Source organism: Massilia sp. IC2-476, from assembly GCF_020707295.1.
Lineage (GTDB): Bacteria > Pseudomonadota > Gammaproteobacteria > Burkholderiales > Burkholderiaceae_D > Telluria.
The window spans coordinates 226,021-282,027 of record NZ_JAJFER010000008.1; the positions used below are offsets into that span (position 1 = coordinate 226,021).

The following is a 56,007-nucleotide window of genomic DNA, read 5'->3' on the forward strand; positions in this document are numbered from 1 at the left end:
CGTTGGAAAGAAGTTGCCGCATCGCTGCCTTCAGTAATCGGCGCGAGGTCGAGTATGGAAAATGGAATCATCCATTTATCTTACGCCGATCCGGTTTTTCGCGTGCGGCGCTGCCCGGAAATTGCTAGTCGGTAAAACTTGTCCACGCTTGACCGGTGGCAGACCCGTCCTTATGATCGGGCGCATCATCAAGCCAGCCTCCACCATGTCCCGCTCCCCCTTCCTGCCATGCCGCCGCACCGCCCTCGCCACCCTTTGCACCGCGCTGCTGGCCGCCGGCTGCGCCCAGCTGCCCGGGAACGCCATGCGCGCTGAAGACCGGCTGGATCCAGCACGGCTGGCCGAGCTCGACCGCGCGATCGAGGACAACATCGCCGCGCGCAGGCTGCCGGGCGCCGTGTTCCACCTCGAGCGCGGCGGCGTCGTGTACGAAAAGGGCTATGGACGCTTCACCTACGACGAAGGCGCGACGGCCGTCACGCCGGCTACCGTGTTCGATGCGGCATCGCTGTCCAAGGTGCTGTCGACCGCGCCCGCGGTGCTGCTGCTGGCCGAGGAGGGCAAGCTCGACCTGGAAGCGCCGCTGGCGCGCTACTTGCCGGAATGCGCGAACGGCGGCAAGGAAGCGATCACGGTGCGCCAGCTGCTGACCCATTCTTCCGGGCTGCCGGCGGGCCTGCCGGCGAAACCGGCCTGGCAGGGCAAGGAAGCGGCACTCGGGCTGGCCTGCAGCCAGGCGCTGACGCACGCGCCGGGCAGCTTCTTCCGCTACTCGGACGTCAACTACATCCTGCTCGGCCTGCTGATCGAGAAGGTCTCCGGCATGCCGCAGGAGCGTTTCGCGCACGAGCGCATCTTCGCACCGCTCGGCATGCGCGACACAGGCTACCTGCCGCTGGCGCGCATGGCGGCGGCGCGCATCGCACCGACCCAGCGCGGCGCCGCCACGGCGCCTGACGCCGCCCTGCATGGCGACCTCGGCCCCGGACAACTGCTGCAGGGCGCGGTCCACGACCCGACCGTGCGCCGCATGGGCGGCGTCGGCGGCTCGGCCGGCGTGTTCTCGACCGTGGGCGACGTGGCGCGCTTCGGCCGCATGCTCGTGCAGGGCGGCGAACTCGATGGCGTGCGCCTGCTGAGCCGCGACAGCGTGCGCCTCTTGAGCACCGTGCAATCGCCGTCCGGCCTGGCCCTGCGCGGCATGGGCATGGATATCGATTCGCCCTATGCGCAGCGTCCGCGCGGCAGCGTGTTCCCGGTCGGCAGCTACGGCCATACCGGTTTCACCGGCTGCATCCTGTGGATCGATCCGCAGTCGCGCACCTTCTATGTGTTCCTGTCGAACCGGGTCTACCCGGACGACAGCAGCAACGTGCTGGCGCTCTACACCCAGCTCGGCACGCTGTCGGCGCAGGCGGCCGGACTGGAGGCAGTGGCGGGTGCTGCCGCGGCTGTGCCAGCTCAGCCTTGAAGCAGATTTAGTTTTTCCGGGAGGCTACCGTGCGCCTCCCTCCATGCGGCCTCTCTACACTCGGAAACCTAAATTCAATATCTTGTTGATATTGTTGAGCACTTAGCCCCGACGACAAATTTGAGGAGATCGACATGAAGATGAATAAGCTACTGAAAGGCCTGCTGAGCGCCTCCGTTGCTGCAGCCATGTTCGGCGCCACCACCGTTCACGCACAATCCAGCAGCACCGCTGGCCAGTCCGGCCAGTCCGGCACCAGCGCCGGCGCCACCAGCGGCAGCAGCCAGAGCGGCAGCATGAACGATCAGAGCAGCGGCAGCTCGTCGTCCAGCGCGACCGGCAGCTCGCAGAAGCAGGACAAGAAGCACAGCAAGAAGAAGCATTCGAGCAGCGGTTCGAGCCAGAGCGGCTCCACCGGTTCGAGCCAGAGCGGTTCGATGGACTCGGGCAGCAGCCAGAGCGGTTCGAGCGGCATGAGCGGCCAGAGCGGCTCCAGCGGCGCGATGGGCACCAGCGGTTCGGGCGTGGAAGCCGGCCGCACCAGCACCGGCCGTTCGAGCGAGCCAGAAACCCGTAGCTCGACCAGCGGTTCGTCGGGTTCGAGCGGCTCGATGGGTACCAGCGGTTCGTCGGGCACCAGCGGCACCGGCACCAGCGGCTCGATGGGCACCGGCACCACCTCGGGCAGCACTGGCTCGATGGGTACCGGCACCACCGGCAGCGGCGCCACCGGCACCATGGGCACCAGCGGCTCGACCGGCACCATGGACGCCACCGGTCGTAGCGGCACTACCGGTACTTCGGGCACCACCGGCACCACCGGCAGCACCGGCACCGGCACCAGCGGCTCGAGCAGCACCAGCGGCACTGGCGGCAGCACCGGCACCACCGGTTCCAGCACCACCAGCGGCGGTACCGGCGGCGGCACCACCGGCCGCGGCTACTGATCCGCGCAATCCTGCGCTGATTTTCTCTTGATGCGGCCCGCGTGGCCGCATGCGGCACCAGCCTGCGGGCTGGTGTCGTCGTTTACGCCGCTCAGGCGGCGAGGGCGGGGCGCAGCGACGGTGCGCGGCGCGGCGCGCCGGCTGCAGCCGCTTCCTCGCGCTCGTCGAGGCGGAAGGTCGCCACCAGCTGCGACAGCGCCTGCGCCTGTTCGCGCAGCGCGTCGGAGGCTGCTGCCGCTTCCTCGACCAGCGCTGCATTTTCCTGGGTGACCTGGTCCATCTGCGTCACGGCCTGGTTCACCTGCTCGATGCCGAGCGACTGTTCGCCGCTGGCCGCTGCGATCTCGGCCATGATGGCCGATACGCCGGCGATGCCGGCCACGATTTCTTCCATGGTGCTGCCGGCCTGCGCGACCAGGCGGCCGCCTTCCTCGACCTTGCCGGCGGAATCGCCGATCAGGGTCTTGATTTCCTTTGCCGCGGTGGCCGAACGCTGCGCCAATGCCCGCACTTCCGACGCCACCACGGCGAAGCCGCGACCCTGTTCGCCGGCGCGCGCGGCTTCGACCGCGGCGTTCAGCGCCAGGATGTTGGTCTGGAAGGCGATGCCATCGATGACGCCGACGATCTCGCCGATCTTCTGCGAGGCGACGCTGATGTCGGCCATGGTGCGCACCACGTCGCCCACCGTGTCGCCGCCGCGCGCTGCGCTGCCGGAAGCGCTGCGCGCCAGGGCATTGGCCTGCTGCGCGTTCTCGGCGTTCTGGCGGACGGTGGCCGTCAGTTCTTCCATCGACGCCGCGGTTTCTTCCAGCGAGCTGGCCTGTTCTTCGGTGCGCGCCGAGAGTTCGAGGTTGCCGCCCGAGATTTCCTGCGATGCTGCCGCAATGGTATCGGTGCCGCGCCGCACCTGCCTGACGATGCCGTGCAGGCTGTCGCGCATATCCTTCAGCGCCACCATCAGCTGGCCGGTCTCGTTGCAGGCCTCGGCCTCGATACGGGTGCTCAGGTCGCCCGATGCCACGGTGCGCGCGACATCGAGTGCGCGCTGCAGGGGCAGGCTCACGGCGCGCATGATCAGCCAGCCAAAGGCGATCCCGGTGATGACAGCGGCTACGCTCAGGGTGATCAAGAGGTTGCGGCTGAAGGCGACGTGGGCGTCGATCGCGTCGCCCTGGGCGGCCACGGCGCGCTTCTGGTAGGCGACCATCGCTTCCACGCTGGCCACGTAGCCGTTCACCTTGGGCATCATGTCGGTGTCGAAGAAGCGCGCGGCCGATTCCAGCTGGCCTTCTTTCTTCTGGCGGAATGCTTCGGCGCGCGCCGTGCGGTAGGCTTCGCGGCTGGCCACGATCTGCTCGAACAAGCGCTTGCCTTCGGGGTCGTTCGCCATCGCTTCCTGGACCTGCTTTTGCAGCGCGCTGGTGCGCTCGGACGATTTGCTGATCGCGTCGAGGAAGAACTGCTCGGCAGCCGGGTCGGTGGCCTTGGCGACGGCGATGGTGCGTGCGCCGTTGACTTCGATCATCGATTTCCATTCCTGCAGGAGGTTGGATTTACGGATGCCATCACGGGTCAGCGCGTTCGTCATTTCGTTCGCGCTGTGCATGGTGGACAGGGCCAGGGCGGCCAGCACCAGCATCAGCGCCAGCACGGCGCCGAAGCCCAGCGCCAGCAGGCTGCGGATCTTCATTTTCTCGAGTTTCATGGGATTTCTCGTCGCTTGTTATTTGGGCAAGGCGTGTACGGGCGCACACGCGTACCAGCGCATCCGCGGGTACGTATTGACGAGTATCCTGTTTCCGTGCGGCATGTCCACGCATTCATGACATTTGCATGAAATTTGCGTGGCAAAAACAACGCTTCGTTAAGAGCGCGTTAACTGCCGTTGGCGGGAAGATAAGGGCTGTTAATTGATCGGCATCAGCGCGCGCCGCGTCCTCGCATGCCGGGACGCGGGCCGCGCGGCGGCGCGCTGTTTTCGGCCAGTTCGACCTTCTCGAGCGGCTCCGGCGCCGGGCCGTGCAGCACATTGCCCTCGATATCGAAGCGCGATGCGTGGCAGGGACAGTCCCAGGAACGCTCGGCCGAGTTCCAGTGCACGGCGCAGCCGAGGTGGGTGCACTTGGCCGAGACCGCGTGCAGGCCGCCTTGGGCGTCGCGGTAGACCGCGATCTTGCGCAGGCCGTCGCGTACCACCGCGCCTTCGCCGGCGGCGATCTCTTCTACTCTATCGACGTCGCCGCCGGTCAGCCATTCGCCGTAGCGCGCCATGGTGTTGGCCTGTTCGTGGGCGAAATCGGCCAGCCCGTGGATCGGCTTGCGCGACGGATCGTACAGCGACTTGTACGGATTGGGGCGTCCCGCCGCCAGGTCGGTCACCAGCATGGCGCCGATGGTGCAGTGGGTCATGCCGTTGCCGGAGTCGCCGGTGATCAGGTAGACGTTATCGTCGTCCATCGGATTGTGGCCGAGGTAGGCCAGGCCGTCGGACGGCTCCATCACTTCGCCCGACCAGCGGTAGGCAACCGCGCCGGCCATCGGGAAGTGCTCGCGGGTCCAGCGCTCGATCTCGTCGTAGCGGTGCTCGGGATGGTCGTCCTGGCCGGTCTTGTGGTCGGCGCCGCCGACCACCAGGATGTCGTGGTCCATGGAAGGATCGGGCGTTTCCAGGCGCACGTAGTAGTACGGGTCGCCGGTGTCCCACAGCAGGATGCGCGGCAGCGAACCGCGTGCTACCCGCAGGCCGACCACGTAGGTGCGGTAGCCGGCCTGCTTGGTGTGCATGACGACGCGGTCGTTGAAGGGCGTGTGGGTGGCCAGCACCACGTGGCGGGCGCGGATCTCGCCGTGATCGGTGGACACCGTCTGCTGCTGCTGGTTGCCGCGCAGGCGGTGCGCGTGGGTGCCGCCATGGATCTTGCCGCCGTGGCGTTCGATGGCGCGCGCCAGCCCGGCCAGGTACTTCAGTGGATGAAACTGCGCCTGGTTCGCATAGCGCACCGCCGGCCCGCTGTCGAAGGGCAGGCCGGGCACGCCGGGCAGCAGTTCCACCGCGACGCCGGCACGGCGGGCGCTCACGTATTCCTTCTCGAGGTCCTGGAAGCCATTGCCGGGGAGGGCGTACAGGTAGCCATCGAGGCGCTCGAATTCGCAGTCGATGCCATCGACGGCCGCGATCTCCTTGGCGATCGATTCGACCAGCTCGATCGCGCGCGCGTAGCTGTCCGCCACCAGGCGCGCGCTGGCGGCGCCGAACTTGTCTTCGATGAAGGTGTACCACTCGTCAGGCGGGAACAGGTGGGCGGTGGTGCGGCCGGTCTCGCCGGCGCCGACGCCAAGCGCGTCGATGACCGTGACGCGGCGGCCTTCCTTCGCCATCAGGTAGGCCGTGGTGAGTCCGGCGATGCCGGCGCCTATCACGCAGACCTCGGTATCGAGGTCGCCGGGCAGGGGTGCGTAGGTGGGCAGGCTGGCGGTGTCCATCCAGACCGAGACCGAAGTGCCATTGCTGGAAGCAGTCATGTCGCATCCTTTCAGTACAGGGGCACCGCGGCTGGCGGCGCGCATCCATCGGAGTCGGGACAGTCTACGTGGAGGCGCGAAAGGCTGGAGCACGATGGCAGGCAAGCGGCTGTCGCGGGCGCGCCGCAGCGCTCGGCAAAGCCGTCAGTTTCATCTTGCAAAGATGAGGATGTGGCGTAGAATCAATTTAAATTGCCGATGGGAACAATCATGGATCTTGTCCTTCCGCCCGAAGTGCGCGCCCCGAGCGCCATGAAACTCTCCGAACTCATCGGCGCACTGAGCTATGCGCTCGACATCACTGAAGGCCAGCCGCCCGGGCACTGCATGCGCGCCTGCTGGATCGGCATGCACGTGGGCCGCGCCGCGGGCCTGGCGGACGAGCAGCTGTGGGAGCTCTACTACACGCTGCTGCTCAAGGACCTGGGCTGCAGCAGCAATGCGGCGCGCATCTGCGAGCTGTACCTGACCGACGACCTGGACTTCAAGCGCGACTTCAAGCTGGTGGGCGACAGCCTGCCGCAGGTGCTGTCCTTCGTGCTGACCCACACGGGCCTGAAGGCCGGCCTGGCCGAGCGCTTTCGCAGCGTGATGACGATCCTGCGCGACGGCCCCGCGATCGCCCAGGACCTGATCGCCACCCGTTGCCAGCGCGGCGCCGAGATCGCGCGCCTGCTGCGTTTTCCAGTCGGCGTGGCGGCCGGCATCTATGCCCTCGACGAGCACTACGACGGCAAGGGCAAGCCCGATCGCCTGGCCGGCGAAAGCATCCCGGTGTACGCCCGCATTGCCCTGCTGTCCCAGGTGGTCGACGTGTTCCACACGGCCGCGGGATGCGACAGCGCGTTGCGCGAAGTGCGCGAGCGCGCCGGCAGCTGGTTCGACCCGCGCCTGGTGCGCGCCTTCGAAGAAGTGGCGGCGGATCTAGAATTCTGGCGGGTGCTGGCCGCGCCCGGCGTCGACCAGGCCGTGTTCGCGCTGGAACCGGCCGGCTGCGAGGTGGCGCTGGACGACGACTACCTCGACGACATCGCGGCGGCCTTCGGCCAGGTGGTCGATGCCAAGAGCCCGTACACCAGCGGGCACAGCGCGCGGGTGGCGCTGTATACCGACATGATCGCGGAGTCGCTCGGCCTGTCCGCCGCGCGCCGCCGCTGGCTCAAGCGCGGCGCGCTGCTGCACGACGTCGGCAAGCTCGGCGTCAGCAACAGCGTGCTGGACAAGGCAGGATCGCTCGACCGCGAGGAGTGGGAGGCGGTGCGCCTGCATGCGCAGTATACGGAAACCATCCTGGGCCGGATCCAGGCCTTTGCCGAACTGGCGACGATCGCCGGCGCCCACCATGAGCGCCTCGACGGCACCGGCTATCCGCGCGGGCTGTGCGCCGAGGCCATCGGCATCGAGACCCGCATCATCACCACCGCGGACATTTTCGACGCGATCACGGCCGAGCGCCCCTATCGCGGGGCGATCCCGGTGGAGCAGGCACTCGGCATGATGGAAAAGACGGTCGGCAGCGCGCTCGACCCGGACTGCTTCGCGGCGCTGAAGGCCGCGCTGGCGCGCGTGCCCCTGGTGCAGGCCGCTTGAGGCGCGGCCTGCCGGTGGATCAGTGGCGGCGGCGCGCCGCGGCCAGGCCGGCCATGCCGAGGCCGAAGATCAGCAGCGATGCCGGTTCCGGCACGCCGGTGGGCTCGCGCAGGGTGTTCACGCGCAGGGTGTCGAGGCCGACGTAGTTCGAGCTCGCTTCCGCACCGGTATGGACGAAGCCGAGGCGGCCCGAGATGCCTTCCATCGGATTGATCGTCAGGGTGTACATCCGCCAGCCGTCCTTGGGCGCGGTCACCGTCATCGACTCGATGAAGTCGGCCGGATCGGTCGAGCCTTCCGTGTAGCCGTAGATGACGATGTCGTTGAACTCTGCCTCGGGCGCGCCGCGCAGCCAGAAGGTAGCGATGGCGCCGTTTTCGAGCGAGAACAGGGGCGTGAACAGCTGGTCGTTCAGCTGGCCGCCCGGTGCGGCGCTTTCGAAACTGGATGCGATGTAGGCATTTGCCGGTTCATCCGGGAAGCGCTGGGCCGGGAACACATCCGGGTTGCCCTGTACCCAGCCCGGCGCGACGCCCGGTGGCGTGCTGGCGTTGTTCAACACCCAGCCCTGTCCCGGCAGTGCGCTGACATCTTCGAAATCTTCCGACAGCAGGACTGCCGCCTGCGCCCCGCCCATCGCCGACGCGAAAGCCAGGGCAAGCATCAACTTCTTGATCATGTATCGCCTCCGTGCGTTGTAGAGAAAGGGCCAGTACACCCCGTTCAAAGTGTAAAAGCACGGATCGTGCCAGAAACATAAGTCCTTGATTTATAGGAAAAATGACGCATTTCCTATTAGAAACAGTTATAAATATGTAAAAGTATTCGACAGCTGCCGGCGGCATTGCCGCCCCTGCCATACCGGTGTGACAGGACGATGAAATTCTGTTCGGCATAGCAAGATTTGACAAACATGGCCTAAAAGATCACTCCACAATGCCTCCCACACGAGAGACGCCCGAACGTCCACACCCATTCGAGACCGGAAGGCTGAAGTGAAAGAGACGCGGTTCCGGCCAGTCGCGGAATCACCACACAGTTTTGGGAGAGAACATGAACGAGAAGATGGCACGGCAGCAGTACAGGCGCACCGCGATCGCGGGCGCAGTGACGGTATTCGTGATGGGCATGGCAGCGCAGGCACAGGCGCAGGAACCGGTGGAAACCCAGACCGTGGTGGTGACCGGCGTGCGCGCCGCCCTCGAACAGTCGCTGCGCCAGAAGCGCAACGCCGACGCGGTGGTCGAAGTCGTGACCGCGGAAGACATCGGCAAGATGCCGGACAAGAACGTGGCCGACGCGATCCAGCGCCTGCCGGGCGTGAACACCCAATCCTCGGCCGGCGGCGAGGGCGGCTTCGGCGAGAACGACCGCGTCAGCCTGCGCGGCACCAGCCCCAGCCTGCAGCAGACCCTGTTCAACGGCCACGCCATCAGCACCGGCGACTGGTTCGTGCTGAACCAGATCGGCGGCAACGTCGGCCGCTCGAGCAGCTTCTCGCTGCTGCCTTCGGAACTGGTGGGTTCGATCGTGGTGCAGAAGAGCCCGACCGCCGACCTGGTCGAAGGCGGCGTCTCCGGCGCCATCAACGTCATCACCCGCCGTCCGCTCGACTTCCGCAACCAGCTGACGGTGGAAGGCTCGGTCCAGGCCAACTACAACGACCTGTCGGATAAAACCAAGCCGCACCTGTCCGGCCTGGTGAGCTGGAAGAACGCCGAGAGCACCGTGGGCCTGCTGGTGCAGGCCTTCTCCGAAAAAGCCGCGGTGCGCCGCGACGGCCAGGAGATCCTCGGCTACACCCCGATCAGCGCTACCAGCGCGGCTGCCATCGCCAATCCGGCCCTGCGCGGCGTGGTGGTCCCGACCTTCATCGGCGCGGCCCTGTTCGAGCAGGAGAAGAAGCGCCAGGGCGGCGCCTTCGACCTCGAATTCCGTCCGCAGCGCGGCACCAGCATCGACCTGAACGGCTTCTATTCCAAGCTCGACGCGCCGCACCAGAACACCAACTGGCTGGCCGCGCCGGCCAACTCGATCAACAGCATGAACCTGATCCCGGCCAACCCGGTCGTCAGGAACGGCACCCTGGTCGGCGCCGCCTTTACCCGCAACGCGGGCGAAGTCGACAACATCTACCGTCCGGACGCCGGCGGCGAAGCCTGGTACCTGGACCTGAACGGCAAGACCCGCATCAACGACCGGCTGAGCATCTCGGGCAAGGTCGGTAAGACCTATGGCGTGGGCTGGGACCGCGACGACGTCTACTACCAGAACAACGTGGATGGCGGCATGGTCTACGCCCTGAACGGCCTGTCCCCGGCCTCGGTCAGCTACCCGGGCGGGAACACGGCGTCGCCGGGCAGCACCGCCTGGGCCGGCGGCGGCGAGTCGCAGTCGGTCGACAAGGAGAAATACGCTCAAATCGACGGCGAATGGCGCCTGCAGGACGCCAGCGTATCGGCGATCCGCTTCGGCGCACGCTGGACCGACCATAGCCGCACTGCGGAACATCCGCTGGAAACCCGTCCGGGCCCGAACGGCTTCACCGCGCCCGGCCCGGCGTGGAATGGCCAGATGTATCCGTCCGACTTCGGCAAGGACCTGGGCGGCAACATCCTGAACAACTACTTCAAGTACAACGGCGCTGCGCTCGGCGCCTGGGGCGCGGTCCCGGGCAACCGCCTGCTCGACTACACCCTGCGCCACAACTGGACCAACGAGTTCCAGGTCGGCGAGAAGACCGCCGCCCTGTATGCGATGGCGGAATTCGGCAGCGGCAGCTGGAGCGGCAACGTCGGCCTGCGCGCCATCGAAACGCGCCAGACCACGGTGGTCAACCTGCCGGGTGGCCCGAGCCCGGTCACCGGCTCGGCCTTCGGTCCCTACACCCCGACCACCTTCAAGCGCACCTACCGCGACTACCTGCCGAGCGCCAACCTGAAGTTCGAGGTGTCGCCGGACCTGCTGCTGCGCACCGCGCTGGCCAAGACCATCGCCCGTCCGGACTATTCGGCGCTGGGCGGCTCGGTCTCGCTCAACGACGACGCCCTAAGCGGCAACGGCGGCAACGTCAACCTCGACCCGGTGCGCGCCACCAACTTCGACCTCGGCATGGAGTGGTACTACGCGCCGAAGGCGCTGCTGTCGGCGGGCTTCTTCTACATGGACTTCCGCTCGATCGTGGCCCAGGGTACCTCGACCGGGACCTACTTCAACAACAAGCGCAACACCCAGACCCAGTACCAGATCACCTCGCCGTACAACACCACCGGCACCAACAAGGGGATCGAACTGAGCTGGCAGCAGCCGCTGTGGAACAACTTCGGCACCCTGGTGAACTACACCCATGCCGACGGCGAGCTGGATGACGGCGGCGAGCTGCTGAACTCCTCGAAGAACACCTGGAACGTCACCGGTTACTTCGAGAACGATCGCTTCTCGGCGCGCCTGGCCTACAACTACCGTTCCAAGTACAAGGCCGGCGTGGACCGCGGCGCCAGCCAGCACGTGGACAGCATGCCCTCGCTGGCGGCCTCGCTCAACATCAAGCTCACCGAGCAGCTGACCCTGACCTTCGACGCGCTCAACCTCACCAACGAGACGATCAAGATGTACGCCGAAAACGAGGACCGCCCGCGTGCGTTCTACTCGAACGGCCGTACCTTCTACATCGGCCTGCGCGGCAAGCTGTAATGCGGCTGTAATAGCAACACCGGGGATGGCCTGCGCCATCCCCGCAGCGGAACCCTCACATGATCCCGACCACGGACCGGACGCCAAGCGGCCCGGCGATTGCCATCGCCTGGGAATGCCTGAGCAACTACACGCGCGACGACGCGTTCACGGCGCGCCTCACGCTGCGCAACGATTCCAACGAGGCAATCGCGCCCGGCTGGGCGATCTGCTTCAACACCTGCCGCAAGGTGATCGCGGACAGCGTCAGCCCCGGCTACGCGATCGAGCACCTGAACGGCGACCTGTTCCGCCTGACCATGCCGGCTGCCGACGCCTGGGAGCCGGGCGTCAGCCACACGGTGGAATACGAAGCCCTGCACTGGGCGATCAGCATCACCGACGCGCCGCTGGGCTTTTACCTGCTGCCCGGCGACGGCGCACAGCCTACCGACCTGGGCGACCCCGAGATCGCGCCCTTCGCCCGCCCCGAGCAGCGCCACCGCATGCGCGGCGACCTGCTGCCGACCGCCGACGCGGCCTGGCGCTTCGAGCAAAATGCGGTGCTCCACCTGCTGCCCGAGAGCGCGGTCGGCCGCATCACGCCGCGCCCGCAATCGGCCCGTTTCGACGGCCGCCACTGCCTGTTGTCGCGCCACGCGCCGCTCAGCTACGACCGCACGCTGTGGAACGAAGCCTCGCTGCTGGCCTCGATGCTGGGCGTTTTGCCCGGCGTGGTGCCGGGCGGATCGGGCGACATCTGCCTCGAGATCGGACCGGTCGACGAGGTCGCCACCAACGTACCGCTCGAGGCCTATTGCCTCGAGATCGAGCCGGGCCGGGTGCGCATCCGCGGCGCCAGCCCGCACGGTGTCTTCAACGGCATCCAGAGCCTGGTGCAGCTGCTGGGGCCAAACGGCGAGCTGCCCGCCGGACGGGTGGTGGACGCGCCGCGCTTCGGCTACCGCGGCATGATGCTCGACGTGGCGCGCCACTTCGCCGGCGTCACCACGGTGCTGCGCCTGCTCGACTGCATGGCCGGCTACAAACTCAATCGCTTCCATTTCCACCTGACCGACGACGAAGGCTGGCGCCTGGCGATCGGCGCGCTGCCGGAACTGACCGCGGTCGGCGCACGGCGCGGCGTGTCGCTTGATGGCAGTCCCTGCCTGCCGCCTTCCTTCGGCTCGGGCGCCGACCCCGAGGCTTCCGCCGGCAGCGGCTTTTATACGGCCTCGGAATTCATCACCATCCTGCGCCATGCGCACGCGCGCCACATCGAGGTGATCCCGGAATTCAACATGCCCGGCCATGCGCGCGCCGCCGTCACCGCGATGCGCGCACGTCACCGCCGCCTGGTGCAAGCTGGTGAACACGAAGCGGCCGAGGAATACCTGCTGAGCGATCCGGACGACGCCTCCAGCTATGAATCGGTGCAGCTGTGGCACGACAACGTGATCTGCATCGCGCTGCCCTCCGTCGACCGCTTCATCGACACCGTGGTGGGCGAAGTCTGCATGCTGTACCGCGAAGCCGGCGTGCCGCTGCACGTGATCCACACCGGCGGCGACGAAGTGCCGCCGGGCGCCTGGCTCGGCTCGCCGCGCTGCCGCGCGCTGATGGAGGAACGGGGCTGGAGCAGCGTGCAGCAGCTGCACGACGACTTCCTCGAGCGCTGCCGCGCGATCCTGGCGCGCCACGGCGTGGAATTCGCGGGCTGGGACGAAACCGCGCTGGTGCGCGAGGGCGAGCGCCTGCTGCCCAATCCGCGCTTCGCCGGTCCCGACTTCCATGTCTACGTCTGGAACAATGCCTGGGGCTCGGGCCAGGAAGACTGCGCCTACCGCCTGGCGAACGCCGGCTACGACGTGGTGCTGTCGAACGCCGCCAACCTGTACTTCGACCTGGCCTATGCCAAGCACCCGCAGGAACCGGGCTACTACTGGGCCGGTTTCGTCGGCACCAGGAACGCCTTCGGCTTCTGTCCGCTGGACGTGGGCGCCATGGCGGATCTCGATCCGATGGGCCGCTCTCCGCTAACCACCACGCTGCAGCCGCTCGACGTGGCGGGACGGGGGCGCATCGCCGGCCTGCAGGGCCAGCTGTGGGGCGAGAACGCGCGCTCGCGCGCCCGCCTCGAATACCTGGCGCTGCCGCGCCTGATCGGACTGGCCGAGCGCGCCTGGGCGCCCGATCCGGGCTGGCAGGACATCCCTGAACCGGACCGCCGCGCCGCCTGGGCCCTGCGCGACTGGAACGAGTTCGCCAACCGCCTCGGCCAGCGCGAGCTGCCGCGCCTGGACCGCGCGCGTCGTCCCTGGGACTACCGCCTGCCGCCGCCCGGCGCCATCCTGCAGGGCGGGCTGCTGCAGGCGAATGTCGCCCTGCCGGGCCTGGCCGTGCATTACACTCTGGATGGGCTCGATCCCACGGCGCGCAGCCCGCGCTACGTGGCGCCGGTACCGGTGGACGCCGCGCAGGTGGTGAAGCTGGCTACCTTCGACACCCGCGGACGTGCAAGCAGAATCGTTACCCTGAACGTGGAACCCGCATGAACCCGATCAACGACCTGGCGCGCGCCGCGCTGCCGACCGCCACCCGCCATCCGCTGGCCTGGGTGCCGACCCTGTACCTGGCCCAGGGCCTGCCGTTCTACGCGGTGGCGCTGGTGGCCGGCCTGATGTACAAGTCGCTGGGCGTGCCCAACGAGCAGATCGCGCGCTGGACCGGCCTGCTTGGCCTGGCCTGGGTGTTCAAGGCGCTGTGGAGCCCCTTTCTGGAACTGGCGAGCAGCAAGCGCGGCGTGGTGGTCTGCTTCCAGCTCGCCGGCGGCTTCGCCCTGGCGGCGATGGCCCTGGCGTTGCAGCTCTCTGGCTGGTTCGCGGTCTCGATCGGCCTGTTCGCGGTCGTGGCGCTGGCCTCGAGCACGCACGACATCTGCGCCGACGGCATCTACATCGCCAGCCTGAGCGAGCGCCAGCAGGCCGCCTACGCGGGCTGGCAGGGCGCCTTCTTCAATGCCGCCAAGTTCGTGTCGATGGGCGGCCTGGTAATGCTGGCCGGCTATCTGGAAGACCGCATGGGTCCCAAGGCGGCATGGGCCACGGTGTTCGGGCTGCTGGGCGTCCTGATGGCGGGCCTCGGCCTGTACCACTTGTGGGCCTTGCCCGATACGCCGGGCACCGCGCGCCGTGGCGAGGGCGTGCGCAGCGTGGCCGGCACCCTGGTCGACGTGATCCGCGCCTTCTTCGCCAAGCCCGGCATCTGGCTGGCGATCCTGTTCATCATCCTGTTCCGCGCCGGGGAAGGGCAGATCCAGACCATCGGCCCGCTGTTCCTGCGCGACGCCCGCGAAGTCGGCGGCCTGGGCCTGAGCACGGCGCAGGTGGGGGCGGTGTACGGCACCGCCGGCACCATCGCCTTCCTGGCCGGCAGCATCGCCGGCGGCTACTTTACCGCGGCCCTGGGCCTGCGCCGCGCCATGCCTTTCCTGATCGTCGCGATGAACCTGCCGAACGCCGTGTTCTGGTACCTCAGCGTGGCGCAGCCGGAATCGCTGGGCGTGATCGCGGCGGGCCTGGGCGTGGAGATGTTCGGCTACGGCTTCGGCTTCGTCGGGATGATCCTGTTCATCATGCAGGTGGTGGCGCCCGGGCCCTACCAGACCGCCCACTATGCGCTCGGCAGCGGCTTCATGCAGCTCGGCTTCGTGCTGTTCAAGATGGTCAGCGGCGACATCCAGGGGGCGCTGGGCTATCGCGATTTCTTCCTGTGGGTGCTGGTGGCCGCGCTGCCGGTGCTGGTGCTGAGCCGCTTCGTGTGGCGCCACGCGCCGGACAAGGCGGTCAGCGCTTCTTGATCGGCAGCGCCAGCAGGCCGCGCCACTTGCCCGCGCAATCGCGCTCGACCTTCTGGATATGCGGGCGCGTGCTGTCGAAGCGCCAGGTCGACTGCTTGTCGAGCCAGTCCTCGTACATCGAGCGGAAGCGCGGCCATTCATGGCGGAATTCCAGGCAGGCATAGGTGCCGGCCGGGAGCACGCGCACGCCCAGGCTGCCATCCTGCGCTTCGCCGGTATGCCCGAAGTCGTAGCAGTATTCGCTTTCGCCGGTGAAGCCGGGGTCTTCGTCGAACACCCCGTACCAGGGCGCGCCGTGGGCGATGCCATCCAGGCGTTCGCGTTCGCAGATGAAGGTGTTGCAGGCGATCGAGAGCGCTGCCCCGGACTGGCCGAAGAAACGCTGGTAGCGCAGCAGCACCGGCGGCAGCTGGCGCAGCTCGATGCGGGCCGCGATGCTGCCCGGTTCGGGCGGGCAGTAGGGGGCGAGGATGACGTCCAGGTTCGAGGGCTCGGCCACGAAGAAGCTGACGTCGCTCTCGCGTCCGACCTGCTGGTCCATGTAGGTGCGCCAGCCGCCTTCGCGCCAGGCCTTGGCCGACATCGCGAACTGCTGCTTGAAGGCCTTGGCGAAGGCCGCGTTGGACGGGAAGCCGCAGTCCTGGGCGATGCGCACGATCGGCACATCGGGCTCATGGCGCAGCTGGTGCGCGGCGCGGCGCAGGCGCCGCTTGCGCTGGTATTCGACCGCCGAGAAACCGGTCAGCTCGCGGAAGATGCGGTCGAAGTGGTAGCTGGAATAACTGGCCGAAGCGGCCAGGCTGTCGAGGGCAAGCGGGTCGCCCACCGAATCGAGCATCAGGTCCATGACTTCGTACAGGCGCGAGACGCGGGAAGGCGCTTTGACGGTCATGGAGCGATGGCAGGGCAGGGGGGCGGCGCGGGTGGAGCAAAACGACAAGACATTGCGTGACGGGATTGCTGTTATTACAGCGATTATGCGGTCAAATTCGATGTCATGGCGAAATATGTGCAGACGGCGCAACACATGCATACAGGGCGTGGCCGTATTCGGCAGCGCCGCCGTTTGCTATGCTGGCGGCTTCGCCGGCGGCAGCGTGCTGCCGGCCATCCCATGCAACCAAGGAGTAGAACGATGGTCTCGCTGCAGGAGCAGTTGCTGAAAGCCGGCTTGGTGGACAAGAAGAAGGTCCAGAAGGTCAACCAGGACAAGAGCAAGCAGAAAAAGATCGAGCGCCGCACCGGCACCGAATCGGTGAACGAAGCGCGCGAGGCGGCGCTGGAAATGCAGCGCCAGAATGCCGAGCGGGCGCGCGAACTGAATGCCCAGCGCGACGCCGCCGCCGCCCAGAAGGCGGTCAAGGCGCAGATCGCCCAGCTGGTGCAGCAGAACCGCCAGCCGCGCGCGAAGAATGGAAAAGGCGAGATCGCCTACAACTTCACCCACGGCAGCAAGATCGAGCGCATCTACGTGTCCGAGCAGGTGCAGCAGCACCTGGTGTCGGGGCGGCTGGTGATCGTGTTCCTGAATGGGAACTATGAACTGGTGCCGAAGGTGATTGGCGAGAAGATCGCCGAGCGCGATCCGGACAGCGTCATCCAGGTGAAGCAGGCCAGCAACGAGGTCGACGCCGACGATCCCTACGCCGACTTCAAGATTCCGGACGACTTCACCTGGTAATCCGTTCTGCCTCGCTATTGAACAGCTGTCTTTGACGATTTTGAGTTACACTGTATTGTCTCGCAATTGTAGCGGGACAACTACCGAATAACCTGGTTCAACGGCGGGTCAAATGAACGATAGAATGGACGAGCAGCGGGGCGAAGCCCGCGAAGTTACCTACCGCAGCGGGGTCGCTGCACGCCTGGCGGGCTTGCCCGTGGAAACGCTGCGCGTCTGGGAGCGCCGCTATGCGCTGTCGGACACCCAGCGTTCGGCCCATGGACAGCGGCTGTACACGGCCGAACAGGTGCGCCGCCTCGGTCTGCTCAAGCAGCTGGTTGACCTGGGACACCCGATCGGCGTCCTGACCGGCCTGCCGGTCGAGCGCCTGGAAGAGATGCTGGCGCCGGATGCCGATCGCGTGAGCCAGGTCAGCGGGCCGATGCGGGTGCTGGTGGTCGGCGACAGCCTGGTGCGCCGCATTGCCGCCAGCGGCCGCGACGGCCGCGCCCTGCAGGTGCAGCGCCACTGCGCCCGCCTCGAGCAGGTGGGCTCGCTGGCGGACGGCATGGCCCTGGATGTGCTGCTGATCGAAGCCTCGGAGCTCGAGGACGCTGCCGTCGCCCAGATCGCGGCGGCGCGCGATATCCTGAAGCCGGCGGCGACTGTGGTGCTGTACCGCTTCTGCGGCAGCGCCACCATCCGCGCGCTGCGCGCCCAGGGCTGCCTGGTGGCGCGCGTGCCGGCCGAGATCGGCGAACTGGTGTCTCTGTGCCGTTCCGCACTGGCCGGGCAGGGCCTGCCCGCGTCCGACTCCCAGGTAGAAGCGGTGGCGCCGCGCCGCTTCGACGACCAGGCGCTGGCGGCCATCACGGCGGCCGGCAACCGCCTGTCCTGCGAATGCCCGCGTCACCTGTCCGACATCCTCATGATGGTCGGCAGCTTCGAGCGCTACAGCGCCCAGTGCGCCGCGCGCAACCAGGAAGACGCGCGCCTGCACCGCGAACTCGAGCTGGCCTCGGGCCGCGCGCGCATGGTGCTGGAAACGGCCATGGAAAGGCTGGCGCTGGCGGAGGGCTTGCCGCTGCCGGGCAAGGTCTGAGCCGCAGCATCATTCTCGCGTGCGAAGGGAAGCCGGGATCCGTGTTCCAATACGGATCCCGGTTCATCTTGTCCTGATCTGGTACGTTTCCGGGACAAGCATGGCCTTCAAAATCCGAGGAGGGCAGCATGGCAAACACGTTCAAGGCAGGCGACAAGGTGCAATGGGAGTCGTCGCAAGGCACGGTGCATGGCACGGTCAGGAAGAAACTGACGTCCCCGACCGACATCAAGGGGCACCACGTCGCGGCATCGCGCGAGCACCCGGAATACCTGGTGGTCAGCGACAAGACGGGCGCCGAGGCGGCGCACAAGGCCGAGGCGCTGAAGAAGGCTTGAGCCTATAATCCTTTCTTTTTTTACCCGGTCCATGGCCGGTGCTTCGATGGCCATCGACTGGTTCTCCCCGGCGCAGTGCGTCGGCTATGCGGCGTTCGTGCTCGGCGTCGCTTCCTTTGCCCAGAAAGACGACCGCCGCTTCAAGCTGTTCATGGCGGCCGAATGCCTTGCCTACATCATCCATTTCACCTTGCTAGGCAGGCCGACCGCCGTCGCCAGCTCGACCATGTCGCTGCTTCGCTCGGTTCTGGCGTTGTATACCCGTTCGAAATGGGTGGCCTTCTTCGTCGTCATGGCCAACCTGGGACTGGGCTGGCACTTCGCCACCCGCCCCAGCGACTGGCTGCCGCTGGGCGCCTCCTGCATCGGCACGCTGGCCCTGTTCCTGATGGAAGGCGTACGCATGCGCGTCGCCATGCTGTGCGGGACCGTGCTGTGGATCGTGAATAACGTGATTGCCGGCTCGGTCGGCGGCACCGCGCTGGAGCTGGTAATCGCCTGCGTGAACCTGGTGACGATCCGGCGTATGCTGCGCGAGGCTCCAGCAGCGCCCCAGGCCTGAGGGAAAACGGCCCAGGCAGTCAGCCCGGATCCTGTGCGCTGCCCGGGTTGCGCACTTGTCCCGCAGGTCCTCCCGCGCGCCGGCAGCGTTCGGAACAATACTTGACGTGTTCCCAGTCGCGCTCCCACTTCTTGCGCCAGGTAAACGGCAGTCCGCAATGGGCGCATGACTTTGTCGGCAATGCCGATTTCTTCCGCATTTTCATGCAGTCGATTGTAGCCCGGTGACGCCTATACTAAGGCTGCGCGCCCTGCGTGAACCATGCCCCATGCATGCTTCACGCAGCAGGTGGCGGCGATGCTTACCCAGCCGGATTGTCCGGTGGTAAGCTATTCATGTTGTCACTTCACCCTGAAGGAATGTTCATGAAACCGCTGTTCTCCTCCGACGAAGAAGCGAACGCAGCATCTGCGGCGCCCGCACCCGCCCCGGCGCCCCTGCTGAATCCTGGCATCGTGCCGGATGCACTGCCGGCATTGCGTCCCGAGGCGAGCGCGGCGCCCGTAGTCCGTGTCGATATCTCTGGCATCGACGACAAGGCGATCGAGGCCCTGGGCGGCAACACCGGCGCCGGCGTGGCCAAGGTGTCGGCCAAGCTGCTGGGCACCGTGCGGGCTTCGGATGCGGATGTATTCGGCGCGCAGCTGAACGAGCTGATCGCCACCTCGAAGGGTCTGGACCCGGCCAAGCTGCGTTCCGGCGGCCTGGTGTCGCGCCTCACGAACATGTTTGGCTCGGTCAAGGAAAAGATGCTGTCGCAGTACCAGGTAGTCGAATCGCGCATGGATACCCTGGTCGGCGAGATGACGCGCCATGCCAACGTGCACCGGGCGCGCATCCAGGATTTCGACGAGATGTACAAGGGCCTGGAAACCTACTACCAGGGCCTGGACGCCGACGTGAAGAAGGGAGAAGCCTGGGCCGAACGCCTGCGTCAGGCGCTGGCGCAGCAGGGCGCAGCGGCCAACGCCTTCGAGGCGCAGCAGGCCACCGAGCTCAAACGCCGCCTCGAGCGCCTGGAAAAGCGCATCGACGACCTCAAGCGAGCCATGCTGATGGCCACGCAGATGGTGCCGCAGATCCGCCTGTCGCAGGACAATGCGCGCGCGCTGACCGATACCTTCACGGACATCGTCAACGTCTCGATCCCGGCCTGGCGCAACGTGTTCTCGCTCTACCTGCTGCAGCTGGAAGCCAAGCAGAGCGCGGCGGTCGCGAATGCCGCCTACGACGCCACCGACGCGGCCTTCCGCGCCCAGGCCGATATGCTGCTCGAGAATACCGAAACGGTGGCCCGCGCCAAGCAGCGTTCCCTGGTCAGCCTGGAAACCGCGCAGCACGTGCAGGCGCAGCTGGTGACCGCCTTCGACAAGCTCGAGCAGATCTCGAACGAAGGCCAGCAGCGCCGCAAGGAAGAGCTGCCCAAGCTGCAGGAACTGGAGCGCGAACTGATCGCGCGCTTCTCGGCCGGCGGCGCCGCGCCCTGAGCACCCACCCGTTCCAGCAATACCCATCACCCTACAAGGAAAGCCCATGTCGACGACGCTCCAGACCGGCCATCGCATCAACCTCGAAAAAACCGCCCCGGGATTGCGGCGCGTCCGGATCGGCCTTGGATGGAAGATCAACGCGGCCACCGGCCCTGCATTCGACCTCGATTCCTCGGTCTTCCTGTGCCGGAAGGATACCGGCGACAATCCGGTCATGATCAGCAACGCCCACTTCGTCTATTACAACCACACCACCTCGCCCGACGGCGCGGTGGTGCACTCGGGCGACAACCGCACGGGCGACAGGGATGGCGACGACGAAGTCATCACCGTCGACCTGGCCAGGGTCGAGCCCGAGGTAGTGGAGATGCCGATCGTCGTCACCATCCACGAGGCCGAGGCACGCCAGCAGACCTTCGGGCGCGTCACCGACGCCTACGTGAAGGTGTACAACGACGAGACCGGCGAAGTGCTGGCGGAATACGACCTCGACGAAGACTACTCGGACAAGACCGCGCTGCAGTTCGGTTCGCTGTACCGCAAGGATGGCGAGTGGCGCTTCCAGGCCGTGGGCGCGGGCTTCAAGCTGAACCTGGCTACCTTCATCCGCAAGCTCGGCGGCACTGTCTGAGAACGGCCGGCGCTCGCCGCCGCATGGAGCGATGACCCAGCAGACGCCCAAGGCATTCGACTTCAGCGAGGAGGCTGAGCCTTCTCCCGAGCCCGCCCCGCGTCCGTCCGGGCCGCGCGCCTTCGACTTCGGCGACGAGCAGCTTGAAGCGGCGCCTGTCCCGGCCAGCCCGCCCCGGGCGCTATCCTTCGATGATCTGCCCCCGGCGCCGGAAGGCCTGCCGGCCAAAGCCGCCGCCCGGCCGCTCTTCGACAGCGAGGACCATCCAGCGGTGCGCGATGCGCTGTCGATCGCCAGGCAGGATTACCCGCTCCTGTTCGAGCAAGCGGAGCAGCGCCTGGCCGCGCTGTTTCGCCGCATCCTGCCGGTCAACCTGGCGCTAGTGGCGGACTGGGGCGAGAAGGCCCTGATGGAGCAGGCCGTGCTGCTCCAGCCGATCACCGACCTGGTGCTGAAGTTCACGCAGATGGGCGTGCCCGCGCTGCTGGACGCCGCGCTCGAGGCTACCCGTGCGCCGACTAGCGTCATCGGCAAGCTGTTGCGCCGCGGGAGCCCGCCCGCCGGATACAAGCCGGCGCTGACGGCAACGCGTGCGCAGCTGGTGCAGCTGATGGCCGACAGCGAAGCCGCCATGCGCGAGATGACAGCGTCGGGAAAGAACCTGGCCCTGCACGCCGCCGTGCTCGCCGTGGTGGCGAAACTGGCTGCCGGCGCGCTCGATGCGCGCGTGCATGACGCGCTGATCCAGCGCCGCACGCTGATCCAGCAGGCCATCCGCCAGACCGAGCTGTCGACACTGCAGATGGAGCAGGTGCGACTGCAGGCTGCCGAGCTGATCGGACAGATATCATCCTTCCTGACGGTGACCTTGCCGGCGATCGAGATGGCGCAGGCGCAGCGGGGCACTTGACGCGGGAGGGGCTGCTAGAATGGGCTTTCCAATGTCATTCGCTGGAGTACAAAAATCCTCGGTTTTCTCATCAGAACGGTGGTGCGCCGGCCAAAGCTGAGCATCGCGATCGCACTGTTGCTGTTGGCAGCCTTGGCCAGCACGATGACCTATACCGGTTTCCTTGTGATCGGTGTGCTGGCCGATTACCTGGACACGAGCCGGTTCGTCGCCGGGCTGCTGCTTGGCGCTCTTCTGGCAAGATTTCCTTCTTTTAGCAAAGGCAAGCTGCGCATCGTCGGTCTTTTGCCGAAACCCGTGCGGCGCCCGCTCATCGTCGGCATGCTCGCACTGTGCTTCCTGCACTTCCTGTCGCAGGGCGACTACGTGCCCGCGGGGTTTACCGGATTCACGACGCTGTTCGTGCTCACCTTGCCCTGGCTGAGGCGGGCCATGTTCGACCGCTTGCTGTCGTCGGTCTTCCCGTTCGCCGGACGCAAGCCGGCCGCACGCAGCGACGACATGGTGATCGATGGCGAGTTCAGGGAAAGGAAAGACTGAGGCGGATGGCCCCGGAAACGAAAACGCCAACCTGCATGGGTTGGCGTTGAAGCTGGACAGCACTACAGCGCGATATCGGACCGCTCTTTCACTTGCCCAGGCTGAGCGCCGGGAGCGGCGCCTGGAATAAAGGTATCCAGGCTTGGCGATGCGATCGCCAGCTGCAGGGTTTCCGCGGTGCTTGCCCAGGTCGTCGCCAGCAGTTGCACGTTCTCGTTCAGCTTCTTGCCATAGGACGGAACGATCTCGCGAATCTTTTGCTGCCACGCGCTTGTCTTCATCCGATCCGGGAACACTTTCTCCAGCAGCGACAGCATGATCGCCGGCGAGGTGGAGCCACCAGGCGATGCCCCCAGCAAGGCAGACACGGAGCGATCTTCGGACACCACGACTTCTGTACCGAGCTTCAGTACGCCGCCCTTGTCCGAGGTGTTCTTGATGATCTGCACGCGCTGGCCAGCTTGCCACAGCCGCCAATCTTCGTCCTTTGCATCGGGCATGTAGTGGCGCAGCGCCGCCATCTTGTCCTCCCTGGACTGCTCCAATTGTTCCGCAAGATATTTTACGAGTGCAAACTCGTGGGCGCCGACTTGAAGTTGCGGAATGATATTGGAGGGCGTGGTCGCCTTCGCGATATCGAAATAGGAACCATTTTTGAGGAACTTGGTCGACCAGGTGGCGAATGGCCCGAACAGCAGCACCGTTTTACCATCCAGCACGCGGGTATCCAGGTGCGGCACCGACATCGGTGGCGAACCCGTATCTGCCAGCCCGTACACTTTCGCCAGGTGACGCGAGGTAATTGCCGGATTATCCGTGACCAGGAACTCGCCGCCTACCGGGAAACCAGCATATTGTTTCGCTTCAGGAATGCCCGACAACTGCAGCAGCGGCAATGCGGCGCCGCCCGCACCGATGAAGATATGGCGCGCATCCACCGTCTGGACTTTGGAATCGTCCTTGATGTCGAATGCCGATACGCGCCAGGATCCATCCTCGTTGCGCGTGATCGAGCGGACCTCGTATCCGGTCGAAATCCTGCTGCCTACCGTCTGGCCGAGATGCTGGTAGAACTGGCGGGTAATCGCGCCCAGGTTGACGTCGGTGCCGAGCGGCGAACGGGTGGCGGTTACCAGCTCGTCCGCTTTGCGGCCTTCCATCATGAGCGGAACCCACTCGGTAATCCTGGCCCGGTCGGTGCTCAATTCCATGCCGGCGAACAGTGGTGACGCCTTCAAGGCCGCAACGCGCTTGCGCAGGAACTCCCGGTTCTCCTCGCCGAACACGAGATTCATATGAGGTGTCGAATTGATGAACTCGCGTGGATTGCCCAGCACACCCTTGCGCACCTGATGCGCCCAGAACTGGCGCGAGATCTGGAAGTTCTCGTTGATCTCAATCGCTTTTGCAATGTGCACTTGCCCTTGATCGTCCATCGGCGTGTAGTTCAGTTCGCACAGCGCCGAGTGACCTGTTCCCGCGTTGTTCCAGCCATTGGAACTTTCTTCCGCAACTTTATCCAAACGTTCGAACACTTCGAAGGTCCAGCTCGGCTCCAGCTCGGACAGATAGACGCCGAGTGTTGCGCTCATGATGCCGCCGCCGATCAGCAGCACGTCGACCCGGCGATCAGCCTTGGCGGCACGGTATTGGCCACCCAGTAAAAACGAGTAGCCGCCCCAGACCGCTGCGGCGCCGACAGCAGCCCCGATGAACTTGCGTCGGGTGAAGCGCATGCCGCTGGGGCGGGTTGCTGGATTGTTGCTGGTTTCTTGACTCATGTGATGAGTCCTCCTGATAAAGATTGAAAGCGCCAGCCAACCGTCAATTGACAACGGTGTGCAGACGCGAGCTGATGTGTTCGGGAATTTACTTTCCTACCAAGAGCGCGGCGATGCTTGATGCCTGCTCCTGCGGGGACGACTGTCTCGCATTGAGCAGGATTCTTTTCCAGCGCATGTTGGAGGGCCAGCGCTTCCTGTTCGCTGAACCCATTCAGCAAGCGCCCATCGCACCGATGACCACGACAAACTGCGACGCGGTCAGGCCCAGGGACAGCATTTCTTTATCAAGCGCTTTAAAAGCGCATCCACGTCTGGCTAATCAGCTTGCCGAATTGCATGTGTTTAGCTCTTCAAATGCTGTCACACGGTCTGAAAGTGCCTCTGCGCAATATGTGCGTATGGAAAATATGTATTTTATTTGCCCAGGCAAATATAAGCGATAAGGGTTTTTACGAACTAAAGGCGGTAGGGGGCGTCAATGAGGTGGGACCGGCCCGCCCCCAGGAATGGCGGAAATAGACCCAGAAACGACAACGCCCACTCGTAGGAGTGGGCGTTTTGCAAAACATGTTCTTGGTGGCCCGGGGCGGAATCGAACCACCGACACAAGGATTTTCAATCCTCTGCTCTACCAACTGAGCTACCAGGCCAAGGGCTCGCATTCTAGCACAGGGGTCGGCGCGGCGGTAGTGCTTCAGCGAAATCAGGAGGTCCCCGTCATTCCGCCTGCCTGGTCGGCGCCAGGCGGTTCAGGTCCAGGCCCTGGGCGCGCAGGCGGCCGAGAAGGGCGTCGTAGGCGGCCGGGTCGACCTTCGGCGTACGTGACAGGATCCACAGGTATTCGCGCTTCGGCTCGCTGACCGCGGCCAGCTGGTACTCGGGGTCGAGGTCGATTACCCAATAGTCACCCCAGACCATCGGCACCCAGGACACGATGGCCGGGGCGAAGCGCACTTCCAGCTTCGGCGAAGTCGGGCCGCCGGGCTGGCGCGCCACGCCGGTGGCCGTGTCGGTGCCGCCGTCGGCGCGCCGGCAGCGGTTGACGACGTTGACCCGGCCATCCTCGCGCAGGCTGTAGGTGGCGGTGGTGAAACCGATGCATTTCTTCTGGAAGGAATTCGGGAATTTCGCGATCTCGTACCAGGTGCCCAGGTAGCGCTTGAGGTCGAGCGCGGGGATGGTGGCGAGCGGTTTGGCGCCGCTTTCCGACTGGCCAGCGGCAAAAGCGGCAGGTGCGCACAAGGACGTGCACAGCAATGCTGCGAGCAGGATAGGTTTCATGCGTGCTCCCGATATGGTCGAGCCTGGATGCTAACCGTGCCAGCCGCGCTTCGACGCACGGCAGGGCGCTGGCTTCAGGCGCGCGCCGCGGCGCGTTCGGCGTGATGCCGTTCCAGTTCCAGCCGGGCCGCCTTGCGCGCCTTGGCTTCCTCGAAGCGGCGCTGTTCGTCCGGGGTCGATGGCGCCAGCTGCGGCACGGCCACCGGCTTGCGGTCGTCGTCCACGGCCACCATCGTGAAGAAGCAGCTGTTCACGTGACGCACCACCTGCGAGCGGATGTCCTCGGCGATCACCTTGATGCCGATTTCCATCGAGCTGCGCCCGGCGTAGTTCACCGAAGCGAGGAAGGTGACCAGCTCGCCCACGTGGATCGGCTGGCGGAAGGTGACCTGGTCGACGCTCATCGTCACCACATAGCGGCCGGCGTAGCGGCTGGCGCAGGCGTAGGCGACCTGGTCGAGCAGCTTGAGGATGGTGCCGCCGTGGACATTACCGGAAAAGTTTGCCGTGTCCGGGGTCATCAGGACCGTCATCGACAGCTGGTGGGAAGGCAGGTTCATGCGGGACTCATCCACAAAATCAACAAAGCACTATGTTGCTTCAGAAACGCCGGGCCGGCAATGGCCGCCCCGGCGCCGGGGTCAGGAAGCGCTCAAGGCCGGCTCGCCGGGCTTGGCGTGCCGCACCGTGACCTGGGCACCGCCAGCCGGACGCCCGGCAGGCTGCGAAGGTATGGCCAGCGTGAAGACCGCCACCAGAGAGGCCAGGCGCGCCGCCTGTTCCTTCATCGAATCGGTGGCTGCCGCCGATTCTTCGACCAGGGTCGCGTTTTGCTGGGTGACACTGTCCATGTCGGCCACCGCGCGGTGCACCTGCTGGATGCCGCTCGCCTGTTCCTTGCTGGAGTCGACGATTTCACCCATGATTGCGGTCACCCGGCCAATGCTCTCGACGATGCCAGTCATGGTGGTGCCGGCGCGACCGGCAAGGTCGGCGCCGAGCGACACGCGGCGGGTCGAATCATCGATCAGTTCCTTGATCTCCTTGGCCGCAGCAGCAGCGCGCTGCGCCAGGCTGCGCACCTCACCTGCCACCACCGCGAAGCCGCGCCCCTGCTCACCAGCGCGCGCCGCTTCCACGGCCGCATTCAAGGCCAGGATGTTGGTCTGGAAGGCGATACCGTCGATCACGCCAATGATGTCGGTGATGCGCGCCGAGGAGGCGTTGATCGCGCCCATGGTGTCGACCAGCTCGCCGACCATGGCGCCGCCCTGCTGCGCCACGGTGGAGGCTTGCAGCGCCAGCCCGTTCGCCTGGTCCGCGTTGGCCGCGCTGTGCTGGACCGCATGCGCCAGTTCGTTCATCGACGACGCGGTCTGTTCCAGTGCCGCCGCCTGGCTCTCGGTGCGGCGCGACAGTTCCTGTGCCTCGTCGGCCATCGCGTCCACCGAGCTGCCGATGGTGGCGGTGCCCTCGCGCACCTGGCCGACGATGCCGGCCAGGCTGTCGCGCATGCCCTGCAGCGCGTGCATCAGGCTCGCCCCATCGCCCGGCCGCAGCGCGACCTGGACCGCCAGGTTGCCGGCCGCGATCTCGCTTGCTACCCGGGCCGCTTCCGCGGGTTCTCCGCCCAGGCGGCGGAACAGGGCGCGCGCGAACAGCATCGAGGCGGCGATGCTGACGGCGAGTGTCAGCACGCACAGACCGACCAGCATGCTGCTGCTGTGGTGTGCGTCGTCCAGCACGGCACGCGCGCCGGTGTCGATGGCCTTGTGCTGCAAAGCTTGCAGCGCCGTCACGCCATCTATGTATTGCTGGGTGGCGGGCACGAATTCGCGCTCGTACAGCGCCATTGCCTCGACCGTCTGGCCTTCCGCCTTCAGGCGCATGAGCCGGTCGCGGCTGGCGATGTAGCGCCCGCGCGCTTCGCCGATTGCCGCGAACAGCGCTTTTTCTTCCGGCGTGTCGAGCAGGGCGCCAACCTGTTCCTGTAGCGCGCTGGTGCGGCGGCTCGACTCCGTACTCTCGGCGGCGAAAGCCTTGGCCAGCTCCGGATCGGCCGAGCGCGCGACTGCGGCGGTGCGCTTGGCCGACACCGAGGTGTTGAGCAGCCACTGCGAGGCGAGGCGCTCCTTGACGAGCGGGCGTTGGGTCAGCGCCTCGGTTTCCTGCGACATGCGCTGCAGGCGCCAGATGGCGACCGCGGTTGACAGGAAGGAAACGATGATCACGAACGCGAATGCGATACGTAGTTGGGTACGGACACTGCTTGCAGCGATGGACACGAAGACTCCCAAGGTAAGTGAGGTTCCATGCCGGTGCGGACTGCACCGCAATGGCGCAGTTGTCGGCATGCTCGGCAGCGGTGCCGTGTGGGCGCCGCGGGCCATTAACATAATGCAAAAACCGCGCCTGAAGTGATGGCATTGATCAGCTTATGCGACAATCATGATCTCCAACGATTTGCGCATATCGATGGATGATTTAAATCGTTTTCCGGTGCGCGGCGGGCATGTAGGCTGGGGGCATGAACAGCGATTTCCCGACCTCTTCCGGCTCCGTGCAGTGGCACCTGGGCCCGATCATCGATGCATTGCGCACCTCGCGCGAATCGACCCATAACATCCGCCACCAGGGCCGGGTGCGCGAGCTGCCCTCGCGCGAAGTCCTGACGCAGGTGATCAACGGCGTCTCGGCGGCGCTGTTCCCGACCCATTACGGGCGGCCCGACCTGAACGACGAGAGCATTGACTACTTCGTGGGCGACACGCTCAATGTGGCGCTGGACCGGCTGGTGGGCCAGGTGCGGCGCGCGCTGCGCTTTACGCCCCAGTTCGCGGAAGCCGACGAGGCCATCCTGTTCGAGCAGGCGCAGGCCATCACGCGCGAGTTTGCCGGCAGCCTGCCGGCAATCCGGGCGCTGCTGGTGTCGGACGTGCAGGCGGCGCTGGTGGGCGACCCGGCGGCCAGTTCGGTGGCCGAGATCATGCTGTGCTATCCGGGCACCATCGCCATCCTCTACCACCGCCTGGCGCATTGCCTGCATCGCCTGGGCGTGCCCTTCCTGGCGCGGCTGGCGGCCGACATCGCCCATTCGCTGACCGGCATCGACATCCACCCGGCGGCGCAAATCGGCGGCAGCTTCTTCATCGACCACGGCACCGGCGTCGTCATCGGCGAGACCGCCATCCTGGGCGAGCGCGTGCGCCTGTACCAGGCGGTCACGCTGGGCGCCAAGCGCTTCCCGGTGGACGCCAGCGGCGCGCTGGTGAAAGGCGCGCCGCGCCACCCGATCGTCGAGGACGACGTGGTCATCTATGCCGGCGCCACGGTGCTGGGCCGCATCACGGTGGGCGCTGGCTCCACCATCGGCGGCAATGTCTGGCTGACCCAGAGTGTCCCGCCGGGCAGCAACGTTTCGCAGGCGCAGTCGCGCAATACTTAGTCCATTAGAAGGCATGCGCCGCGTGCAGGCTGTCCAGGAGCGCGCCCCTGAGCGCACTGGCAGCCAGCGCGGCGCGCTCGCGCGGGCGCGCCAGGTCGACCGTAAATTCGGCCCGCACCGGCCCTGCCGCCGCATCCATCAGCAGCACGCGGTCGCCCAGCAGCAGGGCTTCGTCGATGTCGTGGGTGACCACCAGCACGGCCAGCCCGCGCTGGTGCACTACCCGCGCCAGCAGGTTCTGCAGGCGCATGCGGGTGAAGGCGTCGACCGCCGAGAAGGGCTCGTCCAGCAACAGCACGCGCGGGGACGTGAACAGGCCACGCGCGATTGCCGCGCGCTGGGCCTGGCCACCCGAGAGCTGCTTCGGCAGCGCATCCGCATGGCCGGCCAGGCCCACTTCGTCCAGCAGGGCGGCGATGCGCGCGCTTGAACCGGGGTCCGGCGCGGCGCCGAAGGCGATGTTCTGCGCGACCGTCAGCCAGGGGAACAGGCGCGGCTCCTGGAACACCATGCCGACATCCGGAGAGGGGCCGCGCAGCGGCTGGCCGTCCAGGCACACGCTGCCGCGGTAAGCGGTGTCCAGTCCCGCGGCGATCGACAGCAGGGTGCTCTTGCCGCAGCCGCTGGCCCCGACCAGGCTCACCGTCTCGCCGGGCGCCAGGCGCAGGCGCAGGCTGCGCAGCACGGGACGCGCGCCGTGGTCCTTGGCATCCACGGCGATGTCGAGCAGGGGCTTCATGAGGCGCTCCGGTCGCCGACACTGTCGCGCCAGGCCAGCAGGCGCCGTTCCAGCGCCTGCATCGCACTGTCGCTCAGTTTCCCGAGCAGGGCCAGCAGCACGATGGCCGCCAGCATGATGTCGGCGCGGCTCGATTCGCGCCCGTCGGTCAGCAGGTAGCCCAGGCCGCGGCTGGCGGCGATCAGCTCGGCCGCCACCATGAACATCCAGGCCAGGCTCAGGCCGTTGCGCAGGCCGGTGAGGATGGCCGGCAGCGCGGCCGGCAGCAGCACCCGGCGCGCCAGCGTCACCGGCGGCAACCGGTACAGGCGCCCGACCTCGACCAGCTTGCGGTCGACCCCGCGGATGCCGGACACCACGCCCATGTACACCGGGAAGAAGGCGCCGATCGCGATCAGGACCAGCTTCGGGGTTTCGTCGATGCCGAACCAGAGCAGCAGCAGTGGCACCCAGGCCAGCGAGGGGATGGCGCGCAGGGCCTGGAAGCTGGGATCGAGCAGGCGCTCGGCGCGCCGGTCGAGCGCGACCAGGGCCCCCAGCGGCAGCGCCAGCGCGGCGCCGGCCAGGAAGCCGGCCAGTACCCGAAGCGTGCTGGCCGCCAGGTGGCCGCTCAAGCCGTTGGCGGCCAGCCAGGCCAGGGCTTCGCCGACGGCGCTGGGCGGCGGCAGCAGGTTGGCCGGCACCAGCCCGGCGCGCACGCCCAGCTCCGCGCCCAGCACGATCAGGACGGGCAGCAGGGCGCCGAGCGGCAGGCCGGGCGTGAGGCGTAGGCCGGGTGCGGGCGCCGCCAGTTCGATCGAACGCGGTTCCATGACTCAGACGCGCGCCACCAGCGGGCGGGCGAAGTGCACGTCGATCAGGCTGGCGATCACCTTGTCGAGATCCGTGCCGGGCTTGACCAGGGCTTCGTCGCGCAGGATGGGCGCCGCCAGCTGCAGCGCGCGCAGGTGCTCGGCGCCCGGCTGCGGGTTGCTGAAGTCACTGCGCAGCTTGACCTGCAGGAGCGCCACCGGCAGCGAGACCTTGGCTTCGCTGGACAGGATCTTCGCCGCCTCGGAGGGATTCGCGCGGGTCCAGGCGCGCGCCCGCTCATAGGCCTTGATCACGCGCGCCGTCTCGCCCGGGCGGCTGGCGAGGAAGTCCTCGCGCACGTTCAGGAAGCCGTAGGTGTTGAAGCCGACGTTGCGGTACAGCAGGCGCGCGCCGCCTTCCAGTTCGCTCGCCGCCATGTGCGGGTCCAGCCCGGCCCAGGCGTCGACCCGGCCCTGCTCGAGCGCCGCGCGGCCGTCGGCGTGCTGCAGGCTGACGTGCTCGATGTCGGTGCGCTTCAAGCCCACGCTGTGCAGGGCGCGCAGCAGGAACAGATAGGGATCGGTGCCCTTGGTCGCCGCCACCTTCTTGCCGCGCAGGTCGGCCAGCGAACGGATCGGCGAGTTCTTCGGCACCACCAGCGCCGTCCACTCGGGGCGCGAATAGATGTAGGGGGTGCGGATCGGGTTGCCGTTGGCGCGCGCCAGCAGGGCCGCCAGGCCCGCGCTGGAACCGAAGTCGATGCTGTTGGCGTTCAGGTATTCGAGCGCGCGGTTGCTGCCGGCGCTCAGCACCCACTTGATGCGCGTGCCCTCGGCCTTGAATTCCTCTTCCAGCCAGCCGAAGTGGCGCAGCACCAGGCTGGTGGGCGAATAATAAGCATAGTCGAGCCGCAGCTCTTCCAGCGGCGCGGCGCGCGCCGAACCGATGGGGAGGGCGCCGAGGGCGGCAAGCTGCAGCAGGCTTCGTCGTTTCATGATGCTCCTTCAGGTCAGGCTGCCGTGGGCAGCAAATCGGCGGCCGGCGCGTCGATGCGCACCTGGCGTCCCGGATGGTCGGGCGCCAGGCGCGCTCCGGCGCCGAGCAGGCGCTCGCGTAGCGTGCTTCCTTCGTCTTCCTGTTCCCGGTAGCGGCCGCGCCGCCGCAGTTCCGGCACCACGTGTTCGACGACGCCGCGCATGTCCTCGAGCGGCAGCGCGTAGGCCAGGTTGAAGCCGTCGACGCCGGTCTCGTCCAGCCAGTGTTCCAGCTGGTCGGCCACCTGGGCGCCGTCGCCCACGATGAGTGGGCCGCGCCCCCCCAGGCCGATGAACTGCGCGGCTTCGCGCACGGTCCAGCGCCGCTCCGGGTCGACCGTGCTGAGCGAGGCCAGGGCCGAGCGGCCGGCGTCGGTGTCGATGTACTCGATGGTGTCGTCCAGGTGGTGGCGCGCGAAGTCGACGCCGGTCCAGCCGGACAGCAGGGCCAGCGCCGCTTCGACATCGACGTGTCGCTGGTATTCCGACAGCCGGGCCCGGGCTTCGGCTTCGGTGGCGCCGGTGATCACCAGCGCCTGGGCGTACACCAGCAGCTGCTCCGGATCGCGTCCCTCGGCCTGGCGCGCCGCCCGGACGGAGTCGACGTAGCGCTTGACGGCCGCCTTGCCGGGTGCGCTGACGAACGTCGCTTCCGCATGGCGCGCGGCGAAGCGCATCCCGCGCGGCGAGGCGCCGGCCTGGTACAGGAAGGGCGTGCGCTGGGGCGAGGGTTCGCACAGGTGGATGCCGGGCACCGTGTAGTAGGTCCCGGCATGGTTGATCGGGTGCACGCGTTCGGGGTCGGTGTACACGCCGCGGGCGCGGTCGCGCACGACGGCGCCGTCTTCCCAGCTTTTCTCCCACAGCTTGTAGACCACTTCCAGGTACTCGTCGGCCAGGTCGTAGCGCTCGTCGTGGCCGAGCTGGCGGTCCAGGCCCAGGTTGCGCGCGGCGCTGTCGAGGTAACCGGTGACGATGTTCCAGCCGACCCGGCCGCGGCTCAGGTGGTCGAGCGTCGACATGCGGCGCGCGAAGGTGTACGGATGCTCATAGGTGAGGGCGGCGGTGACGCCGATCCCGAGGCGTTTTGTTGCCTGCGCGATCAGCGGCACCAGGGCCAGCGGGTCGTTCAGCGGCGCCTGCACCGCATGGCGCAGCGCCGGGGCGGCGCTTTTGCGGTAGACGTCGTACACGCCCAGCACGTCGGCCAGGAAGATGGCGTCGAAGCCGCCGCTTTCCAGCAGCTGTGCCAGTTCGATCCAGTATTCCGGCGTGGTATAGCGCTCGCTGTCGCTGCGCGGATGGGTCCACAACCCCGGCGACTGGTGGCCCGGGGTGTTCATCTGGAAGGCGTTGAAGCGGATCGGGCGCGCCATGCTCATTTCCCCGCCTGCAGCGCCAGCTGGTAATCGGTCTTGGCGTAGTCGGCGAAGTGGCGCTCCGTCACTTCGAGGAATTCGCGCGAGCGGTAGGCCGCGGCGATGTCGCGTGCGAAGGGCTTGTCGCGGTCGGCCGTGCGGACTGCCACCAGGTTGGCGTAGTTCGGCGAAATCCGCTCGGTGCGCAGCGCGTCCTTGAGCTTGAGGCCCGAGGCCAGGGCATAGTTGCCGTTGACGAAGGCAAAGTCGGCATCCTGCAGGGCGCGCGGCAGCTGGGCCGCTTCCAGCGGGAGCAGCTTGACCCCTTTCAGGTTGGCGGCGATGTCCTTTTCCGACGCGCGCACCGGGTCCACGTTGGGACGCAGCCTGATCCAGCCAAGCTGGTCGAGCATGACCAGGGCGCGCGCCTGGTTGGTCGGGTCGTTCGGCAGCGCCACCGTGCTGCCGCTCTTCGCGCTGTCGAGGCTGCGGTGCCGGCGGCTGTAGATCGCGATCGGCGCGGTTGGGATCTTGACCAGTTCCGACAGCGCCAGCTTGTGTTCGGCGGCGAAGCGGGTCAGGTAGACGATGTGCTGGAACACGTTGGCGTCGAGCGCGCCTTCGGCCAGTGCGAAATTCGGCTGGATGTAGTCGTTGAACTCGACGATCTTCACCTTGTAGCCCTTCTTCTCGAGGAGCGGCTTGATGCCGAGCTTGACCTGGTCGGCATAGGGACCGGCGCTGGTGCCGATCACCAGCTCCTTCGGGTCTTTCGCCTGTGCGCCGAGGATCAGGGCAAGCAGGGTGGCGGCGAGCAGGGTGCGGCGGGGTGCGTGCATGGACGGTCCTGTGTGAATGAAAAATCAGCGCTTGTCGAGGCGGCGCGCCAGCCGGCCGCCGCTGAACTGGATCAGCTGCACCAGCAGCACCAGCAGCGCCACCGTGAGCACCATGACATCGGTCTCGAAGCGGTAATAGCCGTAGCGGATGGCGAGGTCGCCGATGCCGCCGCCGCCGACCACGCCGGCGACCGCGGAGTAGGAAAGAAAGCTGATGGCGAGTACCGTCAGCGCCAGCACCAGGCCGGAACGTGCCTCGCGCAGCAGTACCCGGGTGACGATCTGCCAGGTGGAGGCACCCATCGCTTCGGCGGCCTCGATCACGCCGCGCGGCACGTCGCGCAGCTGCTGCTCGACCAGGCGCGCGAAATACGGAATGGCGGCAAAGGAGAGCGGCACGGCGGCGGCCAGCGGCCCGATCGAGGTGCCGGCAATCACCCGCGTGAGCGGCACCAGCGCCACCATCAAGATGATGAAGGGGAAGGAGCGCACCGTATTGACCAGCCAGCCCAGCACCAGGCCGGCGCGCCGGCCGCGTGCGGAAGCCGCATCCAGCCCCAGGTAGAGCGCCACCCCCAGCGGCCCGCCGAACAGCACCGCCGCCGACAGGCCGAGCCCCAGCATGAGCAGGGTTTCGCCGAGCGCGCGCCACAGCTCGGGCAGCAGCGCAATCAGGGTATCAGTCATGGACCGCTCCCAGCCGGGTCGCGGCGCGCGCCTCGCTGTCGTACCAGGCCAGTTCGCGACCGAGTGCGGTCCTGCGCGGCACGCTGTGGTCGCTGAGGGCGAACTGCTCGGCGACCGCGCCGTCTTCCAGCACCGCGACGCGGTCGCACAGGCTGCCGATCACCGCCAGTTCGTGGCTGACGATGACGATGGTCACGCCCAGGCGCAGGTTGATGTCGCGCAGCGTGGCCAGCAACCCGCGCGTGGTTTCCGGGTCGAGCGCGGAAGTCGGTTCATCGCACAGCAGTACGGCCGGTTGGCTGGCCAGCGCGCGGGCAATCGCCACGCGCTGTTTCTGCCCGCCGGAGAGCTTGGCCGGATAGCTGGAGCGCTTGTCCTCCAGCCCGACCAGCGCCAGGCATTCCTCGACCCGCGCCGCGAGCCGCGGTGCGTTCAGCGTACCCTGCAGGCGCAGGGGAAAGGCGACATTCTCGAACACGGTGGCGTTCTGCAGCAGGTTGAAGCCCTGGAACACCATGCCGATCTGGCGCCGCACCTCGCGCAGCTCGCGCTTGCCCAGTCGGGTCAGTTCGCGCCCGGCCACGACGACGCTGCCGCTGTCGGGGCGCTCCAGCAGATTGAGCATGCGCAGCAGGGTCGACTTGCCGGCGCCGCTGCGTCCGACCAGGCCGTAGATCTCGCCCTGGGCGATGTCGAGCGTGACCTCGCGCACGGCCGCGAAGCTGCCGCCCTCGGGCAGGGGAAAGGATTTGCTGGCGCGCGCGATGCGCACGGCGAAGGAGGGGTCTGGCGTGCTCACGGCGTCAGGAATAGGGGGTGGGTTCCGGGAAGCGTCCCGACAGCGCGTAGCGCCCGAGGTCGCGCAGCTTGTAGTCGACCGGGTCGTGCAGGGTGTGCACGCGCGCGTTGCGCCAGAAACGGTCGAAGCCGTAGCGCGCCGACGTCGAGCGGGCTCCGGTCAGTTCGAACAGCTGGCTGCCGATGTCGATGGCGGCGCGGTGCGCCAGCACCTTGGCTTCGGCGACCGCCACCGCGACCTCGCCGCGCTCGGCCGCGCTGAGCGCATCGCCCTTGCGGAAGGCTGCCTCGAGCAGTTCACCGGCGGCGTCGGCCAGCAGCGCGGCCGGCCGCAGCATCAGCCAGAACTGGCCGTAGCGGTGCTGGACATAAGGGTCGTCGGTGACGTCGTCCACGCCGGAAGCCAGCCAGGGGCGGCTTGACTCCAGCGTGTAGCCGCGCGCCGCCTCGAAGGCGCCCTGCGCGATGCCGAGGTAGAGGTTGGCCATCACCAGCTGCGCCACCTGCGAGCGCAGCGTGCTGCGCGGCGTCGGCGCCTGGCCCGGCGCCTGCAGCACCAGGGCGGTAGGCAGGTGCACGCGGTCGAAGTGGACGTTGCCGCTGTCGGTCTGGCGCTGGCCGAAGGCGTCCCAGTCGGCTTCCACGTGGATGCCCGGCTGGGTGGTCGGCAGCACCGCGATCAGGGATGCGCCGGCTGCTTCGTCCCAGGCCGACACGGTGAGCCAGTCCGAGCCCACCGAGCCGGACGAGAAGCTCTTGACGCCATCGAGCCGGTAGCCGGTCGGCAGGGCGACGGCGCGGGTGCGGCGGTCGAGCGGGTTCAGTGCATTACCCCAGAACAGGTTCTGTTTGACCGTCATGCCCAGCAGGCTGCGCTGCTGCAGTTCGCTGCCGTACAGCTGGATGCCGGCCAGCTGCAGGTGGTGAAAGCCGAACAGGTGGGCCAGGGCGCTGTCGGCGCGCGCCAGGATGCGCACCGCCTGGTTGACCGTCGCCCAGCTGGCGCCCTGTCCACCGTGCTCGAGCGGCACCGACAAGGTGAGCAGGCCGGACTCGCGGATCCAGCCGCGTTCGCGGGCGGCGTGGCCACCGGCGCGGTCGCGTTCGACGGCGCTGGTGGCCAGGCGCTCGGCCAGGCTGGCGGCCAGGGCCAGCGGATCCGCTGCGGTGGCGGGGCCGGTGTCCTGGCGCTGCGGGGATGGGGAAGAAGGCATGGACGTGCGTGGGATGTTGATGGATGCGTCCAGTGTGCATTGGCGCCGCCGCCGCGTGAACGAAGGAATGCGCCATTCGATATGAGCAAAAAGTTAAAACGCCGCGCGCATATCGATGAGCGAAACAATTCGTTGGCTTGCGCCTGCCTGCGCTTTAGCCTGTGGCCATCGTCAACCCCTGGATCCACCATGAGCGTCCTACTATTGGGCGGAAGCCCCTCGCCGCAATCCTCGTGCACGCGGCTGCTGCAATACATCGGCGACCGCCTGGCCCTGCAGGGCCAGCGCCCGGTGCGCATCGAAGTGCGCGAGCTGCCCGCCGACGCGCTGCTGCAGGCCGACAGCGCCCAGCCCGAGCTGGCGCGTGCGCTGCAGCTGGTGCGCGAGGCCGATGTGGTGGTGGTGGCCACGCCTGTCTACAAGGCGGCCTACACCGGGCTGCTGAAAGCCTTCCTCGACCTGCTGCCGCAGGACGGCCTGGCCGGCAAGGCCGTGCTGCCGATCGCCACCGGCGGCAGCCAGTCGCACATGCTGGCGCTCGACTACGCGCTGCGCCCCGTGCTGGCCTCGATGTCGGCGCGCTTCATCCTGCCCAGCATCTATGCCACGTCCGACCAGGTGTCCTGGCATTCCGAATACGGCCTGGCGCTGGCGCCGCCGATCGCGGCGCGCATCGCGCAGGGCATCGAGCAGCTGGGCGCCGAACTGGAACCCCGGCTGCGCGCCGCCGCCTGACAATGACCGAAGGAGCATCCATGCACGAACACGTTTCCCGCCGCGCCGCGCGCCGGCATGACCTGGGCCTGGCGTTTGCCGGGATCGCCGCGGCAGCGGCAGCGCAGGGCGCCGCCCAGCCGCGTCCCGCCCCAGCGGCCGACCCGCGCCAGCGCGCGCCGCTGCAGCCAGCCGCGGCGACGCTGCCCCTGGCCGCGAATTGAGGAGCCGCAATGTCGACCCCTGACGTATTCTGGTTCCTGCCCACCCACGGCGACAGCCGCTACCTCGGCACCTCGGAGGGCGCGCGCGCCGTCGACGCGGCCTACCTGAAGCAGGTCGCGGTGGCCGCCGACACCCTCGGCTACGACGGCGTGCTGCTGCCCACCGGCCGCTCCTGCGAAGACGCCTGGATCGTGGCGTCCTCGCTGATCGACGCGACGCGCCGGCTCAAGTTCCTGGTCGCGGTGCGGCCGGGCCTGTCGACGCCGGGCCTGGCGGTGCGCATGGCCTCGACCTTTGACCGCCTGTCCGACGGCCGCCTCCTGGTGAACGTCGTCACCGGCGGCGACCAGGGCGAGCTGGAAGCCGACGGCCTGTTCGCCGACCACACCAAACGCTACGAGATTTCGGATGAATTCTTCCGCGTCTGGCGCGCCAGCATGGCGGGCGAGGGCGGTGCGGCCGGCTTCGACTTCGAAGGAAAGCACATCCAGGTCAAGGGCGCGAAAACGCTCTATCCGCCGGTGCAGGAGGGCGGACCGCCGCTGTACTTCGGCGGCTCGTCCGAGCCGGCGCACGAGCTGGCGGCCGCGCAGATGGACGTCTACCTGACCTGGGGCGAGCCGCCCGCGGCCGTGAAGGAAAAGCTGGACGACATCCGGCAGCGCGCCGCACGCCACGGCCGCACGCTGCGCTTCGGCATCCGCCTGCACGTGATCGTGCGCGAGACCAATGAAGCTGCCTGGCGCGCCGCCGACGAGTTGATCAGCCACCTGGACGACGAGGTCATCGCCAGGGCGCAGGCGGCCTTTGCGAAGATGGATTCGGTGGGCCAGCAGCGCATGGCCGCCCTGCACGGCGGGCGCCGCGACAAGCTGGAAGTCTCGCCCAACCTGTGGGCGGGCGTGGGCCTGGTGCGCGGCGGCGCCGGCACCGCGCTGGTCGGCGACCCCGAGACGGTGGCCGCGCGCATGCGCGAGTATGCCGAGCTCGGGATCGAGACCTTCATCCTGTCGGGCTATCCGCACCTGGAAGAGTCTTACCGCTTCGCTGAGCTGGTGTTCCCGCTGCTGGGCAAGGGCAAGGGAAAGGCGGCCGGCGCGCAATCGCTGACCGGGCCGTTCGGCGAGATGATGGCGAGCGATATCCTGCCCAAGAAGAAAGCAGCCTGACGCCGGCAGCCGGGAGCGGGACGGAAGCGCCTTTGCTATCATGGCGCGATGTCCATCCTGCTCGTACCCGGCTACATGGCCGACGAAACCCTCTGGGACGACGTGCGCGGCCCCCTGGAACAATTCGGGCCCGTCCTGCACGCCGACCTGCGCCACGACGACAGCATCGAAGCGATGGCCGCGCGCGCCGTCGCCGCTGCACCGGGCAGCTTCATCCTGGTCGGCTTCTCGATGGGCGGCTACGTCGCCCGCGAGATCGCGCGCCTGGCGCCTGAACGGGTGCGTGCGCTGGTCTTGATCGCCACCTCCACCCGCGCCGACACGCCTTCGCTGCGCCAGAGCCGCGGCACGGTCGGCAAGGCCGCAGCCTCGGTCTCGTTCTCGGGCCTGAGCAAGACCGCGATCGCCACTTCGCTGCATCCGCAACAGGCCGGCAACGACGCCCTGATCGAACGCGTGCGCGCCATGGGCGTGCGCCTGGGCGGCGAGGTGTTCCGGCGCCAGTCGAGCATCGTGCGCACGAGCGACCGCGAACGCCTGCACGAGATTCGCTGCCCGACCCTCGTCATTGCGGCGGGCCAGGACCGCCTGCGCTCGCGCGAGGAAGGCGAGGAACTGCATGCCGGCCTGCCGGCTTCGGACTTCGCCCTCATCGAGGACAGCGGCCACATGCTGCCGATCGAGGCGCCCGAGGCCCTGCTGGCGGTGATGCTGCCCTGGCTGGAGAAAGTCGCGCAGTAATGCACTAAGCGGCGTTGGTAGCCGACCAGGCGCGCAAGCCGCGGATCGCTTCTTCCTTGAGCTTGGCCTCGATCTCGATGTAGGGTGCGGTCAGGTAGGAGGAGGGCATCACCTCGATCAGGTCGGAATGCTGGCGGTCGTTGAAGCCTTCGCGGCCGTTGGAGATGTGCACCAGCTGGTGCTTTGGCTCGGCCCAGGTCTCGCGCGCTTTCAGCAGCATCTCGCCCACGCTCGGATCTTCATAGCTCGACAGTTTGTCGTGCACCACGTGGTGGTGGGCGTCGAATACCATCGGCACGCCGGCGCGCAGGCAAATTTCGTAAATCTCTTGCGCGCCATACGCGTACTCGTCGTTCTCCAGCCCCAGCCGGCAGCGGATCGCGTCGGGCAGGGTGGCGATGCGTTCGACCAGGGCGTCGGCCCGGTTGCCCTTGCCGCCGTGGATCTCGAGCAGGGCCCAGGGCGAGCGCGGCTGCTCCAGCAAGTCCATGATGTCGGCGTGCATCTGCAGGATCTTGATGCTGTTTGCCACCACGCCTTCCGAATCGGAATTCAAGACCACGAACTGGTCCGGGTGCATCACCAGGCGGATGCCGCGCTCCAGCGCACGCTGGCCCGAGCGCGCCAGGGTGGCGGCGAAGGGCGCCAGCACCTCGCGCCCGATGTCTTCGTCGGCGAAGGGAAAGATCGACGACGGCAGGCGGTACAGGCGGATGCCCTCGGCTTCGCAGTAGCGCAGCGCATTGTCCAGGGTCTGGATATTGTCGCGGTACAGGCCGTCGAGCAGTGCACGCTGGCCGTCCAGGCTGTGCTCGAGCAGGCGCTTGCGCGTGACCGTGCGGTAGCGGACGTCTTTCGATGCGGTGATGCAGACGAGGCCTAGATTCGGTGGCATGGGTTCCCTGTGCTTGTCGCGGCCCGGTTGCCGCCTTTGCTCCGAGTCTAGCGCAATGGATAATCCGGGGCGTCCGCCTGGACTGCGTGGGCGGGTCAGGCCAGGGTCATCCTGACGGACGCCCCGGTCGCCCGAACTTGGGCAGAATGGCCCGATATCCAGTGACATTAGCTCAACAGGAGGATGCGATGAGCGATCAGGAACGCGACAAGCAGGGCGCGCAGGGTGGGCCCGCACGCAGCGATACGCTAGCCGAGGGCGGCGCCGTCCCGGTGAATGCGCAGGGCGGACAGGCAAGCCAGACCGGTTCGCAGATCGTCGGTGCGGCCGGCGGCACGGATGCCTCGGCAGCAGCGGCCCAGTCCGGCAACCAGGGGCCGGGCGGGGCCGGCATGCGGGCGCAGGGAGCAGCGGAAGGCGGCCCCGGTGCGCCGGGCGGTTCGCTGGGCGGCGGCGGCAGCCCGGCGGCGGGCGCCTCCGCGGGCGGCAATGCGATGGGCGAGGCGGCGTCAAGCGACGATACCCGCACCGGGACCGGGACCTCGTCCGGCCAGGGTACGTCGGTGGCGGGCGGCGACCCCAGCAGCGGCGCGACCCTGAACCCGACCAAGCAGGGTGGCGGCGGAGGCGCGTCCACCTCTTGAAGGATCAGCGCGGCCGGCCGAACACCTGGGTCCAGTAGACCACGCCGCTGCGCTTTTCCGCGACGATGCCGTAGGCCGCTCCCATCTCGGTAAAGCTGGGATTCATGATGTTGGCGCAGTGGCCCGGGCTGTCGAGCCAGCCGGCCACGGCTTCTTCCGGGGAGCTCTGGCCGAAGGCGATGTTCTCGCCCACGCGCTGCCAGGCATAACCGGCGCGCGCCGCGCGGTCGGCCGGCTGGCTGCCGTCCTTGGCGCGGTGGCTGAAGTAACGGCGCGTGGCCATGTCGCGGCTGTGCGCCAGCGCGGCCTCGCCCAGGCGCGGGTTCCAGATGACCGGCGGCGCCGGCGCGAAATGCTCGCTGCCGCAGGTGCGCGCGCTGGCGCGCGCCGCATTCACCCCGGCCAGGATGGCCTTGCCGGCCTCGTTCCAGTCCGGGAAGGTTTCCGAGGGCAGCGGCGGCGCCGGACGCGCCAGGATCACGGTCCATTCATTGCCGCTGCGATAGGTACCGACGGCCGAGAAGCGGGTATCGAGCAGGGTCTTGCAGTATTTCTGCTGCAGCACGGCCATCGCTTCCGCCGGGGTATCCGGGCCGGTGACGCTGATCGAATCGGCGCGCTCGGCCGCATAGCCGGCACGCTCGAGCGCGGTTTCGATGAAGGTGGCGGGGCCGATGCGCACCCGCGCCAGCGCCGGGTGCGGCGCCAGGGCCTCCACCGGATCGGCGGCGCGGCCCATGCAGCTGCCGGGCGCCATGCGGTAGGCATTGACCAGGGTGCTCAGCTGGTCGGCGCCGTAGGCGGGCGCCGGCACGGCGGCGGCCGGACCGGGCCAGGCCGCGGCCAGTGCGAGGCTCAAGGATGCGAAGGACAGTGCGCCACGCTGCGCATGGCGGCGCGCCCTGAATGGCAGGGTCATCATTTTTCGGTAGAGGTTCCGGTGCCGGCGGCTGCGTCATCACACCGGCATTGCCAAATCTGAATTGACAGTCAATAAAGCCGGCCCCAAAGCAAAAACGCCGACCACAGGTCAGCGTTTTATCGAGGCCGGACAGGAAGCATGACGCATCTGTCGCGAACCCACCCACTATAGCAGGGTCGCGCCGACCCTGCATAGCGCGGCGCTGTAACAGGCCGCTACAGCCGCGTCAGCTGCGGGCCGCCCGGCTCGCCCAACCAGGTGGTGGCGAAGCGCTTGCGCGCCGCCGCCAGCGCCGGCGCATCCCCCCGTTTCTGGTAGACCTCGATCAGCCCGCGCAGGGCCCAACCGTTGCTGGGCGTGCGCGCCAGCGAATCGCGGAAGACCTGCTCGGCCGCGTCCAGCTGGCCGGTGCGCAGCAGCGCCGCGCCCAGCGACTGGCGCACCGGGTAGTACCAGTAGGGCGGCTCCATGTAGGGCAGGCCATCCTGCAGTGCGATCGCTTCGCGGTAGGCGGCCATCGCCTCGGGCAGCTTGCCGCGCGCATCGAGCAGGCGTCCACGTGCCACCGCACGCGCCGTCTGCACGATCTCGCGCGCCGGGATGCTCCACTGCGCGATCGGCGTGAAGTCGGCCGTGCGCTCGAGGCGTTCGAGCGCGGCCAGCTCGCGCCCGCCTTCGTCCAGCATGCCCTTGCGCGCAAAGCCGACGGCGCGGGCGTAATGCCACATCGCCTTGACCAGTACGAAGTCGGGCCCGGGGTCGGGCAGGGCCAGCAGGGTTTCCGGCGAGCTGAACTGCACGTGCGAGAAATAGGGCGCCGCCTTGACCGGCTGCAGGCTGGGGAAACCCTTCAGCAGTTCGGGTGGGATTGCCTTGTCCAGCTTGCCTGCCGCTTCGAGCGCGGTGCGCCCGTCGCCGCCCATCAGGGCCGACACCATCACGAAGTGGATGTTGTGCGGGTAATAAGCGCCGCGGTACACCGGGTCGCTCGGCGAGCGGCCGAAGTATTGCTCGTCGACGGCGATCGCGTCGCGGTTCGACTGCAGCGCCTCGCGGTACATGCCGAGCCGGTAATAGATGTGCGAGGGCATGTGGACGACGTGGCCGGCGCCCGGGATCTGCTGGGCCAGCACCTTGGCGGCAGGCAGCGCCCGTTCCGGATGGCTCGAGGCTTCCACCGCATGGATGTAGTAGTGGGCCGCGCCCGGATGGCTGGGATTGCGCTCCAGCACGCGCTCGAGCGCGCCCAGCATGGCCACGGTGCGCGGCCTGGGCTGGGCGCCGCCGGCCTGCCAGTAGTCCCAGGGCGACAGGTCCATCAGCGCTTCCGCGTACAGCACCTGGATGGTGTCGTCGTTGGGGAAGGCGCGCGCGGCCTCGCCCATGGCGTCGGCATAGGCCTGGTCGAGTGGCGCCCGGTCGGCCGGCGGGGTCGCCTGGTAGCGCTGGGCGATGGCGCGGATCAGGGCCTGTTCCGGCGGCGTGGCCGCGGGTGCGAGCGCGATGGCCTTTGCCGCCGCGCTTGCAGCCGGGGCGGCCGCTTCCGGGAACATCGGGGCGTTGATGTTTGGTCCCAGCGCCAGTGCCTCGCCCCAGTGGCACATGGCGCAGTGCGGATCGTGCTGCTGGGCGGCGCGGAAGGCGCGCACGGCTTCGGCGTGGTTGAAGGCAAAGCTCAGGCGCAGGCCCTGGTCGAAATAGGCCTGGGCGCGCGGGCTGGCGGTGGTGACTGGCACGTGCAGGCTGCCGAGGTTGGCGTACAGGGGCGGTGCGGCGTCGGGCGCTGCCGCGCCGGCCTTCGGCGCGCCGCCTTTCGGCGCCGCCACCTGGCCCGGCTTGAAGGGCGCGGTTTCGGCCTGGGCCTGGGCCAGCACGAGCTGGTCCAGCAGGGGCGGGCGGCCGGCGCGCGCCGGCGTGCAGATGGCGCCGGGGGCGAACAGCGGATCGAAGCCTGCCTGTGCAGCCTTGGTCGCGTCCGGCGCAGGGCTGGAAGAAGCGAGGGCGATGGCGGCGGCCCCGGCCGCCCCGGCGCCCATGAGGATGCGTACGGGTTTCATGCTTGTCTCCCCTATGCGTGCTTGCGCTGCCCGCATTGTCATTGGAGGCCGGCGCCAGAGAGAGAGTTCGGGCCACGCACGGCGTTTGGATAGTGCTTTGTGCGGGATCAAGGTCCATGTGCGAAAACGTCCCACCCCCTATCGACGCACATGATATTTCAGTCAAGAAATAGAATTGTTTCTGTTAGGAAAATTGTAAGCAAATGCATCATTCCATAATGTGTCTGTCAAGAATATTTTGCATGTAGAAAAATGTGTAGAAAAAAAACTACGATGCAATTCGCATGATTTGGATCAATATTCATAGGGAAATCCATCTTTAATTCAGGAAAATCCGTGAATTTTCGAATCTTATTTTTGACAACAATTTTGGGAAAAGAATGCCTCCATTGATATAGTTGAGACGCACATTTCTTGCAATAAATGCAGCAGTGCTACAACGGCAGCGCATCGTTACTCAAACCATAAGGCGGAAACAATAATGACTCCAAGCTTCGTGACGCGTTCTTCCCGTGCCCTCACCGGGCTCTCCAAACTAGGGCTGGCCATGGTCGGCGCAATCGCCCTGCTGGGCTCCGCACCGGCAGCGGCAGCCGTCCTGAATTTCGAATCGCAGCTGCCGACGGTGTATGCCGGTGGCGAATTCTTTGACGAAAACGGCTTCCGCCTGTCGGTGATCGACACCCACGGCGACGGCACCGGCCTGGCCGGCGGCATCGTCAACGGCAGCGATCCGACCACCTGCGCGCTGGGCGGCTGCCCGAGCGGCAACAGCACCAACTTCTATATCGGTGTCGTCGACGGCGCTGCCACGATCACCCGTAACTGGGCCGACGCCACCTTCCGCCTGCGCGGCTTCGACTTCAGCTTCATGGCCCCGGTCGGCGGCCTGGCGGCCGGCTCCTACGGCCAGCTGCAACTGACCGGCAACCTCCTGGGCGGCGGCACCATCTTCACCGCCCTCGACTTCCCGAGCGCGGTCGATGCGAGCGGCAACCCGATGTTCGGTTCGGCCATGCTGGCCGCCGACTTCATGAACGCCACCCTGACCAGCCTGAACATCCGCGCCTGTATCAACGACGGCACCAGCTGCATCTTCCCGGACGACAACAGCCCGCTCATCAGCCAGGCCCAGTTCGGCATCGACAACATCGACCTGGCCGAAGTGCCGGAACCCGGCAGCATGGCCCTGATCGGCCTCGGCATGGGCGCGCTCGCGCTGCGCCGCCGCAAGTCGTCCGTTTCCCAACCCGCCACCACCGTCGCTGCCTGAGCCTGGATACCACACCATGAAACTCCGTCCAATTACTTCCGCCGTCCTGCTGTCGCTGTCCCTGCTGGCCGCCAGCGCCGCGCAGGCTGACGGCGAACGCCGTTCCTACATCATCCAGCTGGCCGACAAGCCGGTCGCCACCTACGAGGGTGGCGTCGACGGCCTCGCCGCCACCAAGCCGGCCCCTGGCCAGCGCCTGAACGTGGACGCCGCCAGCGTCCAGGCCTACATCGGCTACCTCGACAGCAAGAAAGCCGACGTGATGAGCACGATCGCCGGCGCCGAGATCACCAACGAATACAAGGTCGTGCTGAACGGCTTCTCGGCCATGCTGACCGACGACGAGGTGCGCGCGCTGAAGAAGAACAGCAATGTCGTGGCCATCACCGCCGACTCGATCCTGCAGCTCGATACCAGCTACACCCCGGGCTTCATCGGCCTGGACGGCCCCGGCGGCCTGTGGTCCAAGCTCGGCGGCCAGGGCGCCGCCGGCGAAGACATGATCATCGGTATCGTCGACAGCGGCATCTGGCCGGAGCACGCCAGCTTCGCCGACCGCGTCGATTCCGCCACCGGCACCCCGAGCCACACCGGCGACCAGCTGGTCTACAGCGCGCCGCCGAGCAGCTGGAAGGGCGCCTGCGACACCGGCGAAGGCTTCTCGGCTGCGAACTGCAACAACAAGCTGATCGGCGCGCGCTACTTCAAGGCCGCCAGCCAGCAACTGCACTGGACCGAGTTCGCTTCGGCCCGCGATTCGGTCGCCGGCGTCGACGGCAAGGGCGGCCACGGCACCCACACCGCCAGCACCGCAGCCGGCAATGCCGGTACGCCGGCCGTTACCAATGGCCTGAGCCTGGGCAAGGTGAGCGGCATGGCGCCGCGCGCCCGTATCGCCGCCTACAAGGTGTGCTGGTCCTCGAACACCGCCAACAGTACCGCTGCCAGCAACGGCTGCGCCACCTCGAACAGCGTGGCCGCGATCGAACAGGCGGTCAAGGACGGCGTCAACGTCATCAACTTCTCGATCGGCCCGAACGCCGGCGGCGGCACCTTCACCGAAGCGACCGAACAGGCCTTCCTGGGCGCGGCCGCGGCCGGCGTCTTCGTCGCCACCTCGGCCGGCAACGGCGGCCCTGGCGCCACCAACGTCACCCCGACCGCCCACCTCAGCCCATGGCTGACCTCGGTCGGCAACGCCACCCACAACCGCCTCTACGTCGGCGACGTCACGCTCGGCGACGGCGTGGTCCTGACCGGCGCTTCCGGCAACGCCAAGAACGCACCGACCCAGCTGATCCGGGCACGCGATGCGGGCATGGAGGGCGTCGATCCGAACAACATCAACCTGAACCGCTGCTTCGGCCCGGCCGACGGCGCCAACACCCCGGTCTACCTGGATCCGGCCAAGGTGGCCGGCAAGATCCTGGTCTGCGACCGCGGCGACAACGTGCTGGTCAACAAGAGCGCCAACGGCAAGACCGCCGGCGCCGTCGGCGTGATCATCGCCAACGCCGAAGGCACGGCCAACACCATCATCAACCAGGCCCACACCATCTCGACCGTGCACCTGGCCCGCGTCGATGGCGACAAGCTGAAGGCCTACATGGCCAGCAACGCGTCGGCCACCGCTTCGATGGGCAACCTGCGTGGCGTGCTCGACCCGACCGTGCAGGCGCCACAGATGAGCGCGACCTCCTCGCGCGGCCCGAACGTCGCCAACGCCAACATCCTGAAGCCGGACGTCTCGGCGCCGGGCAGCGATATCCTGGCCGCCGTCACCGCCGACCTGACCAAGCCCCAGCGCAACGCGGTTGCCGCCGGCGAGGCGTCGCCGGTCAGCGACTTCGCGTTCTACAGTGGCACCTCGATGGCCTCGCCGCACATCGCCGGCATCGCGGCCCTGCTCAAGCAGCGCCACCCGGACTGGACTCCGATGATGATCAAGTCGGCGCTGATGACGACCGCGATGAACGTCTTCGGCGATACCCAGAACGGCGCCCAGGCCTGGGACCCGACCGCCCGCTTCAACGGCAACCTGCCATGGGGCCAGGGCGCCGGCTTCGTGCGTCCGACCAACGCCGACGACCCGGGCCTGGTGTACGACGCCGGCATGACGGACTGGATCCGCTTCATGTGCGGCGCAAGCGCGCTGAATCCGTCTTCGGCCACCTGCACCAACTTCGGTTCGATCCAGCCGTACGACCTGAACCTGGCCTCGCTCACCGCCGCCAACGTGCTGGGCGTGCAGACCCTGAAGCGTACCGTGACCAACGTCGGTGCGACCACCGCGACCTATAACCCGACCGTCAGCCTGAGCGGCTTCAACGTGACGGTGGAACCGTCGTCGCTGACCCTGGCCCCGGGCCAGAAGGCCGACTTCAGCGTCAAGCTGACCCGCACCACTGCGCCGTTCAACACCTGGGTCTATGGCAACCTGACCTGGAACGACAACGCCGGCCACGTGGTCCGCAGCCCGCTGACCGTGCGCGCCGCCTCGATCGCAGCCGTCGGTTCGGTAACGAGCGAAGCGACCTCGGGCAGCAAGTTCATCACCCTCGGCACCGGTTTCGGTGGCGTGATGACGCTGGCCAAGGGCGGCCTGATCCCGGCTACCCAGGACACCAAGACCGTGCTGCAGGCACCCGTGGTCACTTCCACGGTCACCACCGCAGCCTGCGCGGCTGGCGGCGGCACCGGCGTCAATGCCCATGACTTCACGATCGCGTCCGGCACCATGCTGGCCCGTTTCGCCACGTTTGACAGCGAGACCTCGGGCGGTAACAGCGACCTCGACCTGCTCGTGATGCGCAAGGGCAGCAACGGCGCCTACGCGGCAGTGGGCAGCAGCGGCAACGGGACCTCGAACGAGAACGTGCAGTTCGTGAACCCGGTCGCAGGCGACTACCGCGTCTGCGTGATCGGTTACGAGCCGAAGGGCGGCGCCGACACCTACAAGCTGTCCTCGTGGATCGTCACCCCGACCTCCACCGGCGGCAACTTCAAGGCGGTCGCACCGAGCGTCGTGGTGGTTGGCGGCGTCACCCAGGTCGGCCTGTCGTGGTCGGGCCTGGCAGTCGGCAAGCGTCACATGGGCGCCATCGGCTACAAGACTGGCGGTGCGACGGTTGCCACCACGCTGATCGAAGTGGACACCACCGATCCGGTGCCGCCGTTCCTCAACGCCCGCCGCCAGCCGCAAGAGGCACTCTAAGCGGCAAGCTGCGCGGCCGCCCCGGCGGTCGTGCAATGCTGTCAAAGCCGGCCCTGTCGCATACGGGCCGGCTTTTTTATTTCCCGCATGCATAGCCGATTGCGTTTTGCCGTGTGACGCGACACAATGAAGATTCCTGCAATAAATGCAAGAATGCATCATTCAGCAAGGAAGTCGAGAAAACATGCCGCACCCCGCGCCGCTGTACAGGAACCATGTCCTGCTGCTCTCGCAAAGTTTCTTCATCAAGGACAACCGGGCCGAGCTGCTGCTGCACGCCCACAAGTACGACTTCGACATCCTGTTTTTCGACGACGTCTCGCGCTTCGTGGACGCGGTGGCCCACGACGGCGGCGACAACCTGTACGTGATCGACCTGGATGCCCTGCACAACCTGCAGGCCGACATGCCGGACGGGCGCCGTACCCTGCTGCTGGGCGAGCTGCTGCAGCGCCTGCCGGGCGACCACAGCTACATCTACCTGCAGAGCGCGCGCCAGGGCAGCCGTTTCATGTTGCAGCAGCGCCTGGTCGACAGCCACTGCCTGGCCTATGCCGAAAAGCCGATCGCCAACGACGTGCTGGTCGACAAGCTGTTCAAGCTGTTCGTGCAGAAAAAGCGCGGCGATCCGGTGCGCATGGTGGTGCTGGGCGACGCGGTGCTGGACGACGCGGCCCTGCTGGCGCGCGGCGTCGAGGTGCTGCGCCACCAGGATGCCCAGACCCTGCACCTGCGGGTCAAGGAGCTGGAGCCGGACCTGGTGCTGATCACGGACACCGAATACGGCCGCACCGACGCCATCGTCCGCGTGCTGCAGAAGAACATCGAGGCCGACCCGGTGCGCGAGATCGCGCTGCTGCAGTGCCGTCCCGATCCCGCCCTGACCCGGCGCGCCCTGGCGGACGGCTTCGACATGGTGCTGGCCAACTGCGAGGCCGACCTCCTGGCAGCCCAACTGGTCGGCCGCGCCGACAAGATCCGCATCAACAAGGACCTGATCGGCAAGGACCGCGCCACGGGCCTGCTCAACAAGGTGGGGTTGCAGAAGAAGGCGCAGGGCCTGATCCGGCGCGCGGCCCAGGAAGGCCGGCCGCTGGCCCTGGGCGTGATCGACATCGACAAGTTCAAGACCATCAACGACACCTGGGGCCACCACTTCGGCGACATCGTGATCAAGCGGCTTTCCCTGAGCCTGTCGACGCAGCTGGGCGAGCACGACCTGCTCAGCCGTTTCGGCGGCGAGGAATTCGTCATGGTGTTCTGGGACTGCACCCGGGAGGAGGGCAGGCGCCGGCTCGACGCGCTGCGCCAGGCTTTCGGTGCGATCCCGTTCGAGGTGGGGCCGGGCGAACTGCGCCAGTTTTCCTTCAGCGGCGGCGTGGCCGCCTATCCCGAATACCGCAGCGAGAACGAACTGTTCCTGCGCGCCGACGCGATGCTGTACGTCGCCAAGCAGGGCGGACGCAACCGCATTTGCGCCGAGGAAACGGCGCTGGCGCTGGCGTAAAAAAAGCGCCAGCCGCGGCTGGCGCCAGCTTATGACAACACGGCTCAGTGCAGCTTGGCCTGCTGGGCGTGCAGCTGTTCGCGCAGTTGCTGGGCGTTCGAGTGGGTGTAGTCCTTGTTGAACTCCGCCTTGATCGCCTGCTGCACCTCCTTGTGCAGTTCCGGGCGCAGTGCGCCCAGGAATTCCGGCGAAGCCGACACGATCAGCTGCTGGAAGCGGCCTTCCTGCTGGGCTTTCAGCAGATACGCCGCGATATCCTTGGCAAACATTTCCGTCGCACGTTCCTGCGGCGTCTGGTTCGGCTCCCACTGCTTGTTCGGCGCCCCGGCCTGGGCATTGTGGGACAGGCTGGCGCCTTGCCCCATGCCGATGTTGTGGCCGCTGCCCGATGCCGAGGTCGGTCCCAGGCGGTCGGTCTCGCTCTCCGACGTGCGCAGCTGGACGGCGGAATTGACCATGTCTTCGATTTCCTGCAGTGGTTCGGTCGGATCGGACTCCGAGAAGAACCTCGCGCGGCCTGCGTTGGCCGAAAGAATCCAGGTTGTTGGCATGCTACCCCCTGTCAGTAGTGAGTTGTTAGGCGTGTCATGGCGATCGACATGCCGCCAAGCATGTCGATCAGGCTATGAATCCAGTATATCGCCGCTTCCGGAACCCCGGCGCACCGACGCCGCCAGCCGTGCGCGGCGGAATCTTGTGGCGCGCCGCCGGTCCAAGGGGGGACCCCCTGCCGGGTCATTCCAAGGAGACCATCATGAGCGAACCCAGCACTTCAACACCGTCGCCGCGCCAGCCACCCGACGTCCCGATGCCCGCCGCATCGCCACCCGACTACGCCGCCATCAAGCAGCGCCAGCAGGCCACCTGGGCCAGCGGCGACTTCGCCATCATCGGCGTCACGCTGCAGATCGTCGGCGAGTCGCTTGCCGAAGCCGCCGACATCCGCGCCAACGAGCGGGTGATCGACATCGCCGCCGGCAACGGCAACGCCACGCTGGCCGCGGCGCGCCGCTTCGCGCGCGTGACCTCGACCGACTACGTGCCGGCCCTGCTCGAGAAGGGCCGCGCGCGCGCCGCCGCCGAAGGCCTGGACATCGCGTTCCGCGAAGCCGATGCCGAGGCCCTGCCGTTCCATGACGCCAGCTTCGACGTCGCGCTGTCCACCTTCGGGGTGATGTTCACGCCCGACCATGCGCGCTGCGCCGCCGAGATGATGCGCGTCGTGCGCGGGGGCGGGCGCATCGGCGTCGCCAGCTGGACCCCGTCCGGCTTCATCGGCCAGATGTTCAAGACCGTGGGCCGCTACGTACCGCCGCCTGCGGGCCTGGTGTCGCCCGCAATGTGGGGCACCGAGGACTACCTGCGCCAACTGTTCGGCGCGCAGGCCGCCAGCATCCGCGCCCAGCCGCGCATCTTCCACTTCCGCTACGCCTCGCCGGCGCACATGATCCAGGTGTTCCGCGACTACTACGGACCGGTGTTCAAGGCCTTCGGCGCGCTCGACCCGGCGGGCCAGCAGGCGCTGGAACAGGACCTGACTGCGCTGCTCGAGCGTTCCAACATTGCGGGTGACAATTCGCTGGTGGTGCCGGCCGAATACCTCGAAGCCGTCATCATCAAGCGCACCCCCGACGTCCTCCATTAATCCGACCACAGCGGCCGCGCGCGTCACGGTTGGTGGCGCGCGTGCCCGGCAGTACAATCGGAAGCATTCATTCGAGAAAGCTTCCCATGCGACCTGCCGCCGTTTGCTCCGCCCTCGTTTCCTCCCTCCTGCTGGCCGCTCCGGCCGGCGCCCAGACCATCGTGAAGATTGGCACAGCCTCGCCGCTGTCCGGCCCCGGCGCCCACCAGGGCAAGGACATCGAGGACGGCGCCCGCATGGCGATCGACGAGCTGAACGCGAAGGGCATCGCGATCGGCGGCAAGAAGATCAAGTGGGTGCTGCAGGCCGAGGACGACGCCAGCGACCCCAAGACCGGCACCATGGTGGCCCAGAAGCTGGTCGACGCCCGCGTGGCGGCCGTGGTCGGCCATTTGAATTCCGGGCCGACGGTGCCGGCATCGAAGATCTATGCCAGCGCCGGCATCCCGCAAATCTCCCCGGCCGCCACCACGCCGGTGTACACGGCGCAGGGCTACAAGACTGCGTTCCGGGTGGTCGCCAGCGACGCCCTGATCGGGCGCAACCTGGCGCGCCATGCGCTCGGCGCCCTTGGGGCGAAGCGGATCGCCGTGATCGACGACCGCACCGCCTTCGGCCAGGGCCTGGCCGACCAGTTCGCGCGTGAAGTGCGCGCCAGGGGCGCCACCATCGTCAGCCGCCAGTTCACCCACGACAAGGCCACCGATTTCAGCGCCATCCTGACCCAGATCCGCGGCCACAAGCCGGACGTCGTGTTCTACGGCGGCATGGACGCGGTGGCCGGCCCCATGCTCAAGCAGATGAAGACCCTGGGCCTGCAGGCCAGGTTCGTGGCCGGCGACGGCGTCTGTTCCGAAAAGCTGCCGCTGCTGGCCGGCGACGCGCTGGGCGACGACAAGGTCTTCTGCGCCGTGGCGGGCGGCGTCACCGGCCCCCAGGAGGCAGCCTTCAACGCATTCGGCGAGCGTTTCCGCCAGCGCTACGGCCACCCGGTCGAGACCTATGCGCCTTATGCCTACGATGCGGTGATGGTGTTCGCGGCGGCGATGCAGAAGGCCGGTTCCAGCGAGCCGGCGCGCTTCCTGCCGGCGCTGGCAAGCGTGAAGCACGAAGGCGTCACCGGCAGCATCGCGTTTGATCCGAAGGGCGACCTGCGTAACGCCGCGATGACGCTCTACACCTACCGCCAGGGCAAGAAGGTGAAGCTGCAGGTGGTGCGCGGAACCTAGCGATAAGCCCTGTATTGACGGGCGGCGTGAAACAAACTGCATACAAAAATGCGCTTGGCATGGCTCAGTCTGTTGGATTAGGATCGTCCGGTTCCATATCAACAACACGGAGAGAGAGTCATGAAGCGTAGCTTGTGCAGCACCCTGATCGCAGGCCTGTTTGCAGTCGCATCCCAGGCCGGTGCGCACGAGGGCGCCCCCGCCAATACCGCCGCCCCGTCGGCGGCCGTCGCCGGCGCGGTGTCGGGCATCGAGGTCGCCGCGATGGACCGCGAGGTGCGCGCGCAGGACGACTTCTTCCGCTACACCCAGGGCAAATGGCTGAAGGAGGTCGAGATCCCGTCCGACCGTTCCAGCTGGGGCGCCTTCAACATCGCCCAGGACAAGGTCGAGCAGCAGATCGCCGCCATCGTCGCCGAAGCCGCCGGTAGCCGTGATGCCAAGGCCGGCACCGAAGCCCAGAAGATCGGCGACCTCTACACCAGCTACATCGACCAGGCACGCCGCGACCAGCTCGGCCTGGCGCCGCTCAAGGCCGAACTGGCGCGTATCCAGGCGCTGAAGGACAAGCGCGGCCTGGCGACCCTGATGGGACGCCTCGATCGCATCGGCGTGGACGGCCCGGTCGGCATGTACGTCGGCCAGGACAACAAGGATTCGACCCGCTACGTAGTCAGCATTTCGCAGTCGGGCCTCGGGATGCCGGACCGCGACTACTACCTGAACGACAGCGATGCGCGCCTGAAGGACACCCGCGCCAAGTACCAGGCCCACGTCGAGAAGATGCTGGCACTGGCCGGCCACCAGGATGCCGCCGCCAAGGCGCAGGACATCGTGGCGCTGGAAACGGGGATCGCCCGCATCCAGTGGACCAAGGTCGAGAACCGCGATCCGGTCAAGCGCTACAACAAGAAGACCCTGGCCGAGCTGCGCGCCCTGGCGCCGGGCTTCGACTGGAACAGCTACCTGAAGGGCACGGGCGCCGGCAAGGTGGGCTCGGTGATCGTCAGCCAGCCGTCCTACCTGGATGGCCTGGACAAACTGATTGCCTCGACCCCGGTCGACACCTGGAAGTCCTACTTCGAGTTCCGCATGCTGAGCTCCTACGCTCCCTACCTGTCGCAGGCCTTCGTGGACGAGAGCTTCGCCTTCCGCGGCGCGGTGCTGTCGGGCCAGAAGGAAAACCGTCCACTGGAGAAGCGCGCGATCGCGGAAGTGAACCGCACCCTGAGCGAAGTGGTGGGCAAGGCCTACGTCAGCCGCCACTTCCCGGCCGAGCGCAAGCAGCAGGTGCTGGACATGGCGAAGAATTTCATTACCGCCTTCGGTGAAGGCATCGACCAGCTCGAGTGGATGTCGCCCGAGACCAGGAAGCAGGCGCACGCCAAGCTCGCCAAGATCAACGTCAAGATCGGCTACCCGGACAAGTGGCGCGACTACTCGAAGCTGAAGATCGTGCGCGGCGACCTGGTCGGCAACATGATGCGTGCGCGCGAGTTCGGCCACGACTACATGGTGAACCGCCTCGGCAAGCCGGTCGACCGCAGCGTGTGGAGCATGTCGCCGCAGACCGTCAACGCCTACTACAGCCCGACCCTGAACGAAGTCGTGTTCCCGGCAGCGCGCCTGCAGTATCCGCTGTACGACGCCGACGCCGAACCGGCGGTCAACTACGGTTCGGTCGGCATCTCGATCGGCCACGAGATCAGCCACGCGTTCGACGACAAGGGTTCGCAATACGACGGCGACGGCAACCTGCGCAACTGGTGGACCGAGGAAGACGCGAAGCAGTTCGCCGCACGGGGCAAGGTGCTGGTCGACCAGTACGCCGGCTACAGCCCGCTGCCGGGCTACCACCTGAACGGCGAACTGACCCTGGGCGAGAACATCGCCGACAACGCCGGCGCCATCATGGCCAGCCGCGCCTACAAGATCTACCTGAAGGGCAAGCCGGGTCCGGTGATCGATGGCTTCACCGCCGAACAGCGCCTGTTCATGGGCCTGTCTCAGGCGCGCAAGGGCAAGGCGCGCGACGCCGCGCTGATCTCGCAGGTCAAGACCGACCCGCACTCGCCGGCGGAATTCCGCGTCAACGGCAGCCTGCGCAACCACCCGGGCTTCTACGACGCCTTTGGCGTCAAGCCGGGCGACAAGATGTACCTGGACCCGAAGGATCGCGTGATCTTCTGGTAAGGCCAGCCTGGTCTGTCCACGCGAACGCCACCGCAAGGTGGCGTTTTCTTTGTCCGCTCAATGCGGCGCCGGAGCGGACGCCCCTGCGGCGAGCGGAAAACATTGGAAAGCCTCGACCGCGACATGCACATCGAGAAATTCGCGGAAGGCCGTGATCTGGCTGTCGGCGACCGTGAAGATGTGCACCCAGTCGCTTTCGAATTCGCGGCCGGTGTCGCGCGCGGTCCAGGCGCCGTGGCCGAGGACCACCACCTTGTCGCCCTGGGCGATGAATTCGCGCGGCGTGAATTCGCGCGTTTCCTGTAGTTCGCTGTTCATCCGGAAGTACTCGGCCACCTGCTCGCGGCCCTGACGCCTGCCGGTGAAGCAGAGCTGGGGCACGGCCGGGATCTCCCAGTTGATCGTCGGCGCCATGCACCCCAGCACATGCTCGAGATCGTGGTTGGCAAACGCCGTATAGGCCTGGCGCACCAGGTCGACATTCTGCTGCTCGCTCATCGCCGTCTCCTGCAGGGAAAGGATGGGCTTTCAGTATCGTTCAGAATCGCGATTGTGCAAGGGCGCTCAGCCTTGCGCAGCCTCGATCAGCTCGACCCGGTTGCCGAAGGGATCTTCGATGCCCGCGCGGCGCCGTCCATAGACCTGGGCTTCCTCGCGTACCTCCACGCCGCGTTCGCGCAGCAGGGCGCAATAGGCGTCGAAATCCTCGACAAAGAAGGCCGGATGCGCCTTCTTGGCCGGCACAAAGTTGGCCTGGCCGCCGATGTGCAGTTGCGAGGCGCCGGCGCTGAACCACACGCCGCCATTGGCGTTCAGCGGCGCCGGCTTCGGCACCTCGGCCAGGCCCAGCACGCCGCCGTAGAAGGCACGCGCTTCATCGTCGGCGCCCGGAGGAGTGGCGACCTGGACGTGATCGATACCGGCAATATGGGGCATGGGCTTCTCCGCGATGGTGTAGAGAAGGCATTATCGCATCCCATGCGTGTGCCGCTTTCAATAAAAAACGGCCAGCGCAAGCTGGCCGGCATCGCCTGGGGGAGGGCGAATTAGTTCGGCATGATCACCGAGTCGATGACATGGATGACGCCGTTGTCGGCCGCCACGTCGGTCTTGACGACCTTGGCCTTGTCGACCGAGACCGTGCCGCCCTTGGCGCTGACGGTCAGGCTGCTGCCCTCCACGGTCTTGACCGGTCCCGGCTTGACGTCGGCGGCCATCACCTTGCCCGGCACCACGTGGTAGGTCAGGACCTTGGTCAGTGCGGCCTTGTCCTTCAGCAGGGCGTCCAGCTTGGCCTTCGGGATCTTG

The 56,007-nt window shown here is 67.2% G+C and carries 52 protein-coding genes and 1 tRNA gene (2 of these 53 cut by a window edge); 27 read left to right on the forward strand and 26 right to left on the reverse strand.

Annotated features, from left to right (window positions below; translation table 11 throughout):
• A protein-coding gene (locus tag LK539_RS20205; protein WP_227802859.1) for an LLM class flavin-dependent oxidoreductase crosses the window boundary here: on the reverse strand, positions 1–71 show its start. It extends 916 nt beyond the left edge of the window; the window shows 71 of its 987 coding nt (coding positions 1–71); the start codon lies at positions 69–71; its stop codon lies beyond the left edge, outside the window.
• Positions 72–205: 134 nt separating this feature from the next.
• Between LK539_RS20205 and LK539_RS20210 the strand changes: the two genes are divergently transcribed.
• Positions 206–1,471, forward strand: a complete 1,266-nt coding sequence (locus tag LK539_RS20210) for a serine hydrolase (protein ID WP_227802860.1) — start codon at positions 206–208, stop codon at positions 1,469–1,471.
• 134 nt (positions 1,472–1,605) lie between these two features.
• Complete coding sequence (locus tag LK539_RS20215) at positions 1,606–2,418, forward strand: hypothetical protein (RefSeq protein ID WP_227802861.1); 813 nt, start codon at positions 1,606–1,608, stop codon at positions 2,416–2,418.
• 91 nt (positions 2,419–2,509) lie between these two features.
• On the opposite strand, the gene LK539_RS24455 is transcribed toward LK539_RS20215, so the two are convergent.
• Both LK539_RS24455 and LK539_RS20230 read right to left on the reverse strand, forming a co-directional pair.
• Positions 2,510–4,126: a methyl-accepting chemotaxis protein gene (locus tag LK539_RS24455; protein WP_307729123.1), complete on the reverse strand. Its 1,617-nt coding sequence runs from the start codon at positions 4,124–4,126 to the stop codon at positions 2,510–2,512.
• Positions 4,127–4,341: 215 nt separating this feature from the next.
• Positions 4,342–5,943 carry an FAD-dependent oxidoreductase gene (locus LK539_RS20230; RefSeq protein ID WP_227802862.1) on the reverse strand — a complete coding sequence of 534 codons (1,602 nt, stop codon included), beginning with the start codon at positions 5,941–5,943 and terminating at the stop codon, positions 4,342–4,344.
• Positions 5,944–6,153: 210 nt separating this feature from the next.
• Between LK539_RS20230 and LK539_RS20235 the strand changes: the two genes are divergently transcribed.
• Positions 6,154–7,533: an HD-GYP domain-containing protein gene (locus tag LK539_RS20235; protein WP_227802863.1), complete on the forward strand. Its 1,380-nt coding sequence runs from the start codon at positions 6,154–6,156 to the stop codon at positions 7,531–7,533.
• 19 nt (positions 7,534–7,552) lie between these two features.
• Here LK539_RS20235 and LK539_RS20240 read toward each other — a convergent pair whose 3' ends face one another.
• Positions 7,553–8,212, reverse strand: coding sequence for a choice-of-anchor J family PEP-CTERM protein (locus tag LK539_RS20240; protein WP_227802864.1), 660 nt, complete (start codon positions 8,210–8,212; stop codon positions 7,553–7,555).
• Positions 8,213–8,586: 374 nt separating this feature from the next.
• On the opposite strand from LK539_RS20240, the gene LK539_RS20245 reads away from it, so the two are divergent.
• Genes LK539_RS20245 through LK539_RS20255 form a run of 3 tightly spaced genes read left to right on the forward strand, consistent with a single transcriptional unit; the run spans position 8,587 to position 15,064 of the window.
• Positions 8,587–11,226, forward strand: a complete 2,640-nt coding sequence (locus LK539_RS20245) for a TonB-dependent receptor (protein WP_227802865.1) — start codon at positions 8,587–8,589, stop codon at positions 11,224–11,226.
• 59 nt (positions 11,227–11,285) lie between these two features.
• Complete coding sequence (locus LK539_RS20250; RefSeq protein ID WP_227802866.1) at positions 11,286–13,760, forward strand: family 20 glycosylhydrolase; 2,475 nt, start codon at positions 11,286–11,288, stop codon at positions 13,758–13,760.
• Entirely contained in the window at positions 13,757–15,064 is a 1,308-nt protein-coding gene (locus LK539_RS20255; protein ID WP_227802867.1) for an MFS transporter, read from the forward strand. The genes LK539_RS20250 and LK539_RS20255 overlap by 4 nt, the downstream gene beginning before the upstream one ends.
• Here LK539_RS20255 and LK539_RS20260 read toward each other — a convergent pair.
• On the reverse strand, positions 15,051–15,956 hold the full coding sequence (locus tag LK539_RS20260) for a helix-turn-helix domain-containing protein (protein WP_227802868.1): 906 nt from the start codon (positions 15,954–15,956) through the stop codon (positions 15,051–15,053). The two genes, LK539_RS20255 and LK539_RS20260, sit on opposite strands and share 14 nt — an antisense overlap.
• A gap of 243 nt (positions 15,957–16,199) precedes the next feature.
• On the opposite strand from LK539_RS20260, the gene LK539_RS20265 reads away from it, so the two are divergent.
• The 4 genes from LK539_RS20265 to LK539_RS20280 all read left to right on the forward strand — a co-directional run bounded on the left by LK539_RS20265 (position 16,200) and on the right by LK539_RS20280 (position 18,729).
• Positions 16,200–16,745, forward strand: coding sequence for a DUF2058 domain-containing protein (locus LK539_RS20265; RefSeq protein ID WP_227802869.1), 546 nt, complete (start codon positions 16,200–16,202; stop codon positions 16,743–16,745).
• Between the two features lie 112 nt (positions 16,746–16,857).
• A complete protein-coding gene (locus LK539_RS20270; protein WP_227802870.1) occupies positions 16,858–17,829 on the forward strand; it encodes a MerR family transcriptional regulator in 972 nt (323 codons plus the stop codon).
• 128 nt (positions 17,830–17,957) lie between these two features.
• Positions 17,958–18,167, forward strand: a complete 210-nt coding sequence (locus LK539_RS20275) for a DUF2945 domain-containing protein (RefSeq protein ID WP_227802871.1) — start codon at positions 17,958–17,960, stop codon at positions 18,165–18,167.
• A 46-nt stretch (positions 18,168–18,213) separates the two neighbouring features.
• Positions 18,214–18,729, forward strand: a complete 516-nt coding sequence (locus LK539_RS20280) for a YgjV family protein (protein WP_227802872.1) — start codon at positions 18,214–18,216, stop codon at positions 18,727–18,729.
• 19 nt (positions 18,730–18,748) lie between these two features.
• Here the strand turns inward: LK539_RS20280 and LK539_RS20285 are convergent, their stop codons facing one another.
• Positions 18,749–18,934, reverse strand: coding sequence for a DUF2256 domain-containing protein (locus LK539_RS20285; RefSeq protein ID WP_227802873.1), 186 nt, complete (start codon positions 18,932–18,934; stop codon positions 18,749–18,751).
• 160 nt (positions 18,935–19,094) lie between these two features.
• Here LK539_RS20285 and LK539_RS20290 point away from each other — a divergent pair, with 160 nt between their 5' ends.
• The 4 genes from LK539_RS20290 (at position 19,095) to LK539_RS20305 (ending at position 22,300) form a co-directional block, all read left to right on the forward strand.
• A complete protein-coding gene (locus LK539_RS20290; RefSeq protein ID WP_227802874.1) occupies positions 19,095–20,216 on the forward strand; it encodes a toxic anion resistance protein in 1,122 nt (373 codons plus the stop codon).
• A 46-nt stretch (positions 20,217–20,262) separates the two neighbouring features.
• Positions 20,263–20,850 (forward strand): TerD family protein, encoded by a 588-nt coding sequence (locus LK539_RS20295; protein WP_227802875.1) that lies wholly within the window; start codon positions 20,263–20,265, stop codon positions 20,848–20,850.
• Between the two features lie 31 nt (positions 20,851–20,881).
• Positions 20,882–21,760 carry a hypothetical protein gene (locus LK539_RS20300; RefSeq protein ID WP_227802876.1) on the forward strand — a complete coding sequence of 293 codons (879 nt, stop codon included), beginning with the start codon at positions 20,882–20,884 and terminating at the stop codon, positions 21,758–21,760.
• 81 nt (positions 21,761–21,841) lie between these two features.
• Positions 21,842–22,300: a hypothetical protein gene (locus LK539_RS20305; protein ID WP_227802877.1), complete on the forward strand. Its 459-nt coding sequence runs from the start codon at positions 21,842–21,844 to the stop codon at positions 22,298–22,300.
• A gap of 62 nt (positions 22,301–22,362) precedes the next feature.
• Here LK539_RS20305 and mqo read toward each other — a convergent pair whose 3' ends face one another.
• Positions 22,363–24,081 carry a malate dehydrogenase (quinone) gene (gene mqo / locus LK539_RS20310; protein ID WP_227802878.1) on the reverse strand — a complete coding sequence of 573 codons (1,719 nt, stop codon included), beginning with the start codon at positions 24,079–24,081 and terminating at the stop codon, positions 22,363–22,365.
• Positions 24,082–24,104: 23 nt separating this feature from the next.
• Between mqo and LK539_RS20315 the strand changes: the two genes are divergently transcribed.
• Entirely contained in the window at positions 24,105–24,527 is a 423-nt protein-coding gene (locus LK539_RS20315) for a hypothetical protein (protein ID WP_227802879.1), read from the forward strand.
• Between the two features lie 131 nt (positions 24,528–24,658).
• Here the strand turns inward: LK539_RS20315 and LK539_RS20320 are convergent.
• The 4 genes from LK539_RS20320 to LK539_RS24500 form a co-directional block, all read right to left on the reverse strand.
• A tRNA-Phe gene (locus tag LK539_RS20320) sits at positions 24,659–24,734 on the reverse strand.
• A gap of 67 nt (positions 24,735–24,801) precedes the next feature.
• Positions 24,802–25,365 (reverse strand): lipocalin family protein, encoded by a 564-nt coding sequence (locus LK539_RS20325; protein ID WP_227802880.1) that lies wholly within the window; start codon positions 25,363–25,365, stop codon positions 24,802–24,804.
• 74 nt (positions 25,366–25,439) lie between these two features.
• The gene (locus tag LK539_RS20330; RefSeq protein ID WP_227802881.1) at positions 25,440–25,925 is read right to left on the reverse strand and encodes an acyl-CoA thioesterase; all 486 of its coding nucleotides are present in this window, start codon (positions 25,923–25,925) and stop codon (positions 25,440–25,442) included.
• A gap of 81 nt (positions 25,926–26,006) precedes the next feature.
• A complete protein-coding gene (locus LK539_RS24500; RefSeq protein ID WP_373889580.1) occupies positions 26,007–27,650 on the reverse strand; it encodes a methyl-accepting chemotaxis protein in 1,644 nt (547 codons plus the stop codon).
• Positions 27,651–27,892: 242 nt separating this feature from the next.
• On the opposite strand from LK539_RS24500, the gene epsC reads away from it, so the two are divergent.
• A complete protein-coding gene (gene epsC / locus LK539_RS20345) occupies positions 27,893–28,810 on the forward strand; it encodes a serine O-acetyltransferase EpsC (protein WP_227802882.1) in 918 nt (305 codons plus the stop codon).
• A gap of 4 nt (positions 28,811–28,814) precedes the next feature.
• Here epsC and LK539_RS20350 read toward each other — a convergent pair whose 3' ends face one another.
• From LK539_RS20350 to LK539_RS20385, 8 genes are read right to left on the reverse strand one after another with little or no spacing between them, the layout of a single operon-like run.
• On the reverse strand, positions 28,815–29,549 hold the full coding sequence (locus LK539_RS20350; protein WP_227802883.1) for an ABC transporter ATP-binding protein: 735 nt from the start codon (positions 29,547–29,549) through the stop codon (positions 28,815–28,817).
• On the reverse strand, positions 29,546–30,361 hold the full coding sequence (locus LK539_RS20355) for an ABC transporter permease (RefSeq protein WP_227802884.1): 816 nt from the start codon (positions 30,359–30,361) through the stop codon (positions 29,546–29,548). The genes LK539_RS20350 and LK539_RS20355 overlap by 4 nt, the downstream gene beginning before the upstream one ends.
• A 3-nt stretch (positions 30,362–30,364) precedes the next feature.
• A complete protein-coding gene (locus tag LK539_RS20360; protein WP_227802885.1) occupies positions 30,365–31,336 on the reverse strand; it encodes an aliphatic sulfonate ABC transporter substrate-binding protein in 972 nt (323 codons plus the stop codon).
• A gap of 14 nt (positions 31,337–31,350) precedes the next feature.
• Positions 31,351–32,751 (reverse strand): LLM class flavin-dependent oxidoreductase, encoded by a 1,401-nt coding sequence (locus LK539_RS20365; protein ID WP_227802886.1) that lies wholly within the window; start codon positions 32,749–32,751, stop codon positions 31,351–31,353.
• Positions 32,752–32,753: 2 nt separating this feature from the next.
• On the reverse strand, positions 32,754–33,572 hold the full coding sequence (locus LK539_RS20370; RefSeq protein ID WP_227802887.1) for a MetQ/NlpA family ABC transporter substrate-binding protein: 819 nt from the start codon (positions 33,570–33,572) through the stop codon (positions 32,754–32,756).
• A 24-nt stretch (positions 33,573–33,596) separates the two neighbouring features.
• Positions 33,597–34,259, reverse strand: coding sequence for a methionine ABC transporter permease (locus LK539_RS20375; protein WP_227802888.1), 663 nt, complete (start codon positions 34,257–34,259; stop codon positions 33,597–33,599).
• Positions 34,252–35,058, reverse strand: a complete 807-nt coding sequence (locus tag LK539_RS20380) for an ATP-binding cassette domain-containing protein (RefSeq protein WP_227802889.1) — start codon at positions 35,056–35,058, stop codon at positions 34,252–34,254. The genes LK539_RS20375 and LK539_RS20380 overlap by 8 nt, the downstream gene beginning before the upstream one ends.
• Positions 35,059–35,062: 4 nt before the next feature.
• Positions 35,063–36,271 (reverse strand): acyl-CoA dehydrogenase family protein, encoded by a 1,209-nt coding sequence (locus tag LK539_RS20385; RefSeq protein ID WP_227802890.1) that lies wholly within the window; start codon positions 36,269–36,271, stop codon positions 35,063–35,065.
• Between the two features lie 189 nt (positions 36,272–36,460).
• Between LK539_RS20385 and ssuE the strand changes: the two genes are divergently transcribed.
• The 4 genes from ssuE to LK539_RS20405 are packed head-to-tail and all read left to right on the forward strand — an operon-like array spanning position 36,461 to position 39,120.
• Positions 36,461–37,006, forward strand: a complete 546-nt coding sequence (ssuE, locus tag LK539_RS20390) for an NADPH-dependent FMN reductase (RefSeq protein WP_227802891.1) — start codon at positions 36,461–36,463, stop codon at positions 37,004–37,006.
• 20 nt (positions 37,007–37,026) lie between these two features.
• Positions 37,027–37,209, forward strand: a complete 183-nt coding sequence (locus tag LK539_RS20395) for a hypothetical protein (RefSeq protein WP_227802892.1) — start codon at positions 37,027–37,029, stop codon at positions 37,207–37,209.
• 9 nt (positions 37,210–37,218) lie between these two features.
• Positions 37,219–38,379: an FMNH2-dependent alkanesulfonate monooxygenase gene (ssuD, locus tag LK539_RS20400; RefSeq protein ID WP_227802893.1), complete on the forward strand. Its 1,161-nt coding sequence runs from the start codon at positions 37,219–37,221 to the stop codon at positions 38,377–38,379.
• A gap of 48 nt (positions 38,380–38,427) precedes the next feature.
• Positions 38,428–39,120: an alpha/beta fold hydrolase gene (locus LK539_RS20405; RefSeq protein WP_227802894.1), complete on the forward strand. Its 693-nt coding sequence runs from the start codon at positions 38,428–38,430 to the stop codon at positions 39,118–39,120.
• A gap of 4 nt (positions 39,121–39,124) precedes the next feature.
• On the opposite strand, the gene uvsE is transcribed toward LK539_RS20405, so the two are convergent.
• Complete coding sequence (gene uvsE, locus LK539_RS20410) at positions 39,125–40,015, reverse strand: UV DNA damage repair endonuclease UvsE (protein ID WP_227802895.1); 891 nt, start codon at positions 40,013–40,015, stop codon at positions 39,125–39,127.
• Positions 40,016–40,203: 188 nt separating this feature from the next.
• Here uvsE and LK539_RS20415 point away from each other — a divergent pair, with 188 nt between their 5' ends.
• Positions 40,204–40,659, forward strand: a complete 456-nt coding sequence (locus tag LK539_RS20415; protein WP_227802896.1) for a hypothetical protein — start codon at positions 40,204–40,206, stop codon at positions 40,657–40,659.
• Between the two features lie 4 nt (positions 40,660–40,663).
• On the opposite strand, the gene LK539_RS20420 is transcribed toward LK539_RS20415, so the two are convergent.
• Positions 40,664–41,578, reverse strand: a complete 915-nt coding sequence (locus LK539_RS20420; protein ID WP_227802897.1) for a CAP domain-containing protein — start codon at positions 41,576–41,578, stop codon at positions 40,664–40,666.
• A gap of 218 nt (positions 41,579–41,796) precedes the next feature.
• A complete protein-coding gene (locus LK539_RS20425) occupies positions 41,797–43,638 on the reverse strand; it encodes a hypothetical protein (protein WP_227802898.1) in 1,842 nt (613 codons plus the stop codon).
• Between the two features lie 481 nt (positions 43,639–44,119).
• Between LK539_RS20425 and LK539_RS20430 the strand changes: the two genes are divergently transcribed.
• The 3 genes from LK539_RS20430 to LK539_RS20440 all read left to right on the forward strand — a co-directional run bounded on the left by LK539_RS20430 (position 44,120) and on the right by LK539_RS20440 (position 49,632).
• On the forward strand, positions 44,120–44,911 hold the full coding sequence (locus tag LK539_RS20430; RefSeq protein WP_227802899.1) for an NF038120 family PEP-CTERM protein: 792 nt from the start codon (positions 44,120–44,122) through the stop codon (positions 44,909–44,911).
• Positions 44,912–44,927: 16 nt separating this feature from the next.
• The gene (locus LK539_RS20435; protein WP_227802900.1) at positions 44,928–48,125 is read left to right on the forward strand and encodes a S8 family serine peptidase; all 3,198 of its coding nucleotides are present in this window, start codon (positions 44,928–44,930) and stop codon (positions 48,123–48,125) included.
• Between the two features lie 184 nt (positions 48,126–48,309).
• A complete protein-coding gene (locus LK539_RS20440; RefSeq protein WP_227802901.1) occupies positions 48,310–49,632 on the forward strand; it encodes a diguanylate cyclase in 1,323 nt (440 codons plus the stop codon).
• Positions 49,633–49,676: 44 nt separating this feature from the next.
• Here the strand turns inward: LK539_RS20440 and LK539_RS20445 are convergent, their stop codons facing one another.
• Positions 49,677–50,183, reverse strand: a complete 507-nt coding sequence (locus LK539_RS20445; RefSeq protein ID WP_227802902.1) for a host attachment protein — start codon at positions 50,181–50,183, stop codon at positions 49,677–49,679.
• Between the two features lie 203 nt (positions 50,184–50,386).
• On the opposite strand from LK539_RS20445, the gene LK539_RS20450 reads away from it, so the two are divergent.
• The 3 genes from LK539_RS20450 (at position 50,387) to LK539_RS20460 (ending at position 54,699) form a co-directional block, all read left to right on the forward strand.
• Positions 50,387–51,277, forward strand: coding sequence for a class I SAM-dependent methyltransferase (locus tag LK539_RS20450; RefSeq protein ID WP_373889581.1), 891 nt, complete (start codon positions 50,387–50,389; stop codon positions 51,275–51,277).
• A gap of 86 nt (positions 51,278–51,363) precedes the next feature.
• Positions 51,364–52,506: a branched-chain amino acid ABC transporter substrate-binding protein gene (locus LK539_RS20455; protein WP_227802903.1), complete on the forward strand. Its 1,143-nt coding sequence runs from the start codon at positions 51,364–51,366 to the stop codon at positions 52,504–52,506.
• Between the two features lie 120 nt (positions 52,507–52,626).
• Positions 52,627–54,699, forward strand: a complete 2,073-nt coding sequence (locus LK539_RS20460; protein ID WP_227802904.1) for a M13 family metallopeptidase — start codon at positions 52,627–52,629, stop codon at positions 54,697–54,699.
• Positions 54,700–54,756: 57 nt separating this feature from the next.
• On the opposite strand, the gene LK539_RS20465 is transcribed toward LK539_RS20460, so the two are convergent.
• The 3 genes from LK539_RS20465 to LK539_RS20475 form a co-directional block, all read right to left on the reverse strand.
• Positions 54,757–55,197 (reverse strand): nuclear transport factor 2 family protein, encoded by a 441-nt coding sequence (locus tag LK539_RS20465; RefSeq protein WP_227802905.1) that lies wholly within the window; start codon positions 55,195–55,197, stop codon positions 54,757–54,759.
• A 66-nt stretch (positions 55,198–55,263) separates the two neighbouring features.
• A complete protein-coding gene (locus tag LK539_RS20470) occupies positions 55,264–55,635 on the reverse strand; it encodes a VOC family protein (protein WP_227802906.1) in 372 nt (123 codons plus the stop codon).
• A gap of 110 nt (positions 55,636–55,745) precedes the next feature.
• Positions 55,746–56,007, reverse strand: partial view of a fasciclin domain-containing protein gene (locus tag LK539_RS20475; protein ID WP_227802907.1) — the 3' portion only. 194 nt of this gene lie beyond the right edge of the window; the window shows 262 of its 456 coding nt (coding positions 195–456); the start codon falls outside the window, past its right edge; the stop codon is at positions 55,746–55,748.

What these genes read in the sequence shown, in the direction of transcription:
- LK539_RS20425 (WP_227802898.1), bottom strand. Translation starts at nt 43,638, where the DNA reads ATGAAACCCGTACGCATCCTCATGGGCGCCGGGGCGGCCGGGGCCGCC.
- mqo (WP_227802878.1), bottom strand. Translation starts at nt 24,081, where the DNA reads ATGAGTCAAGAAACCAGCAACAATCCAGCAACCCGCCCCAGCGGCATG.
- LK539_RS20325 (WP_227802880.1), bottom strand. Translation starts at nt 25,365, where the DNA reads ATGAAACCTATCCTGCTCGCAGCATTGCTGTGCACGTCCTTGTGCGCA.
- ssuE (WP_227802891.1), top strand. Translation starts at nt 36,461, where the DNA reads ATGAGCGTCCTACTATTGGGCGGAAGCCCCTCGCCGCAATCCTCGTGC.
- LK539_RS20245 (WP_227802865.1), top strand. Translation starts at nt 8,587, where the DNA reads ATGAACGAGAAGATGGCACGGCAGCAGTACAGGCGCACCGCGATCGCG.
- LK539_RS20295 (WP_227802875.1), top strand. Translation starts at nt 20,263, where the DNA reads ATGTCGACGACGCTCCAGACCGGCCATCGCATCAACCTCGAAAAAACC.
- LK539_RS20230 (WP_227802862.1), bottom strand. Translation starts at nt 5,943, where the DNA reads ATGACTGCTTCCAGCAATGGCACTTCGGTCTCGGTCTGGATGGACACC.
- LK539_RS20260 (WP_227802868.1), bottom strand. Translation starts at nt 15,956, where the DNA reads ATGACCGTCAAAGCGCCTTCCCGCGTCTCGCGCCTGTACGAAGTCATG.
- LK539_RS20370 (WP_227802887.1), bottom strand. Translation starts at nt 33,572, where the DNA reads ATGCACGCACCCCGCCGCACCCTGCTCGCCGCCACCCTGCTTGCCCTG.
- LK539_RS20330 (WP_227802881.1), bottom strand. Translation starts at nt 25,925, where the DNA reads ATGAACCTGCCTTCCCACCAGCTGTCGATGACGGTCCTGATGACCCCG.
- LK539_RS20240 (WP_227802864.1), bottom strand. Translation starts at nt 8,212, where the DNA reads ATGATCAAGAAGTTGATGCTTGCCCTGGCTTTCGCGTCGGCGATGGGC.
- LK539_RS20210 (WP_227802860.1), top strand. Translation starts at nt 206, where the DNA reads ATGTCCCGCTCCCCCTTCCTGCCATGCCGCCGCACCGCCCTCGCCACC.
- LK539_RS20395 (WP_227802892.1), top strand. Translation starts at nt 37,027, where the DNA reads ATGCACGAACACGTTTCCCGCCGCGCCGCGCGCCGGCATGACCTGGGC.
- LK539_RS20385 (WP_227802890.1), bottom strand. Translation starts at nt 36,271, where the DNA reads ATGCCTTCTTCCCCATCCCCGCAGCGCCAGGACACCGGCCCCGCCACC.
- LK539_RS20445 (WP_227802902.1), bottom strand. Translation starts at nt 50,183, where the DNA reads ATGCCAACAACCTGGATTCTTTCGGCCAACGCAGGCCGCGCGAGGTTC.
- LK539_RS20355 (WP_227802884.1), bottom strand. Translation starts at nt 30,361, where the DNA reads ATGGAACCGCGTTCGATCGAACTGGCGGCGCCCGCACCCGGCCTACGC.
- uvsE (WP_227802895.1), bottom strand. Translation starts at nt 40,015, where the DNA reads ATGCCACCGAATCTAGGCCTCGTCTGCATCACCGCATCGAAAGACGTC.
- LK539_RS20350 (WP_227802883.1), bottom strand. Translation starts at nt 29,549, where the DNA reads ATGAAGCCCCTGCTCGACATCGCCGTGGATGCCAAGGACCACGGCGCG.
- LK539_RS20285 (WP_227802873.1), bottom strand. Translation starts at nt 18,934, where the DNA reads ATGAAAATGCGGAAGAAATCGGCATTGCCGACAAAGTCATGCGCCCAT.
- epsC (WP_227802882.1), top strand. Translation starts at nt 27,893, where the DNA reads ATGAACAGCGATTTCCCGACCTCTTCCGGCTCCGTGCAGTGGCACCTG.
- LK539_RS20270 (WP_227802870.1), top strand. Translation starts at nt 16,858, where the DNA reads ATGAACGATAGAATGGACGAGCAGCGGGGCGAAGCCCGCGAAGTTACC.
- LK539_RS20470 (WP_227802906.1), bottom strand. Translation starts at nt 55,635, where the DNA reads ATGCCCCATATTGCCGGTATCGATCACGTCCAGGTCGCCACTCCTCCG.
- LK539_RS20460 (WP_227802904.1), top strand. Translation starts at nt 52,627, where the DNA reads ATGAAGCGTAGCTTGTGCAGCACCCTGATCGCAGGCCTGTTTGCAGTC.
- LK539_RS20375 (WP_227802888.1), bottom strand. Translation starts at nt 34,259, where the DNA reads ATGACTGATACCCTGATTGCGCTGCTGCCCGAGCTGTGGCGCGCGCTC.
- LK539_RS24455 (WP_307729123.1), bottom strand. Translation starts at nt 4,126, where the DNA reads ATGAAACTCGAGAAAATGAAGATCCGCAGCCTGCTGGCGCTGGGCTTC.
- LK539_RS20420 (WP_227802897.1), bottom strand. Translation starts at nt 41,578, where the DNA reads ATGACCCTGCCATTCAGGGCGCGCCGCCATGCGCAGCGTGGCGCACTG.
- LK539_RS20255 (WP_227802867.1), top strand. Translation starts at nt 13,757, where the DNA reads ATGAACCCGATCAACGACCTGGCGCGCGCCGCGCTGCCGACCGCCACC.
- LK539_RS20265 (WP_227802869.1), top strand. Translation starts at nt 16,200, where the DNA reads ATGGTCTCGCTGCAGGAGCAGTTGCTGAAAGCCGGCTTGGTGGACAAG.
- LK539_RS20360 (WP_227802885.1), bottom strand. Translation starts at nt 31,336, where the DNA reads ATGAAACGACGAAGCCTGCTGCAGCTTGCCGCCCTCGGCGCCCTCCCC.
- LK539_RS20365 (WP_227802886.1), bottom strand. Translation starts at nt 32,751, where the DNA reads ATGGCGCGCCCGATCCGCTTCAACGCCTTCCAGATGAACACCCCGGGC.
- LK539_RS20290 (WP_227802874.1), top strand. Translation starts at nt 19,095, where the DNA reads ATGAAACCGCTGTTCTCCTCCGACGAAGAAGCGAACGCAGCATCTGCG.
- LK539_RS20275 (WP_227802871.1), top strand. Translation starts at nt 17,958, where the DNA reads ATGGCAAACACGTTCAAGGCAGGCGACAAGGTGCAATGGGAGTCGTCG.
- LK539_RS20450 (WP_373889581.1), top strand. Translation starts at nt 50,387, where the DNA reads ATGAGCGAACCCAGCACTTCAACACCGTCGCCGCGCCAGCCACCCGAC.
- LK539_RS20455 (WP_227802903.1), top strand. Translation starts at nt 51,364, where the DNA reads ATGCGACCTGCCGCCGTTTGCTCCGCCCTCGTTTCCTCCCTCCTGCTG.
- ssuD (WP_227802893.1), top strand. Translation starts at nt 37,219, where the DNA reads ATGTCGACCCCTGACGTATTCTGGTTCCTGCCCACCCACGGCGACAGC.
- LK539_RS20415 (WP_227802896.1), top strand. Translation starts at nt 40,204, where the DNA reads ATGAGCGATCAGGAACGCGACAAGCAGGGCGCGCAGGGTGGGCCCGCA.
- LK539_RS20300 (WP_227802876.1), top strand. Translation starts at nt 20,882, where the DNA reads ATGACCCAGCAGACGCCCAAGGCATTCGACTTCAGCGAGGAGGCTGAG.
- LK539_RS20280 (WP_227802872.1), top strand. Translation starts at nt 18,214, where the DNA reads ATGGCCATCGACTGGTTCTCCCCGGCGCAGTGCGTCGGCTATGCGGCG.
- LK539_RS20430 (WP_227802899.1), top strand. Translation starts at nt 44,120, where the DNA reads ATGACTCCAAGCTTCGTGACGCGTTCTTCCCGTGCCCTCACCGGGCTC.
- LK539_RS20465 (WP_227802905.1), bottom strand. Translation starts at nt 55,197, where the DNA reads ATGAGCGAGCAGCAGAATGTCGACCTGGTGCGCCAGGCCTATACGGCG.
- LK539_RS20235 (WP_227802863.1), top strand. Translation starts at nt 6,154, where the DNA reads ATGGATCTTGTCCTTCCGCCCGAAGTGCGCGCCCCGAGCGCCATGAAA.
- LK539_RS20435 (WP_227802900.1), top strand. Translation starts at nt 44,928, where the DNA reads ATGAAACTCCGTCCAATTACTTCCGCCGTCCTGCTGTCGCTGTCCCTG.
- LK539_RS20440 (WP_227802901.1), top strand. Translation starts at nt 48,310, where the DNA reads ATGCCGCACCCCGCGCCGCTGTACAGGAACCATGTCCTGCTGCTCTCG.
- LK539_RS20405 (WP_227802894.1), top strand. Translation starts at nt 38,428, where the DNA reads ATGTCCATCCTGCTCGTACCCGGCTACATGGCCGACGAAACCCTCTGG.
- LK539_RS20215 (WP_227802861.1), top strand. Translation starts at nt 1,606, where the DNA reads ATGAAGATGAATAAGCTACTGAAAGGCCTGCTGAGCGCCTCCGTTGCT.
- LK539_RS20250 (WP_227802866.1), top strand. Translation starts at nt 11,286, where the DNA reads ATGATCCCGACCACGGACCGGACGCCAAGCGGCCCGGCGATTGCCATC.